The organism is Ramlibacter alkalitolerans (assembly GCF_016722765.1).
Classification (GTDB): domain Bacteria; phylum Pseudomonadota; class Gammaproteobacteria; order Burkholderiales; family Burkholderiaceae_C; genus Ramlibacter; species Ramlibacter alkalitolerans.
Genome location: NZ_JAEQND010000004.1, coordinates 57,672 through 113,443 on the forward strand (window position 1 = coordinate 57,672; position 55,772 = coordinate 113,443).

At 68.8% G+C, this 55,772-nt stretch carries 51 protein-coding genes (2 of these 51 cut by a window edge); 16 read left to right on the forward strand and 35 right to left on the reverse strand.

All coding sequences use genetic code 11. The annotated features are described in order from the left end of the window. The 5 genes from JI746_RS07735 to JI746_RS07755 all read right to left on the reverse strand — a co-directional run. On the reverse strand, positions 1–2,085 hold the beginning of the coding sequence (locus JI746_RS07735; protein ID WP_456239075.1) for a HAMP domain-containing protein. Its footprint begins 4,071 nt before the window's first position; only the first 2,085 of its 6,156 coding nucleotides appear in the window; its start codon is at positions 2,083–2,085; its stop codon lies off the left edge, out of view. Between the two features lie 867 nt (positions 2,086–2,952). Further along, positions 2,953–4,083: a branched-chain amino acid ABC transporter substrate-binding protein gene (locus JI746_RS07740; RefSeq protein ID WP_201688245.1), complete on the reverse strand. Its 1,131-nt coding sequence runs from the start codon at positions 4,081–4,083 to the stop codon at positions 2,953–2,955. 168 nt (positions 4,084–4,251) lie between these two features. Beyond that, positions 4,252–4,569: a hypothetical protein gene (locus tag JI746_RS07745; protein ID WP_201688246.1), complete on the reverse strand. Its 318-nt coding sequence runs from the start codon at positions 4,567–4,569 to the stop codon at positions 4,252–4,254. After that, the gene (locus JI746_RS07750; protein ID WP_201688247.1) at positions 4,569–5,006 is read right to left on the reverse strand and encodes a DNA polymerase III subunit chi; all 438 of its coding nucleotides are present in this window, start codon (positions 5,004–5,006) and stop codon (positions 4,569–4,571) included. The genes JI746_RS07745 and JI746_RS07750 overlap by 1 nt, the downstream gene beginning before the upstream one ends. A gap of 1 nt (position 5,007) precedes the next feature. Continuing rightward, positions 5,008–6,534, reverse strand: coding sequence for a leucyl aminopeptidase (locus JI746_RS07755; RefSeq protein ID WP_201688248.1), 1,527 nt, complete (start codon positions 6,532–6,534; stop codon positions 5,008–5,010). Positions 6,535–6,575: 41 nt separating this feature from the next. Between JI746_RS07755 and lptF the strand changes: the two genes are divergently transcribed. From lptF to JI746_RS07780, 5 genes are read left to right on the forward strand one after another with little or no spacing between them, the layout of a single operon-like run. Further along, complete coding sequence (gene lptF, locus JI746_RS07760) at positions 6,576–7,676, forward strand: LPS export ABC transporter permease LptF (protein ID WP_201688249.1); 1,101 nt, start codon at positions 6,576–6,578, stop codon at positions 7,674–7,676. Continuing rightward, on the forward strand, positions 7,673–8,770 hold the full coding sequence (lptG, locus tag JI746_RS07765) for an LPS export ABC transporter permease LptG (RefSeq protein WP_201688250.1): 1,098 nt from the start codon (positions 7,673–7,675) through the stop codon (positions 8,768–8,770). Before lptF ends, lptG begins: the two co-directional genes overlap by 4 nt. A 3-nt stretch (positions 8,771–8,773) precedes the next feature. Beyond that, complete coding sequence (locus JI746_RS07770) at positions 8,774–9,133, forward strand: sirohydrochlorin chelatase (protein WP_201688251.1); 360 nt, start codon at positions 8,774–8,776, stop codon at positions 9,131–9,133. Between the two features lie 43 nt (positions 9,134–9,176). Then, positions 9,177–10,124, forward strand: a complete 948-nt coding sequence (locus JI746_RS07775) for a CysB family HTH-type transcriptional regulator (protein ID WP_201688252.1) — start codon at positions 9,177–9,179, stop codon at positions 10,122–10,124. Positions 10,125–10,144: 20 nt separating this feature from the next. Continuing rightward, a complete protein-coding gene (locus JI746_RS07780; protein WP_201688253.1) occupies positions 10,145–11,308 on the forward strand; it encodes a pyridoxal phosphate-dependent aminotransferase in 1,164 nt (387 codons plus the stop codon). 101 nt (positions 11,309–11,409) lie between these two features. Here the strand turns inward: JI746_RS07780 and JI746_RS07785 are convergent, their stop codons facing one another. From JI746_RS07785 to JI746_RS07795, 3 genes are all read right to left on the reverse strand, one after another. Next, positions 11,410–12,114: a Rieske (2Fe-2S) protein gene (locus tag JI746_RS07785; protein ID WP_201688254.1), complete on the reverse strand. Its 705-nt coding sequence runs from the start codon at positions 12,112–12,114 to the stop codon at positions 11,410–11,412. A gap of 95 nt (positions 12,115–12,209) precedes the next feature. Further along, positions 12,210–16,070: an ATP-dependent RNA helicase HrpA gene (hrpA, locus tag JI746_RS07790; RefSeq protein ID WP_236599693.1), complete on the reverse strand. Its 3,861-nt coding sequence runs from the start codon at positions 16,068–16,070 to the stop codon at positions 12,210–12,212. A 262-nt stretch (positions 16,071–16,332) separates the two neighbouring features. Then, the gene (locus JI746_RS07795; protein ID WP_201688256.1) at positions 16,333–17,577 is read right to left on the reverse strand and encodes a diguanylate cyclase domain-containing protein; all 1,245 of its coding nucleotides are present in this window, start codon (positions 17,575–17,577) and stop codon (positions 16,333–16,335) included. Positions 17,578–17,671: 94 nt separating this feature from the next. On the opposite strand from JI746_RS07795, the gene argA reads away from it, so the two are divergent. Both argA and JI746_RS07805 read left to right on the forward strand, forming a co-directional pair. Next, the gene (argA, locus tag JI746_RS07800; protein ID WP_201688257.1) at positions 17,672–19,021 is read left to right on the forward strand and encodes an amino-acid N-acetyltransferase; all 1,350 of its coding nucleotides are present in this window, start codon (positions 17,672–17,674) and stop codon (positions 19,019–19,021) included. Positions 19,022–19,108: 87 nt separating this feature from the next. Next, the gene (locus JI746_RS07805; RefSeq protein ID WP_201688258.1) at positions 19,109–20,458 is read left to right on the forward strand and encodes an erythromycin esterase family protein; all 1,350 of its coding nucleotides are present in this window, start codon (positions 19,109–19,111) and stop codon (positions 20,456–20,458) included. A 118-nt stretch (positions 20,459–20,576) separates the two neighbouring features. Here JI746_RS07805 and JI746_RS07810 read toward each other — a convergent pair whose 3' ends face one another. From JI746_RS07810 to JI746_RS07835, 6 genes are all read right to left on the reverse strand, one after another. Next, positions 20,577–21,125, reverse strand: coding sequence for a disulfide bond formation protein B (locus JI746_RS07810; RefSeq protein WP_201688259.1), 549 nt, complete (start codon positions 21,123–21,125; stop codon positions 20,577–20,579). 26 nt (positions 21,126–21,151) lie between these two features. Next, complete coding sequence (locus tag JI746_RS07815; RefSeq protein WP_201688260.1) at positions 21,152–22,252, reverse strand: sulfate/molybdate ABC transporter ATP-binding protein; 1,101 nt, start codon at positions 22,250–22,252, stop codon at positions 21,152–21,154. Beyond that, on the reverse strand, positions 22,249–23,175 hold the full coding sequence (gene cysW, locus JI746_RS07820; RefSeq protein ID WP_201688261.1) for a sulfate ABC transporter permease subunit CysW: 927 nt from the start codon (positions 23,173–23,175) through the stop codon (positions 22,249–22,251). Before cysW ends, JI746_RS07815 begins: the two co-directional genes overlap by 4 nt. 1 nt (position 23,176) lies before the next feature. Then, entirely contained in the window at positions 23,177–24,061 is an 885-nt protein-coding gene (gene cysT / locus JI746_RS07825) for a sulfate ABC transporter permease subunit CysT (protein WP_201688262.1), read from the reverse strand. A gap of 10 nt (positions 24,062–24,071) precedes the next feature. Next, positions 24,072–25,073, reverse strand: a complete 1,002-nt coding sequence (locus JI746_RS07830; protein ID WP_201688263.1) for a sulfate ABC transporter substrate-binding protein — start codon at positions 25,071–25,073, stop codon at positions 24,072–24,074. A 228-nt stretch (positions 25,074–25,301) separates the two neighbouring features. Then, positions 25,302–26,057 (reverse strand): IclR family transcriptional regulator domain-containing protein, encoded by a 756-nt coding sequence (locus JI746_RS07835; protein WP_201688264.1) that lies wholly within the window; start codon positions 26,055–26,057, stop codon positions 25,302–25,304. Positions 26,058–26,171: 114 nt separating this feature from the next. Here JI746_RS07835 and pobA point away from each other — a divergent pair, with 114 nt between their 5' ends. After that, on the forward strand, positions 26,172–27,347 hold the full coding sequence (gene pobA, locus JI746_RS07840; RefSeq protein ID WP_201688265.1) for a 4-hydroxybenzoate 3-monooxygenase: 1,176 nt from the start codon (positions 26,172–26,174) through the stop codon (positions 27,345–27,347). A gap of 160 nt (positions 27,348–27,507) precedes the next feature. Here the strand turns inward: pobA and JI746_RS07845 are convergent, their stop codons facing one another. Next, entirely contained in the window at positions 27,508–28,482 is a 975-nt protein-coding gene (locus JI746_RS07845) for a tripartite tricarboxylate transporter substrate-binding protein (RefSeq protein ID WP_201688266.1), read from the reverse strand. Between the two features lie 131 nt (positions 28,483–28,613). On the opposite strand from JI746_RS07845, the gene JI746_RS07850 reads away from it, so the two are divergent. Further along, positions 28,614–29,507, forward strand: a complete 894-nt coding sequence (locus JI746_RS07850) for a CoA transferase (RefSeq protein WP_201688267.1) — start codon at positions 28,614–28,616, stop codon at positions 29,505–29,507. Between the two features lie 131 nt (positions 29,508–29,638). Here the strand turns inward: JI746_RS07850 and JI746_RS07855 are convergent, their stop codons facing one another. The 5 genes from JI746_RS07855 to JI746_RS07875 form a co-directional block, all read right to left on the reverse strand. After that, positions 29,639–31,894 (reverse strand): YgiQ family radical SAM protein, encoded by a 2,256-nt coding sequence (locus JI746_RS07855; RefSeq protein WP_201688268.1) that lies wholly within the window; start codon positions 31,892–31,894, stop codon positions 29,639–29,641. A gap of 73 nt (positions 31,895–31,967) precedes the next feature. Further along, positions 31,968–32,162, reverse strand: coding sequence for a hypothetical protein (locus JI746_RS07860; RefSeq protein ID WP_201688269.1), 195 nt, complete (start codon positions 32,160–32,162; stop codon positions 31,968–31,970). Beyond that, a complete protein-coding gene (locus JI746_RS07865) occupies positions 32,159–33,742 on the reverse strand; it encodes an FAD-dependent monooxygenase (protein ID WP_201688270.1) in 1,584 nt (527 codons plus the stop codon). Before JI746_RS07865 ends, JI746_RS07860 begins: the two co-directional genes overlap by 4 nt. Positions 33,743–33,748: 6 nt before the next feature. Then, positions 33,749–34,117, reverse strand: coding sequence for a CHRD domain-containing protein (locus JI746_RS07870; protein WP_236599668.1), 369 nt, complete (start codon positions 34,115–34,117; stop codon positions 33,749–33,751). A 183-nt stretch (positions 34,118–34,300) separates the two neighbouring features. Further along, positions 34,301–34,591, reverse strand: coding sequence for a hypothetical protein (locus JI746_RS07875; protein ID WP_201688272.1), 291 nt, complete (start codon positions 34,589–34,591; stop codon positions 34,301–34,303). Between the two features lie 204 nt (positions 34,592–34,795). Here JI746_RS07875 and JI746_RS07880 point away from each other — a divergent pair, with 204 nt between their 5' ends. Both JI746_RS07880 and JI746_RS07885 read left to right on the forward strand, forming a co-directional pair. Beyond that, positions 34,796–35,026 (forward strand): hypothetical protein, encoded by a 231-nt coding sequence (locus JI746_RS07880; protein WP_201688273.1) that lies wholly within the window; start codon positions 34,796–34,798, stop codon positions 35,024–35,026. Between the two features lie 68 nt (positions 35,027–35,094). Further along, positions 35,095–35,649 carry a DUF924 family protein gene (locus JI746_RS07885; protein ID WP_201688274.1) on the forward strand — a complete coding sequence of 185 codons (555 nt, stop codon included), beginning with the start codon at positions 35,095–35,097 and terminating at the stop codon, positions 35,647–35,649. Between the two features lie 17 nt (positions 35,650–35,666). On the opposite strand, the gene JI746_RS07890 is transcribed toward JI746_RS07885, so the two are convergent. Both JI746_RS07890 and xth read right to left on the reverse strand, forming a co-directional pair. Beyond that, complete coding sequence (locus JI746_RS07890; protein WP_201688275.1) at positions 35,667–36,302, reverse strand: hypothetical protein; 636 nt, start codon at positions 36,300–36,302, stop codon at positions 35,667–35,669. 89 nt (positions 36,303–36,391) lie between these two features. Beyond that, entirely contained in the window at positions 36,392–37,201 is an 810-nt protein-coding gene (gene xth, locus JI746_RS07895) for an exodeoxyribonuclease III (RefSeq protein WP_201688276.1), read from the reverse strand. Positions 37,202–37,273: 72 nt separating this feature from the next. Here xth and JI746_RS07900 point away from each other — a divergent pair, with 72 nt between their 5' ends. Further along, positions 37,274–37,528, forward strand: a complete 255-nt coding sequence (locus JI746_RS07900) for a hypothetical protein (RefSeq protein WP_201688277.1) — start codon at positions 37,274–37,276, stop codon at positions 37,526–37,528. Here the strand turns inward: JI746_RS07900 and JI746_RS07905 are convergent. After that, complete coding sequence (locus JI746_RS07905) at positions 37,525–37,740, reverse strand: hypothetical protein (RefSeq protein ID WP_201688278.1); 216 nt, start codon at positions 37,738–37,740, stop codon at positions 37,525–37,527. The two genes, JI746_RS07900 and JI746_RS07905, sit on opposite strands and share 4 nt — an antisense overlap. 60 nt (positions 37,741–37,800) lie before the next feature. On the opposite strand from JI746_RS07905, the gene JI746_RS07910 reads away from it, so the two are divergent. Next, positions 37,801–38,265 carry a hypothetical protein gene (locus JI746_RS07910; RefSeq protein WP_201688279.1) on the forward strand — a complete coding sequence of 155 codons (465 nt, stop codon included), beginning with the start codon at positions 37,801–37,803 and terminating at the stop codon, positions 38,263–38,265. Positions 38,266–38,282: 17 nt separating this feature from the next. Here the strand turns inward: JI746_RS07910 and JI746_RS07915 are convergent, their stop codons facing one another. From JI746_RS07915 to JI746_RS07955, 9 genes are all read right to left on the reverse strand, one after another. Continuing rightward, positions 38,283–40,478, reverse strand: coding sequence for an MtrB/PioB family decaheme-associated outer membrane protein (locus JI746_RS07915; protein ID WP_201688280.1), 2,196 nt, complete (start codon positions 40,476–40,478; stop codon positions 38,283–38,285). Positions 40,479–40,494: 16 nt separating this feature from the next. Next, positions 40,495–41,469, reverse strand: a complete 975-nt coding sequence (locus JI746_RS07920) for a DmsE family decaheme c-type cytochrome (protein ID WP_236599669.1) — start codon at positions 41,467–41,469, stop codon at positions 40,495–40,497. A gap of 19 nt (positions 41,470–41,488) precedes the next feature. Next, complete coding sequence (locus JI746_RS07925; RefSeq protein ID WP_201688281.1) at positions 41,489–43,936, reverse strand: OmcA/MtrC family decaheme c-type cytochrome; 2,448 nt, start codon at positions 43,934–43,936, stop codon at positions 41,489–41,491. A gap of 195 nt (positions 43,937–44,131) precedes the next feature. Then, positions 44,132–44,458 (reverse strand): c-type cytochrome, encoded by a 327-nt coding sequence (locus JI746_RS07930; protein ID WP_330892965.1) that lies wholly within the window; start codon positions 44,456–44,458, stop codon positions 44,132–44,134. A 256-nt stretch (positions 44,459–44,714) separates the two neighbouring features. Next, complete coding sequence (locus tag JI746_RS07935) at positions 44,715–47,306, reverse strand: OmcA/MtrC family decaheme c-type cytochrome (protein ID WP_201688282.1); 2,592 nt, start codon at positions 47,304–47,306, stop codon at positions 44,715–44,717. A 302-nt stretch (positions 47,307–47,608) separates the two neighbouring features. Next, positions 47,609–47,989, reverse strand: a complete 381-nt coding sequence (locus JI746_RS07940; RefSeq protein ID WP_201688283.1) for a ComEA family DNA-binding protein — start codon at positions 47,987–47,989, stop codon at positions 47,609–47,611. Between the two features lie 386 nt (positions 47,990–48,375). Further along, positions 48,376–50,445 (reverse strand): multiheme c-type cytochrome, encoded by a 2,070-nt coding sequence (locus JI746_RS07945; protein ID WP_201688284.1) that lies wholly within the window; start codon positions 50,443–50,445, stop codon positions 48,376–48,378. A gap of 146 nt (positions 50,446–50,591) precedes the next feature. Beyond that, complete coding sequence (locus JI746_RS07950) at positions 50,592–51,230, reverse strand: response regulator (protein ID WP_201688285.1); 639 nt, start codon at positions 51,228–51,230, stop codon at positions 50,592–50,594. A 4-nt stretch (positions 51,231–51,234) separates the two neighbouring features. After that, positions 51,235–51,882 (reverse strand): response regulator, encoded by a 648-nt coding sequence (locus tag JI746_RS07955; protein ID WP_201688286.1) that lies wholly within the window; start codon positions 51,880–51,882, stop codon positions 51,235–51,237. 314 nt (positions 51,883–52,196) lie between these two features. Here JI746_RS07955 and ku point away from each other — a divergent pair, with 314 nt between their 5' ends. Continuing rightward, entirely contained in the window at positions 52,197–53,171 is a 975-nt protein-coding gene (gene ku / locus JI746_RS07960) for a non-homologous end joining protein Ku (RefSeq protein WP_201688287.1), read from the forward strand. A 17-nt stretch (positions 53,172–53,188) separates the two neighbouring features. Further along, positions 53,189–53,890 (forward strand): hypothetical protein, encoded by a 702-nt coding sequence (locus JI746_RS07965; protein WP_201688288.1) that lies wholly within the window; start codon positions 53,189–53,191, stop codon positions 53,888–53,890. Here the strand turns inward: JI746_RS07965 and JI746_RS07970 are convergent. Both JI746_RS07970 and JI746_RS07975 read right to left on the reverse strand, forming a co-directional pair. Beyond that, a complete protein-coding gene (locus JI746_RS07970; RefSeq protein WP_201688289.1) occupies positions 53,823–54,227 on the reverse strand; it encodes an SRPBCC family protein in 405 nt (134 codons plus the stop codon). The genes JI746_RS07965 and JI746_RS07970 overlap by 68 nt on opposite strands. Next, positions 54,227–55,183 (reverse strand): LysR substrate-binding domain-containing protein, encoded by a 957-nt coding sequence (locus tag JI746_RS07975; protein ID WP_201688290.1) that lies wholly within the window; start codon positions 55,181–55,183, stop codon positions 54,227–54,229. Before JI746_RS07975 ends, JI746_RS07970 begins: the two co-directional genes overlap by 1 nt. An 82-nt stretch (positions 55,184–55,265) precedes the next feature. Here JI746_RS07975 and JI746_RS07980 point away from each other — a divergent pair, with 82 nt between their 5' ends. Then, a complete protein-coding gene (locus JI746_RS07980) occupies positions 55,266–55,586 on the forward strand; it encodes a DUF2917 domain-containing protein (protein WP_201688291.1) in 321 nt (106 codons plus the stop codon). A gap of 19 nt (positions 55,587–55,605) precedes the next feature. Here JI746_RS07980 and JI746_RS07985 read toward each other — a convergent pair whose 3' ends face one another. Further along, positions 55,606–55,772: the 3' end of a capsule assembly Wzi family protein gene (locus tag JI746_RS07985; protein ID WP_201688292.1), read on the reverse strand. The gene runs 1,336 nt beyond the window's last position; 167 of the gene's 1,503 nt are visible here — the last part of the coding sequence; its start codon lies beyond the right edge, outside the window; its stop codon occupies positions 55,606–55,608.

A 55,772-nucleotide genomic window follows, 5' to 3' on the forward strand; every position in this document is an offset into this window, starting at 1 on the left:
AGTCAGGTTGCCGGCCATGAAGTTCACGTTGTCCGTGAGGTCCTTCCAGGTGCCGGCCACGCCCTGCACGTCGGCCTGGCCCCCCAGCTTGCCTTCCGTACCCACCTCGCGCGCCACCCGCGTCACTTCGGAAGCGAACGAACGCAGCTGGTCCACCATCGTGTTGATGGTGTTCTTCAGCTCCAGGATCTCGCCCTTCACGTCCACCGTGATCTTCTTGGTCAGGTCACCGGCGGCCACCGCCTTCGTCACGTCGGCGATGTTGCGCACCTGCGCCGTGAGGTTGCCGGCCATGGAGTTCACGGAGTCCGTGAGGTCCTTCCAGGTGCCGGCCACGCCCTGCACGTCGGCCTGGCCGCCCAGCTTGCCCTCGTTACCCACTTCCCGGGCCACCCGAGTGACTTCGGAGGCGAAGGAGGAGAGCTGGTCCACCATCGTGTTGATGGTGTTCTTCAGCTCCAGGATCTCGCCCTTCACGTCCACCGTGATCTTCTTGGACAGGTCACCCGCGGCCACGGCCTTCGTCACGTCCGCGATGTTGCGCACCTGCGAAGTCAGGTTGCCGGCCATGAAGTTCACCGACTCGGTCAGGTCCTTCCAGGTGCCGGCCACGCCCTGCACGTCGGCCTGCCCGCCCAGCTTGCCTTCGGTGCCCACTTCGCGGGCCACCCGCGTCACTTCGGAGGCGAAGGAGGAGAGCTGGTCCACCATCGTGTTGATGGTGTTCTTCAGCTCCAGGATCTCGCCCTTCACGTCCACGGTGATCTTCTTGGACAGGTCACCGGCCGCCACGGCCGTCGTCACTTCCGCGATGTTCCGCACCTGCGCGGTGAGGTTGCCGGCCATCGAGTTCACGGAGTCGGTCAGGTCCTTCCAGGTGCCGGCCACGCCCTGCACGTCGGCCTGGCCGCCCAGCTTGCCCTCGGTACCCACTTCGCGCGCCACGCGCGTCACTTCCGAAGCGAAGGATCGCAGCTGGTCCACCATCGTGTTGATGGTGTTCTTCAGCTCCAGGATCTCGCCCTTCACGTCCACCGTGATCTTCTTCGAGAGGTCACCGGCGGCCACGGCCTTCGTCACGTCCGCGATGTTGCGCACCTGGGCAGTCAGGTTGCCGGCCATCGAGTTCACCGAGTCGGTCAGGTCCTTCCAGGTGCCGGCCACGCCCTGCACGTCGGCCTGGCCCCCCAGCTTGCCCTCGGTACCCACTTCGCGCGCCACCCGCGTCACTTCCGAGGCGAAGGATCGCAGCTGGTCCACCATGGTGTTGATGGTGTTCTTCAGCTCCAGGATCTCGCCCTTGACGTCCACGGTGATCTTCTTGGAGAGGTCACCGGCCGCCACCGCCTTCGTCACGTCCGCGATGTTGCGCACCTGCGAAGTCAGGTTGCCGGCCATGAAGTTCACCGACTCGGTCAGGTCCTTCCAGGTGCCGGCCACGCCCTGCACGTCGGCCTGGCCCCCCAGCTTGCCTTCGGTACCCACTTCGCGCGCCACGCGCGTCACTTCGGAAGCGAACGAACGCAGCTGGTCCACCATCGTGTTGATGGTGTTCTTCAGCTCCAGGATCTCGCCCTTCACGTCCACGGTGATCTTCTTCGAGAGGTCACCGGCCGCCACGGCCTTGGTCACCTCCGCGATGTTGCGCACCTGCGCCGTGAGGTTGCCGGCCATGGAGTTCACGGAGTCCGTGAGGTCCTTCCACGTGCCCGCCACGCCCTGCACCTCGGCCTGGCCGCCCAGCTTGCCCTCGGTACCCACCTCGCGCGCCACGCGCGTCACTTCGGCGGAGAAGGTGCCCAGCTGCTGCACCATCTTGTTGATGGTCATGGCGGTGCGCAGGAATTCGCCTTCCAGCGCGCGGCCGTCGGCCTCCAGGGCCATGGACTTGGAGAGGTCGCCCTGCGCCACCGCGCCGATCACCCGCGCCACTTCGGAGGTCGGGTGCACCAGGTCGGAAATGAGCGAGTTGATCGATTCGGCGGAGTCGCGCCAGAAGCCGCCGGCCGCGGGCATGGCCGCGCGTTCCTTCAGCTTGCCTTCCTTGCCGACCACGCGCGACAGGCGGGCCAGCTCCTGGGACATGCGCACGTTCTCGGAGACCACGTCGTTGAACGCGTCGGCGACCTTGCCGAACAGGCCCGTCCAGTCGTGCGGCAGTTCGGCCTCGACGTTGCCCTTCTTCAATTCGGTCAGGGATCCGAGCAGCGTGCGGGTGCGCTCGGCGGACAGCTCCACTTCGTCCAGCAGCTGGTTGACGCCAGCGATGTTGTCCTGCCAGAAGCCCGTGAGCTTGTCGTCGGTCACGCGGCGACCGGCACGCGAGCCGCTGTGGGGGCCGCCGGCGACCGCCTTGAGCCGGTGGCTGCTGCGCGCGGTCTGCGATGAAAGCTCGTTGAATTCCGCCGCGATCTTGCCGAAGAGACCGTCCCACTCGGTGGGAAGGGAGACGCCCGGCTCGCCACGTCGGAAGGCGGACAACGCCTTCAACACCAGCCTCAGGTCCCCGTCTCGATTCTCAGCAGTCGGCGGTTTCGCCAGAACTTCCATGTGATCCCCCAAAGGTAAGCAACTGTTGGCGCGCCAACAGACCTTGGGAGGGTAGCGCCTCCACAGAAAGCCTTCAACGCGACAGGAAAGGTCAACCCTGCGCAAACCCAATGCTGGCAAGGCTTGTAGGATACGGCCGACATGAAAAGAACCCTGGGGCCTACAGGACTGAAGCGCCCGCGCGACGCCCTCGCATCGATGGCGTTAGACGCGCCAAGCGCCGTCGGACGCGCATTGCGCGAAACATCGTCTTACCTTGCATCAGCAGAATCCGTCGTCGGGAGGCGCGCGCGCGAAGTTCTCGAAAGTTTTCTTCGAGGGGCGGCCACGCCGGCAACCGTCGAAGGGACATGAAAAAAGGCCGCCCGGGGAGAGCGGCCTTTCGCGCGGGGTGCGCAGCGCTTATTGCACCGCGGCCTTCTTGCCGTCCTTGTACGTGTACAGGGTCGTCGCGGCGTTCTTCAGCTCGCCGTTCGGCTCGAACACGATATTGGCGGTGACGCCCTTGTAGTTCGTCTTCTGCAGGAACGGGATGTACTTCTTCGGGTCGATCGAGTTGGCGCGCTTCATCGCGTCGACCAGCACGAAGGTGGCGTCGTACGTGTACGGGCTGTAGATCTGGAACTGGCCCGGGTACTTCTGGTCGTAGCGCTGCTTCCAGGCCTTGCCGCCAGGCATCTTGTCCAGCGAGGCGCCGCCCTCGGCGCACACCACGTTGTCCAGCGTCTTGGCGCCGGCGGCCAGCTTGGCGATCTCCGCCGTGCAGATGCCGTCGCCGCCGAAGAACTTGGCCTTGGTCAGGCCCAGTTGCTCCATCTGGCGCAGCATCGGGCCGGCCTGGACGTCCATGCCGCCGTAGAAGATCGCGTCCGGGTTCTTGGACTTGATCGACGTCAGGATGGCCATGAAGTCGGTGGCCTTGTCGTTGGTGAACTGCGTGTCCACCACCTTCATGCCCTTGGATTCGGCGGTCTTCTTGAACACCTCGGCCACGCCCTGGCCGTAGGCCGTGCGGTCGTCGACGATCGCCACCGACTTCAGCTTCAGCTTGTCGGCCGCATACAGCGCCAGCGCCGCGCCCAGCGCGTTGTCGTTGGCGATGATGCGGTAGGTGGTGTTGTAGCCGGGCTTGGTGAGGTTCGGGTTGGTCGCCGCGCCCGTGACGTGCGGGATGCCGCAGTCGTTGTAGACCTTGGACGCGGGAATGGTGGTGCCCGAGTTCAGGTGGCCGACCACGCCGGCGACCTTCGCGTCGCACAGCTTCTGGGCCGCGGCCGTCCCCTGCTTCGGGTCGGCAGCGTCATCTTCCGCCTGGATCTCGAACCTGACCTTCTTGCCGCCGATCGTGACGCCCTGCTTGTTCAGGTCCTCGATGGCCATGCGGACGCCGTTCTCGTTGTCCTTCCCGTAGTGCGCCTGGCCGCCCGACATGGGCGCGACGTGACCGATCTTGACGACCTGTTCCTGCGCAGCCGCGATGCCGCATGCGGCAGCCAGTGCGACGGCGACCGTCAATCTCAGTTTGAATTGCATGGATACCTCCAGTGTGGATGATGGTTGAGATCCAGTCGTGCTCACTCAACGGCGCGGACCATATCGCAATTTCCGGGCCCGGGCCAGAGGGACACCTCTAGGACTTCAGCGGTTTGCCAGCTTTGCGGTCGCCCGCGCGACGGACCGGAAAAACAAAGCCTGCCCAGCTCAAACGTTTGCGCCGGCTGCGCGTTGACGCGCCTGCAATTCATCGGCGAGCGCTTCGGCCACGACTTCGCGCACGATGCTCTCGACGCGCTCGCGCAGCAAGGGGGTGAGCGCGCTGGTGTGCTCCAGGATGACGGCGGCGATCGTCTCGCGCAGCCGGGTGTCGAGCGTGAGTTCGACCCGCTGCAGCACCCGCTGCGCGAGCTGGTCCTGCGTCAGGGCGGGCAGCGTGCCGAGCGCGGGCGCCAGCGGCGCGGCGCCGCTCTGCACCACTTCGGTCAGCGTCGGCACGAACCGGGGGGGCGTGCGGGTGGCCATCAGCGCGGCTCCCGCTCGGCGACGTCGTGCCTGCGGATCGCATAGCCGCGGTCGGCATAGTGCTTCCAGCGGGCGCGGGCCTGCAGGCGGTCGGCTTCGTCCTGCGAGACCAGCTCGTTCAGGCGCTCGAAGCGCTCGAAGCCTTCCGGCACCGGGCCGCCCAGGTTGACCAGCACCTCGTGGTGCGGCGTGCCGCGCGGCACGTCGGCCAGCACCACCGGCGAGGCGGCGACCACCTGCGCGTCCGCTGCGGCGGCATGGGCGTGCGGGATGAACTCCAGGGCCGAGAAGGTCCACAACTCGGTGTCCAGCCGGCGCAGCAGCTCCGGCTCGCCGGTCACCACCACCCGCGACCCGGCGCCCCTCGCCCGGCGCACCAGCCGACAGGCATAGGCCAGCTTGTCGGGGACGTTGAAATGGAAGGTGACCTCGGTCACGTCACGCGCTGGCCCGTGCCTTGCGTCGGCCCTTGGCGGGCGCCGGCGCGGCCGCCTTGGGCGCAGCGGTGCGCCTGGCGCCGCCACCCGCGGGCGCCTGCGCCAGCAGGTATTCCAGCAGCAGCCCGACCGGGCGTCCGGTGGAACCCTTGTTGCTGCCGCCCTTCCACGCCGTGCCTGCGATGTCCAGGTGGGCCCAGGGATAGTTCTGGGCGAAGCGGTGCAGGAACTTGGCGGCCACCACGGCGCCGCCCGCGCGGCCCGCCACGTTGGCGACGTCGGCGAAGTTGGTCTTCAGGCCTTCGGCGTACTCGTCGTCCAGCGGCAGGCGCCAGCACGGGTCGAGCGCGGCCTCGCCGGCCTGCTGCAGTTGCTGCGCGAGTTCCTCGTCGCTGGCGAACAGGCCGCTGCGCACGCCGCCGAGCGCCACCACGCAGGCGCCGGTGAGCGTCGCGATGTCGATCACCGCGCGCGGCTTGAAGCGTTCGGCGTAGGTCAGCGCGTCGCACAGGATCAGCCGGCCCTCGGCATCGGTGTTGAGCACCTCGATGGTCTGGCCGCTGAGGCTGGTGAGGATGTCGCCCGGCTTGTACGAGGCGCCATCCGGCATGTTCTCGCAGGTCGGGATCAGGCCGATCACGTTCAGGCGCGGCTTGAGTTCGGCCAGGGCGCGGAAGGTGCCCAGCACGCTGGCGGCACCGCCCATGTCGAACTTCATCTCGTCCATCTCGGCCGACGGCTTGATCGAGATGCCGCCGGTGTCGAAGGTGATGCCCTTGCCCACCAGCACGACGGGCGCCTCCCCTTTGGGGCCGCCGTCGTGGCGCAGGATGATGAAGCGCAGCGGTTCGGCCGAGCCCTTGGCCACGCTCATGAAGGAACCCATGCCGATGCGCGCGACTTCCTTGGGGCCCAGCACTTCGACGCCGAAGCCATGCGCGTCCGCGAGCTTCGTCGCCTCTTCGCCCAGGCGCGTCGGCGTGGCGTAGTTGGGCGGCAGGTTCCCGAGCTCGCGCGCGAACTCGATGCCGGCGGCGGCGGCGCGCGCCCGCGCGAAGGCTTCGCGGTCGGCTGCGGCATCGGCCACGCCGATCACCACCTTCTTCAGTTCGCGCGCTTCCGGCTTGGACTTGGTGGTGACGTACACATAGCTGCTTTCGGCCGTGCCGCAGACCGCGGCACGCACGCCATCGGCGCCGCTGGCCGGCGGCACGAGGATCACCATGCGCTTTGCGGGCGAGGACTTCACGGAGGCGGCCGCGGCCTGCACCGCGCTTTGCAGGCGCTTGCCCGAACCATCGCCGGCGCCGGCGAGGATCACGCGCGGCGCGGCGATGCCCTGCGCGCGGTAGGCCTGCAGCAGCTTGCCGGCCTTGGGTTCGAGATCCTTGGCGGCCAGGGCGGCAGACACGAGGGCGGAAACGGGGTCCTTGCCAGCCTGGAAGTTCTCCGGCACGAGCACCACCAGCACGTCGCACTTTTCCGCAGCCGCACCCGCGACGTCCAGGGTCTTGAGTTCGAAGTCCATAATCCCTTGTTGTTCACGCGCCTGTCGCGCCGCAGCCGCCGATGTTATTCCATTCAACCGTTCGCAAGGAACTCGCCCGCAGTTTCGGCGCCTCGCTCGTCGTGCTGGTCACCATCATCGTCACGATGACGCTGATCCGCACCCTCAGCCTCGCCAACCGCGGCAGTGTGAACCCCGAGGAAGTGATGATGGTGATGGGGTACACCGTGCTCGGCTACCTCGCCACCATCCTCACGCTGTCGCTGTTCATCGCCATCGTCGGCACGCTCTCGCGCATGTACCGCGACAGCGAGATGGTGATCTGGTTCAGCGCCGGGCGGGGACTGTCCTCGCTGATCACCCCTCTGTTCCGCTTCGCCTGGCCGGTGCTGGCGGTGATCGCGCTGCTCTCGCTCGTGGTGTGGCCCTGGGCCAACCTGCAGACGCAGGAGCTGAAGGAGCGCTATGGCAAGCGCGGCGACCTCGAACGCGTGGCACCCGGCCAGTTCCAGGAATCGGCCAGCGGCCAGCGCGTGTTCTTCCTGGACAAGGACACGCCGGACAACAAGTCCGGCCGCAACATCTTCATCTCCACCCGCGAGAAGGACCGCGAGACGGTGACGTCCGCGCGCAGCGGCCACGTCGAAACCGTGGGCGACAGCCAGTTCCTGCTGCTGTCCAACGGCCAGCGGCTGGAGAACTCGCTCTCGGGCGAGGGTCTGCGCATCAGCGAATTCGAGGTGCATGGCAGCCGCGTCAAGGGCACCACGCTCACCAGCATGGACGAAAGCCCGGCCAAGGCGCGCTCCACGCTGGAACTGCTGCGGGACCGCAACCCGCGCAACAAGGGCGAACTGGCCTGGCGCCTGGGCAACGCGCTGGCCGCGATCAACTTCATCCTGCTCGCCGTCACCGTCTCCAGCGTCAATCCGCGCGTGGGCCGCAGCGGCAACCTGGTGTTCGCCCTGTTCGCCTTCGTCGTGTACTACAACCTGCTGAACCTCGGCCAGAGCTGGATCGCATCCGGCCGCGTGCCCTTCGCGCCCTTCGTGCTGCTGCTGCACGGCGGCACCTTCCTGCTCGCCGCGGTGTGGCTCGGCAAGCAGCACAACAACTGGCGCGTCGCCCCGCTCATGCGGCGCCTGCGGGGTCGCGGCGAGTGAAGACGATCCGGCGGCTGATCTACGTCGAGGTGGTGCAGGCGGTGGCTTTCGTGAGCCTCGGCTTCCTGGCGCTGTTCTTCTTCTTCGACTTCGTGGACGAACTGCCCAACCTGGGCAAGGGCATCCAGCCTTACCGCATGACGCAGGCGCTGCTCTATGTGGGCCTGCGCATGCCGAGCCACCTGTACGAGCTGCTGCCGATCGCGGTGCTGATCGGAACCATCTTCGTCATGGCGCGCTTCGCCCAGAGCTCGGAATACACGATCCTGCGCACCAGCGGCCTGGGGCCGTGGCGGGCCTTGCGCGCCCTGTTGCTGCTCGGATTCGCCTTCACCCTGCTGACGGTGCTCACCGGCGATTACCTGAGCCCCCTGAGCGACCGCACGGGCCAACTGCTCAAGGCCCGCATGGACGGCTCTCTTTCGGTGGGCACCACCGGCGCCTGGCTCAAGGAGCGGCAGCGCTACTTCTCGTACAACGTCAACGTGAAGTCGCTCTCCCCCGACGGCCAGCTCCTGGGCATCCGCATCTTCGAGGCCGACACCCGCGGCTACCTGGTCTCGCTCACGCAGGCGGCGCGCGGCAGCTTCGCCGACGACGGCGCCTGGGTGCTGAACGACGTCACCCGCACGGAATTCACCAACGGCGACTCCGCCCGGGTGCAGCACAGCAAGCTGCCCACCCTGCGCTGGCCGACGGAGATCACGCAGGAGATGGTGGCGGTCGCGCTGCTCAAGCCCGAGCGCATGAGCACCATCGCGCTGTTCCAGTACATCCAGCACCTGGAGGCGAACTCGCAGACCTCGCAGCGCTACGAGATCGAGTTCTGGCGCAAGGTCTTCTATCCCCTCAGCTGCCTGGTGATGGTGGTGCTGGCGCTGCCCTTCGCCTACCTGCATTTCCGCTCCGGCGGGATCACCAGCTACGTGTTCGGCGGCGTGCTGATCGGCATCAGCTTCTTCCTCCTGAACAACCTGTTCGGGTACATCGGCAACCTGCAGAACTGGATCCCGTGGATCGCCGCCGGCACGCCCGGGCTGCTTTACACGCTGCTCTCGCTGGGCGCCTTCGGCTGGCTGGTCCTGCGCAGGTAGGCCATGGCGCGCGCGGTGATCCTGTTCGGCCACGGCTCGCGCGACCCGCTGTGGCGGCTGCCGATGGAAACCGTTGCCGCCCGGCTGCGCGCGCAGCACCCGGAAGTCGCGGTGCGCTGCGCCTACCTCGAACTGGACGCACCCGACCTCGCCACCGCGGCATCGGACCTGGTTGCGGGCGGTGCGCGGCAGGTCACCATCCTTCCCATGTTCCTCGGCACCGGCCGCCACGCGCGCGAGGACCTGCCGCTGCTGGTGCGCCAGCTGGAGGCAGCCCATCCCGATGTCGCTTTCGTCCTGCAGAAGGCGGTCGGCGAAGATGGACGCGTGCTGGACCTGATCGCCAAAATTGCCCTGGAGTAGCGGCTCACGGCATAATGAATTTCTTTCTTAGAAGAAATTCGGCATGAACCTGCATCAGTTTCGCTTCGTGCAGGAAGCGGTGCGGCGCAATCTCAACCTGACGGAAGCAGCCAAGGCGCTGCACACCTCGCAGCCCGGGGTGTCGAAGGCGATCATCGAGCTCGAGGAGGAGCTGGGCGTCGAGATCTTCGCCCGCCACGGCAAGCGGCTCAAGCGCGTGACGGAGCCGGGCCAGCACGTCCTCAAGAGCATCGAGCTGATCATGCGGGAGGTCGGCAACCTCAAGCGCATCGGCGAGCAGTTCAGCGCCCAGGACAGCGGCACGCTCTCCATCGCCACCACGCACACGCAGGCGCGCTACGTGCTGCCGCTGTCGGTGGCCAAGCTGCGCGAGCTCTATCCCAAGGTCAGCGTCAGCCTGCACCAGGGCTCGCCGGACCAGGTGGCGAAGATGGTGATGGAGGAGACGGCGGAGATCGGCATCGCGACCGAGTCGCTCGGCGACTACCCCGACCTCATCACCCTGCCCTGCTACGAGTGGCAGCACGTGCTGGTGCTGCCGCAGGCGCATCCGCTGGCGAAGAAGGAGCGCATCACGCTGGAGGACATCGCGGGCGAGCCGCTGGTGACCTACCACCCGTCCTTCACCGGCCGCACGCGCATCGACAGCGCCTTCGCGCAGAAGAAACTGCAGCCGCACATCGCGCTGGAGGCGATCGACTCCGACGTGATCAAGACCTATGTGCGCCTGGGCCTGGGCATCGGCATCGTCGCCGAGATGGCGGTGCGCGAGGACGGCAGCAACAACGACCTGGCCACGCGGCCCCTGGGCACGCTCTTCGGCCAGAATCTGGCCCGGGTCGCCTTCAAGCGCGGCGCCTACCTGCGCAACTTCGTCTACCGCTTCGCCGAACTGCTTTCTCCCGACCGCCTGGACCGCAACCTCATCGCCAAGGCCATGAGCGGCCACGGCAACGACTACGAGATGTGACTCCCGCCCGAATCCTGCCCATGTCGAACACCGAAAGAACGCCCCCGATCGCCACCAAGTTCCCCACCATGGGGACCACCATCTTCACGGTGATGTCCGCGCTGGCCACCGAGAAGAACGCCGTCAACCTGGGCCAGGGTTTTCCGGACTTTGAATGCGACCCGAAGCTGGTCGACGCGGTCACCGAAGCCATGCGCCAGGGCCTGAACCAGTACCCGCCGATGACGGGCATCACGCCGCTGCGCGAGGCGGTCTCGGCCAAGATCGAGGCGATCTACGGGCGCAAGTACGACCCGGCGGCCGAGATCACGATCACGGCTGGCGCCACGCAGGCGATCATCACGGCGGTGCTGGCCATCGTGAAGCCGGGCGACGAAGTGATCGTGCTGGAGCCGTGCTACGACAGCTACGTGCCCAACATCGAGCTGGCCGGCGGCAAGGTCGTGCGCGTGCCGCTGGTGCCCCACAGCTTCCGCCCGGATTTCGGCAAGATCGCCGCCGCGATCACGCCGCGCACCCGCGCGATCATGATCAATTCGCCGCACAACCCGAGCGGCACGGTGTGGACGCGCGAGGAGATGCTGCAGCTGCAGGACCTGCTGGCGCCGACCGACATCTTCGTGATCAGCGACGAGGTCTACGAGCACATGGTGTTCGACGGCCAGCTGCACCAGAGCGCGGCGCGCTTTCCGGGGCTGGCGGCGCGCTCCATCATCGTCTCCAGCTTCGGCAAGACCTACCACGTCACCGGCTGGAAGATCGGCTACGTGGCCGCGCCGGCGGTGCTCTCGGCGGAGTTCCGCAAGGTGCACCAGTTCAACGTCTTCACGGTGAACACGCCCATGCAGTTCGGCCTGGCCCGCTACATGGCTTCGCCGGAACCCTACCTGCAGCTGCCCGCCTTCTACCAGCGCAAGCGCGACCTGTTCCGCGAAGGGCTGGCGCAGACGCGCTTCGAGCTGCTGCCCAGCGAGGGCACCTACTTCCAGTGCGTCGACATCTCGAAGGTCAGCGACCTGAAGGAAGACGAATTCTGCAAGTGGCTCACCAGCGAGATCGGCGTGGCGGCGATCCCGCTGTCGGCGTTCTACGGCGGCGGCTTCGACCAGCGGGTGGTGCGGTTCTGCTTCGCGAAGAAGGACGAGACGCTGCGGGCGGCGCTGGGGCGGTTGGCGAAGCTTTGACCGCTGGGGTTCGCGCGCTGCTCGCGGCTCACCGCCAGCCTACCGGCGGCTGCGGATCGTAGGCTGGCGGTGAGCCGCGCAGCGCGCGAACCCCAGCTCCTTCAGCACTGGATCGGGTTCCTGCAGAACTTCTCCAGCGGGCTCACCACGCTCTGCCCGCGCACGGCGTTGTGTGCCTTCGGGCCGACCTCGAAGCTGAGCTTCATCTCGTATTTCTTGAAGAACTCGTCGAAGAGTTCGGCCCCCAGGGTGGCATAGGCCGTCAGCGTGTCGGCGGCCGCGTCGTGCGTGAGCAGCACCGCGCACAGCGGTTGCTTCGCGGGCCCCGAGAGCACCTCGGCGCCCTTGGCGGGGTCGTACTGGCTGTGCTCGGCGCAGCAGTGGATCAGCCCGTCCTGCACGCCGCGCTGCGCCCGCGTCTTGCGAAAGCTGATGAAGCTCACGTCCTTCGTGGGATACACCAGCTGGTGCGCGCAGATGGCCGAGAAGGCGACGATGCTGCGGTTGCGCCCGACGCCACCCGGCCAGTTGTAGGCCCCGCGTTCCGGCACGCTCAGCGAGTGCGCGGGCACCTGCTTGCCCAGGTCCAGCAGGAACACCGGCGTGGCCTCGAAGGGGTAATGGAAGACGTAGTTCGCCTGCGGCTTGAGCTCCGAGGTCCGCAGCGGATCGCCGCGTTCGTTCACGAGCAGGGCCGGGGCATAGTCCTTCTGCTTCGCATTGGCGGCCCAGGCCGCCGAGGTCAGGCCGGCCGACAGGCAGGCGGCGCCCGCGGAACAGGATTCCAGGAAGCTGCGTCTGTCCATTGTTCGTATCCCCCAGGCAGGCGCCACGGTAGCCCCCGGCACCGGCGCCGCGCATCGGGTGTTTTACCGCCTACGCAGCTTCGCGGGGGGACGAATCAGCCATCGAGCTGGTCCCAGGCCTTCTGCAGCCGCTTCACGCTCACCGGCTGCGGCGTGCGCAGTTCCTGGGCGAACAAGCTGACGCGAAGCTCCTCCAGCAGCCAGCGGTAGTCTTCCGTCCTCTCATCCGTGGTGCCCTTGCGCTCGGCCACGAGCCGCCAGTAGCGCTGCTCCAGCGGCTTCAGCTCGGCCAGGCGCGCCGCATCGCGCGCCGGGTCGGCCCGCAGCTTGTCCAGCCGCAGCACGATGGCCTTCAGGTAGCGCGGCAGGTGCTGCAGGCGCATCCACGGCGTGCTCGCCAGGAAGCGCTTGGGCACCAGCCGCTGCAGCTGCTGGGCAGCGTCGGCGGTGGCATCGGGCTGGATCTTCGTGTCCTTGATCTTGCGCACGGCCGCCGCGTAGTCGATGAGGATGGTCGCCCCCAGGCGCGCGACCTCGTTGGCGATCAGGGTCAGGCGGCCACGACCTTCGTCCAGCCGGCGCTGGAAGTCCGCCGCCGTCGCCGGCAGCGGATCCTGCAGGAAGGCGCGGTCCAGCGCGACCTCGATGACCTGGTCGCGCAGCTCCTCCTGCGTGCCCAGCGGCATGAAGGCCACCGCCATCTTCTGCAGCTCGGGGATGTTCTTCTCGACGTACTTCAGCGCGTCGCGCAACTGCAGCGCGAACAGGCGCCGCAGGCCGGCGCGATGGCGCGCGGCGGCGACTTCCGGCTCGTCGAAGACCTCGATGGTGACAGCGTCCTTGCGGTCGATCAGCGCCGGGAAGCCGACCAGGCTGGTGCCGCCCTTGCGCACTTCCATCAGCTCGGGCAGTTCGCCGAAGGTCCACGCGGTGTAGCGCTTTTCGCCGTCGGCTGTTCCTCCTCCCCCCTTCGGGGGGAGGTCGGGAGGGGGGCGCTCCCCCCCGCCACGCGCTGGCGAAGGAGCGCGCCCACCCTGCCCCCCCCCGGAGGGGGAGGGAGAAGAGGAGACCTTGAGGCCGGCGAGAGCCTGGAAGGCTCCGCGCGCCTTCGCCCCCCACTCCGCCTTCAGCGCCCCGAGGTTGCGCCCCATCCCGAGCTGGCGGCCGTGTTCGTCGACGACGCGGATGTTCATGAACAGGTGCGCCGGCACCATGTCCAGCTTGAAGTCGGTGCGCTTGACGTCCAGGCTGGTCGCGTCGCGGACCTGCTTGAGCAGGGCATCGGTGAGGCTGCCGCTGCCGAAGCGCATCGGATCGGACAGCACCTGCGCCAGCCGCGTCGCCGATTCCGGCAGCGGCACGAAACGCGAGCGCGGCTTTTGCGGCAGGCTTTTCAGCAGCGCCTGGATCTTGTCCTTCAGCATGCCGGGAACGAGCCACTCCGAGCGCTCCTCGCTGACCTGGTTCAACACGAACAGCGGCACGGTCACGGTGAGGCCGTCGCGCGCATCGCCGGGTTCGTGCAGGTAGGTCGCCGAGCAATCGACGCCCCCCAGCTTGACGGTCTTCGGGAAGGCATTGCTGGTGATGCCCGCCGCCTCGTGCCGCATCAGCTCGTCGCGCGAGAGCTTCAGCAGGTCCGGATCGGCGCGGCTCGCCTCGCGGTACCAGCGCTCGAAGGTCGCGCCGCTGTAGACGTCCTTAGGAACCTGCTGGTCGTAGAAGGCGTAGATCAGTTCCTCGTCGACCAGCACGTCCTGCCGCCGCGACTTGTGTTCCAGCTCCTCGACCTTCTGGATCTGCTTCTGGTTGGCCGCCAGGAAGGGCAGCCGCGTCTCCCATTCGCCCGCCACCAGGCCTTCGCGGATGAAGATGTCGCGCGCACCGTGCAGGTCCGCGCGCGCGAACGGCACCCGCCGGCCGCTGTAGATCACCAGGCCGTACAGCGTCGCGCGCTCCAGCGCCACGACCTCCGCCGCCTTCTTCTCCCAGTGCGGATCGAGCAGCTGCTTCTTCAGCAGGTGGCCGGCGACCTCCTCCACCCACTGCGGCTCGATGTTGGCGATGCCGCGACCGAACAGGCGCGTGGTCTCCACCAGTTCGGCCACCACGATCCAGCGGCCCGGGCGCTTCTTCAGGTGCGCGCCCGGGTGGCGGTAGAACTTGATGCCGCGGGCGCCGAGATAGGCCTCGTCGTCTTCCAGCTTGTAGCCCAGGTTGCCCAGCAGGCCGGACAGCATCGCCTTGTGGATCTGCTCGTAGCTGGCGGGCTGCTCGTTCAGGCGCCACTTCTGCTCGGTGATCACCGTCAGCAGCTGGCTGTGGACGTCGCGCCATTCGCGCACCCGGCGCACGTTGACGAAGTTCTGCCGCAGCAACTGCTCGTACTGGCGGTTGGAAAGCTTGTGATCCTTGCCGTGCCCGCCGCGCGATTCGTCCAGCCATTGCCACAGGCGCAGGTAGCCGGAGAACTCGCTCTTCTCGTCGTCGAACTTCGCGTGCTGCTGGTCGGCCTGGGCCTGCATCTCCATCGGCCGGTCGCGCACGTCCTGCAGCGACAGCGCCGAGGCGATCACCAGCACTTCCTGCAGCGCGCCGCGCTGGCGCGCCTCCAGGATCATGCGGCCCACGCGCGGGTCGAGCGGCAGGCGCGCGAGTTCCGCGCCCATCGGCGTGAGCTCGTTCTCGTCGTCCACCGCACCCAGCTCGTTGAGCAGGTCGTAGCCGTCGGCGATCGCCCGGCGCGAAGGCGGATCGATGAAGGGGAAGTCCTCCACGCTGCCCAGGCGCAGCGACTTCATGCGCAGGATCACGCCGGCCAGCGAGGAGCGCAGGATCTCCGGATCGGTGAAGCGCGGGCGGCCGGCGAAGTCCTGCTCGTCGTACAGGCGGATGCAGATGCCGTTGGCGACCCGGCCGCAGCGGCCGGCGCGCTGGTTCGCCGCCGCCTGGCTCACGGGCTCCACCAGCAGCTGCTCCACCTTGCTGCGGAAGCTGTAGCGCTTCACGCGCGCGGTGCCGGTGTCGATCACGTAGCGGATCCCGGGCACCGTGAGCGAGGTCTCGGCCACGTTGGTGGCCAGCACGATGCGGCGGCCGCTGTGGTTGTCGAACACCCGGTCCTGCTCCGCCTGCGACAGGCGGGCAAACAGGGGCAGGACTTCGGCGTTGCGCGTGAGCGCATCGTGCGCGAGGTGCTTGCGCAGGTGGTCCGCCGCCTCACGGATCTCGCGCTCGCCGGGCAGGAAGACCAGGATGTCGCCGGGTGCGTTGCCGCGCCACAGCTCGTCGACGCCCTGCGCGATGGCGTCGTTCAGGTCGAAGTCGCGCGATTCCTCGAACGCATGCCAGCGCTGCTCCACCGGGAAGGTGCGGCCCGACACGTAGATCACCGGCGCCGGGCCGTCCTTCGACGCGAAGTGCTGCGCGAAACGCTCGGCATCGATGGTCGCCGAGGTCACCACCACCTTCAGGTCCGGCCGCCGCGGCAGCAACTGCCGCAGGTAGCCCAGGAGGAAGTCGATGTTGAGGCTGCGCTCGTGCGCCTCGTCGATGATGATGGTGCCGTAGGCCCTGAGCAGCGGGTCCGACTGCGTCTCCGCCAGCAGGATGCCGTCGGTCATCAGCTTGACCGAGGCGTCGCGCGCCAGCCGGTCGGTGAAGCGGACCTTGTAGCCCACCACCTCGCCCAGCGGCGTCTGCAGTTCCTGGGCGATGCGCTTGGCGACGCTGGAGGCGGCGATCCGGCGCGGCTGCGTGTGGCCGATCAGGCGGCCCTTGCCTTCGGCTGCGTTGATGCGGCCGCGGCCCATGGCCAGCGCGATCTTGGGCAGCTGGGTGGTCTTGCCCGAGCCGGTCTCGCCGCAGACGATCACCACCTGGTGCGCCGCCATGGCGGCCATGATCTCGTCGCGCCGGGCGGAAACCGGCAGGTTCTCGGGAAAGGTGATGTTCAGGGCGGACGGCAAGGCGGCTTGGCGCAAAGGGTGCGTGCGTCATTCCCGCGCAGGCGGGAATCCAGGGGTCCTCGTTTCACGCGCTGCGCGCGTGCCCTGGATCCCCGCCTTCGCGGGGATGACGAAAATGCACGCGGGCATGACGAAAATGCACGCCGGGATGACGAAAGTGCACGCGGGGATGGCCAAAGTGCACGCGGAGGAAATGAACGCGGGATGACGAAATCGAGGCCGCGATTATCGCCGTTGCGGCGCCCCGCGCTCAGGCCGCCATGGCCTGCGGAGGCTCGGGCGCGGCCGCTTCGTCCAGCACGAGCTCGGCGATCTGCTCCGCCTCCTTGTCGAAGTAGGCCAGCCGGCCGGCATAGCTCCAGGCCGTGCGGGCCATCGCGCGGGCGGTGCCCACCACCTGCGAGGGCCGCACGTGCGTGCTGGTGCCGAGCACCCCGATGCCCACCTCGGCCACCCAGCTGGTGTCGCCGGCCTCCAGGCCGGCGGGGTCGCGGCTGGTGCTCAGGGTCACCGGCCGCATGATGCGGTCGCGGATGGTGCGCGCCAGCAGGCCGAGGCGCTGGACGTCGGCGGTGTACGGCACCACCAGCAGGAAGCCGTCCTCGCTCAGGCGGCCCATCTCCACGTTGGGCGGCACGCAGCGGCGCAGCCGCCCCGCCGTGACGAACAGCGCGTGGTTGAAGGCCGCCCGGCCATGCAGGTTCTCCAGCGCGTACAGGTTGGCGACGCAGATCGCCAGGACTCCGATCGGCCGCACCTCCGCACTCCGGCGGAAGAAGACCTCGCCCACCATCTGCCCGGTCTCGCTGTGCGAGCGCATGCGCGTGACCGGGTCGTAGCTGGGGCCGTGCGCCATCACCTCGGCCAGCTCCAGCAGGTAGGAGTAGCGTGCCCACAGCACGGAGGCCACCACGCTCAGGTAGGCGCAGCCGGCCACCGCGCTGATCGCATGGACCGGCCAGGCCCGGGTGCGCGTCAGCGCGATCCAGCTCAGGCCCGCGATGGCGACCAGCATGAAGAAGATGCCGGCGACGAAGGTCCAGCCGGCGCGGTCGCCCCGGCGCGCCCCGCGCATGGCCACCACCAGCATCACGGCGCCGACGGCAAAGGCCGTGATCGAGCTGAGCGCCAGGGCTTCCTCGGCCTCCAGCGCCCAGCCTGCCACCACCACGGCCACGCCGGCGCCGACCAGCGCCCCGACCACGCGGTATCCCACGGCACGCTGCCGCAGCATGCCCATCGTGGAGGTCAGCATCAGCCCGAGGCTGACGGCGGTGGCGACGGCCACGTGCGCGAGCACGCGCGCCTCCAGCTTGCCGTCGATCGGCAGCCAGCCCAGGTAGGCCACCACAAAGCCGGCCGAGGCGATGGAGGTCAGCGCCGCCATCAGGGCCACGCGCCGGTGCGAACGGACGAACGCCGCCAGCGAGATGATCAGCATCATCGTGGCCGTGCAGAAGAAGGCGCCCCAGAAGCCTGCGGCGAGCGTGTCCATGCGCGGAAGATAACCGAAAGCCGCAGGGTTGCTGCCCCGCGGGATCACGGGTTCGGCCGGCCGCGCGGGCGCCGTCCCTTAAACTGTTGCGCCGATGTCCGCCATCTTCAATTTCACCTTCGTTCCCTGGTTCCGCTCCGTGGCGCCGTACATCCACATGCACCGGGGCAAGACCTTCGTGGTGGGCATGGCCGGCGAGGCCATCGCGGCGGGCAAGCTGCCGCACATCGCGCAGGACCTCGCGCTGATCCAGAGCATGGGCGTGCGGGTGGTCCTGGTCTACGGCTTCCGGCCGCAGGTCAACGAGCAGCTGCGCGCCAAGGGCCACGAGGCGCGCTACTCGCACGGCATGCGCATCACCGACGAAGTCGCGCTCGATAGCGCGCAGGAAGCCGCGGGGCAGCTGCGCTACGAGATCGAGGCGGCCTTCAGCCAGGGCCTGCCCAACACGCCCATGGCGGGCTCCACGGTGCGGGTGATCTCGGGCAACTTCATCACGGCGCGGCCGGTCGGCATCCTCGATGGCGTCGACTTTCGCCATTCCGGGCTGGTGCGCAAGGTGGACGTCGCCGGCATCAAGCGCACGATCGACCTCGGCGCGATGGTGCTGCTGTCGCCCTTCGGCTTCTCGCCCACCGGCGAGGCCTTCAACCTGACCATGGAGGAGGTCGCGACCAGCGTCGCGGTCGCCCTGCAGGCCGACAAGCTGATCTTCCTGACCGAGATCCCCGGCGTGCGCGTGAAGCCGCTGGAGCCGGAAAGCGAGGACAACCCGATCGACACCGAGCTGCCGCTGGCGGCGGCCAAGCAACTGCTCGCCGGCCTGCCCCCGGCGCACGCGCCCACCGACACCTCGTTCTACCTGCAGCACTGCGTGAAGGCCTGCGAGGCCGGCGTGGAGCGCAGCCACATCATCCCCTTCGCCGTCGACGGCTCGCTGCTGCTGGAGATCTACGTGCACGACGGCATCGGCACCATGGTGGTGGACGAGAAGCTGGAGGAGCTGCGCGAGGCGACAGCGGACGACGTGGGCGGGATCCTGCAGCTGATCGAACCGTTCGAGAAGGACGGCACGCTGGTCAAGCGCGATCGCACCGAGATCGAGCGCGACATCGCCAACTACACGATCATCGAGCACGACGGCGTGATCTTCGCGTGCGCCGCGCTCTATCCCTACCCCGAGGCCCGCACCGGCGAGATGGCGGCGCTGACGGTCTCGCCCCAGAGCCAGGGCCAGGGCGACGGCGACAAGATCCTGCGGCGCGTCGAGCAGCGCGCCCGCGCGATGGGGCTGGAAAGCATCTTCGTGCTGACCACGCGCACCATGCACTGGTTCCTGCGGCGCGGCTTCGTGCAGGTCGACCCCGAGTGGCTGCCCGATGCGCGCAAGCGCAAGTACAACTGGGACCGGCGCAGCATGGTCTTCGTCAAGAAGCTCGTCTAGGAAGTTCCTACAGGCGCTGCGCCTGGCGACTACACACGCGCGGCCCGGGGCGCTCTACCTTGATCCCTGCAGATCGAGGAGTGCCCCATGTTCCGTTCTTCCGTGCGCGACGAAACCGCCCTGCTCGCGGGCTTGCGCCCCCACCTGCGGGCCCTGCCCGGTGCCGCCGCCGATGACCCGGAGCTCATCGCGCGGCTGGCCCGCGCCCGCCTCGCGCTGCTGGGCGAGGCTTCGCACGGCACGCAGGACTTCTATGCCGAACGGGTGGCGCTGAGCCAGCGGCTGATCACGCAGCACGGCTTCAATGCGCTGGTGATGGAGGCCGACTGGCCCGACGCGTGGCGCGTCAACAGCTACATCCGCGGCCGCTCGGACGACCGGGATGCGGCGGCGGCGCTGTCCGGCTTCGAGCGCTTCCCCACCTGGATGTGGCGCAACACCGTGATGACGGGCTTCGTCGAGTGGCTGCGCGCGTACAACGCCAGCCGGCCGCCTTCGCAGCAGGTCGGCTTCTACGGCATGGACCTGTACAGCCTCTACAGCTCGATGGCGCAAGTGCTGAAGTACCTGGACCGCGTCGACCCCGAAGCAGCGCAGCGGGCCCGCAGCCGCTATGCCTGCTTCGACCACTACGGCGAGGACAGCCAGGCCTACGGCTACGCGGCCAGCTTCGGCATGAAGTCCACCTGCGAGGACGAGGTGATCCAGCAGCTGCGCGAGATGAACCGGCGCGCCGGGGAGATGCTTGCGGGCTCGCGCGAGGACCGCGCGCACTCCTTCTACGCCCAGCAGAATGCCCGGCTCGTGCGCAACGCGGAGGAGTACTACCGGACCATGTTCCACGGCCGCGTGTCGTCCTGGAACCTGCGCGACAGCCACATGGTGGAGACGCTGCAGGCGCTCGAGAAGTACCTGGGCGAGGTGACCGGCAGCGCGCGCATGATCGTCTGGGCCCACAACTCGCACCTGGGCGACGCCAGCGCCACCGAGATGGGCGACATCGGCGAGTGGAACGTGGGCCAGCTGGCGCGGGACCGCTGGGGCGAAGATGCGGTGCTGGTGGGCTTCAGCACGCACCACGGCAGCGTGACGGCCGCTTCGGAATGGGACGGGCCGGCCGAGCGCAAGCGGGTGCGGCCGGGCCTGCCGGGAAGCTTCGAGGACCTGTTCCACCAGTGCGGGGAGGAGCGCTTCTGGCTGGACCTGCGCGGGAATGCGGCGCTTGCGGAACTGCTGCAGGAGCGGCGGCTGGAGCGGGCGATCGGCGTGATCTACCTGCCGCAGTCAGAGCGCGTCAGCCACTATTTCCACACGAAGCTGCCGGCACAGTTCGATGCGGTGATCCACATCGACGGGACGCATGCGCTGCAGCCGCTGGGGGCGGAGCCGGCGTGGCATGTCGGGGAGCCGGCGGAGACGTATCCGTCGGGGTTGTGATGTCGCGATGGTTAACGCTGGGGTTCCGGCGCTTCGCGCGTCACCGCCAGCCTACACAACACGGGCTCCGACTCGTAGGCTGGCGGTGAGCCGCGAAGCGCGAACCCCAGCGTTGATCTCAGGCCGCGATGGCTTGGCCCCGCTCGGCCCCCGCACCGCGGCCAAGCTGCCGCACCACCAGCGTGAGCGCCACAACGATGATCGCGCTGAACGCCACGAACGACCAGTTCGCCAGCGAGCCGCCCAGGAAGGTCCAGTCGATCTTCGTGCAGTCGCCGCTGCCCTTGAAGATCATCGGGATCGCGCGGCGCAGCGGGAAGTTCTCGATCATCCCGTAGAAGTCGCGGCCGCAGGACGCGACTTCGGGCGGGTACCACTGCAGCCAGCTCTGGCGGGCGGCGACGAAGGCCCCGAAGCCCGCCGCCAGCAGCATCAGGACGGCGCCGGCGAGCTGCGCGCCGCGAGGCCGAAACGCGGCCGCCAGGGCGGCAATGAGCACCACCAGGATCAGCGCATAGCGCTGCACGATGCACATGGGGCATGGCACCAGCCCCACCACCAGTTGCAGGTACAGCCCGAAGCACAGCATGGCGATGCCGGCCACCGCCACCGTCGCGAGGACGCGCCGGGGGGCGGTATCGAACCAGTTCAACAGCTTGCCGCTCATTCTTCTCACCCCTCCTGCGGGGGGCTTCAGATGCCCGCGCCGCTCTCCAGAAACACGCGGGCCTTGCGCGGCGTCACCACCAGCGTTTCGCCCTCCTTCAACCCCATCTCCCGGTACTGTTCGGCGGGAATCTGCGCCTCGATGATGGGGTCGGACTGTGAATTGTCCACCGGTTTGGTGCCGTCCAGCGGTAGAAGTTCCAGCCGGGCGATCGGGCCGACGACGATCGCGCGCGCCAGCTTGGCCGGGATGCCGGCCGCTCCGGGCAGGTAGCGCTGCACGTCCAGGTCGTGCGGCCGCACGTAGGCCGACGCGGGGGCGTTCTGCGCCTGCGCATGCTCGGGCGAGGCGAACTGCATGCCCTCGATGTGCACCTCGCCCTCGTGGGCGCGGCCCTGGAACAGGTTCACGTCGCCCAGGAAGCCGTAGACGAAGGGGCTGGCCGGATGGTCCCAGACCTCCTGCGGCGAGCCGACCTGCTCGATGTTGCCGGCGTTCATCAGCACCACCCGGTCGGCCACTTCGAGCGCCTCTTCCTGGTCGTGCGTGACGAAGATCGAGGTGACGTGCAGGTCGTCGTGCAGGCGGCGCAGCCAGCGGCGCAGTTCCTTGCGCACCTTGGCGTCGAGGGCTCCGAAGGGCTCGTCGAGCAGCAGCACCTTGGGTTCCACCGCCAGGGCGCGGGCCAGCGCGATGCGCTGCCGCTGGCCGCCGGACAGCTGCGAGGGGAAGCGGTCGGCCAGCCAATCGAGCTGCACCAGGTTCAGCAGCTCGTGCACCTTCTGCTTGATCTGGGCATCGCCCGGGCGCTGGCCGCGCGGCTTGACGCGCAGGCCGAAGGCCACGTTCTCGAACACGGTCATGTGCCGGAACAGCGCGTAGTGCTGGAACACGAAGCCGACCTGGCGCTCGCGCACGTGCACGTCGGTCGTATCCTCGCCGGCGAACAGGATGCTGCCGGTGTCGGCCGTCTCCAGGCCGGCGATGATGCGCAGCAGCGTGGTCTTGCCGCAGCCGGAGGGACCGAGCAGCGCCACCAGCTCGCCGGATGCGATGTTCAGCGACACGTCCTTCAGCGCCCGGAAGTCGCCGAAGTTCTTGCTGACGTTGCGGATCTCGATGCTCATAGGGCTTGGGGGGTTGCTCCCTCTCCGCTCCGGGGAGAGGGTTGGGGTGAGGGACGCTCGGGCGGCATCTCGGAGGCCGCCTTCATGTCGCGTTCCTGCTTCCACTCGGCCAGCGACTTCACCACCAGCGTCACCACGGCCAGCAGGGCCAGCAGCGAAGCCACGGCGAAAGCCGCCACCGACTGGTATTCGTTGTAGAGGATCTCCACGTGCAGCGGCATGGTGTTGGTCTGGCCGCGGATGTGGCCCGAGACCACGGAGACCGCGCCGAACTCGCCCATCGCCCGCGCATTGCACAGGATCACGCCGTAGATCACGCCCCACTTGATGTTGGGCAGCGTCACGTACCAGAAGGTCTGCCAGCCGCTCGCGCCCAGCACGATCGCGGCCTGCTCCTCGTCGTTGCCCTGCGCCTGCATCAGGGGGATCAGCTCGCGGGCGATGAAGGGGAAGGTGACGAAGATGGTGGCCAGCACGATGCCCGGCACCGCGAACACGATCTTGATGTCGTGCGCGGCCAGCCAGGGCCCGAACCAGCCCTGCGCGCCGAACACCAGCACGTAGATCAGCCCGGCCACCACCGGCGAGACCGAGAACGGCAGGTCCACCAGCGTGGTCAGGAAGGCCTTGCCGCGGAATTCGTACTTGGCGATGGCCCAGGCCGCAGCGACGCCGAACACGAGGTTCAGCGGCACGGAGATGGCGGCGGTGATCAGCGTCAGGCGGATCGCCGACCAGGCGTCCGGCTCCTTGAGCGCCTCCAGGTAGGCGCCCAGCCCCTTGCGCAAGGCCTCGGTGAAGACCGCTGCCAGCGGCAGCAGCAGGAACAGCAGCAGGAACACGAGCGCGATCGCGATCAGGGTGCGCCGCACCCAGGGCGCTTCGGTCGTCGTGACGCGCTTGCGGGTCAGGTCGGTGGCCATCTCACCTGCCTCCCGCGCGGCGCCGCTGCCATCCCTGCAGGGCGTTGATCACCAGCAGCAGCACGAAGGAGAAGAACAGCATCACCGCGGCCACTGCGGTCGCCCCGCCGTAGTCGTATTGTTCGAGCTTGCCGATGATGATCAGCGGCACGATCTCGGAGACCATGGGCATGTTGCCGGCGATGAAGATCACCGAGCCGTATTCGCCGATCGCGCGGGCGAAGGCCATGGCGAAGCCGGTGATCAGCGCCGGCGCCATCGACGGCAGGATCACCTTCGTGAAGGTCTGCAGGCGCGTCGCGCCCAGGCACATCGCGGCCTCTTCCAGTTCCTTCTCGGACTCCTCCAGCACCGGCTGCACCGTGCGCACCACGAAGGGCAGGCCGATGAAGATCAGCGCGATCACCACGCCGTTGGGGTTGAAGGCGAGCTTGATCCCGAGCGGCTCGAGGTACTGCCCTATCCAGCCGTTGCCGGCGAGCAGCGCCGTGAGCGAGATGCCGGCCACGGCCGTGGGCAGCGCGAACGGCAGGTCCACCAGCGCGTCGACGATGCGCTTGCCCGGGAAGGTGTAGCGCACCAGCACCCAGGCCACGAGCAGGCCGAACACCACGTTGACCAGCGCCGCGAGGAAGGAGGCGCCGAACGTGAGCCGGTAGGCGGCCAGCACCCGCGGCGAGCTGATGGCGGCCCAGAACTGGTCCCACGTCAGCGCGAAGGTGCGCAGCACCAGCGCCGACAGCGGGATCAGCACGATCAGGCACAGGTAGAAGAGCGTGTAGCCCAGGGTCAGCCGGAAGCCCGGGAGCACCTTCCTTGCACCGCCGCGGGACGAAGAAGGCGCCGCTGCCGTGCCCGGCAGCGGCGCCGCGAGTGCGCCACTCATGTCGGAGTTGTTATTTCGCGGTGTACAGCTTGTCGAACTGGCCGCCGTCGTTGAAGTGGACCTTCTGCGCCTGCGACAGGGAGCCGAACAGCTCCTCCACCGGGAAGATGGTGATCGGCTTGAAGGTGCTGGCGTACTTCTTCAGCACTGCCGGGTCGCTCGGGCGGATGTAATGCCTGGCCGCGATTTCCTGGCCTTCCGGCGTGTAGAGGAAGTTCAGGTAGGCCTTGGCGAGGTCCGCGGTGCCCTTCTTGGCCACCGTGCGTTCCACCACGGCCACCGGGTTGTCGGCCCGGATGCTGACGGAGGGGTACACCACGTCGACCTTGCCGGCGCCGAATTCGCGGTTGACCGATTCGACTTCGGATTCGAAGGTGATCAGCACGTCGCCGATATTGCGTTGCAGGAAGGCGGTGGTCGCGTCGCGGCCGCCGCGTGCCAGCACCGGCACGTTCTTGTACAACTTCGAGACGAAGTCCGCCGCCTGGGCGTCGGTGCCGCCCTTCTTGCGCACGGAGCCCCAGGCGGCCAGGTAGGCGTAGCGGCCGTTGCCGCCGGTCTTGGGGTTCACCACCACGACCTGCACGCCCGGCTTGACCAGGTCGTCCCAGTCCTTGATCCCTTTCGGGTTGCCGTTGCGCACCAGGAACAGCATGGTGGACGAGGTCGGCGCCGCGTTGTGCGGGAAGCGCTTGGCCCAGTCCTTGGCGACCACGCCCTTGTCGGCCAGGAATTCGACGTCCGTGGTGGTGTTCATGGTCACCACGTCGGCGTCGAGGCCGTCGGCGACGGCGCGCGCCTGGGCGCTGGAGCCGGCGTGCGACTGCTCGATCTTCACGTCCTTGCCGGCGGTCTTCTTGTACCAGGGCACGAAGGCGGCGTTGATGTCCTTGTAGAACTCGCGGGCGACGTCGTAGGAGACGTTCAGCAGGGTCTGCTGCTGCGCGGAGGCCAGGCCGCTGGCGGCCAGCGCCACGGAGGCCAGGATGATCTTGATCTTGGAGAGCGTCATGCGATGAAATGGGGGCCTTGCGGCCCCTGATCCTTTGAACTGCGGGTGCCCTTTTCCAGGGCATGCCCGGAATTGTGGGGACGGCTCCTTAAAGCCGCAACGAATATCTCGTTGTTTGTTTATTATCCTGCAGGTCTAACGGACGCGCAGAGGGCTGGAAATTGCCCGCCGCGAGCCGCCCGTGACACCACAATCGCTGGGGTTCGCGCTGCGCGGCTCACCGCCAGCCTACAGGAGCGGGCGCAATTCGCGCGCGGCCTCCAGCACCGCCGGCAGCAACTCCCGCTGCAAGGCCCTGGTCTCCGCCCGCTCGCGCGTCGCCACCACGTTCAGCGCGGCGACCGTGCGGCCATCCATGTTCCGCAGCGGCACGGCCACTGCATGCACGCCCAGCTCGTGCTCCTCGCTCGCCACGCAGAAGTCCTGCTGCCGCACCTGCTCGATCAGGGCGCGAAAGGCCCGCGCGTCGATCGTCGTGTGGCCGGTCAGCCGGGCCAGCTCGCGGCCCTTGAGCCAGGCGCTGAAGTCCGCGCGGCTCTTGGCGGCCAGCAGCACCCGGCCGGTGGAGGTCGCGTGGGCTGGCAGGCGCGCCCCCAGGTGCAGCCCGTAGGCCTGCAGCGCCGAGCCGCTGCGCGCGACGATCACGACGTGGTCGCCATCGAGCACCACGGCGGAAAACGATTCGCCCGTGGCGCCCGCCAGGCGATTCAGCGTCGGCTGCACCGCCCGCGGCAGCCGGGCCGAGGCGAGGTAGCTGCCGGACAGGCGCAGCACCTTGGGCGCCAGCCAGAACCAGCTGCCGTCCGTTTCCAGGTAGCCGAGGTGGGCCAGCGTGAGCAGGTGGCGCCGCGCGGCCGCGCGCGTGAGCCCCGCGCGTTCGGCGGCCAGCGTCGCGTTCAGCCGCTGGCGCTGCGTGTCGAAGCTTTCCAGCACGGCCAGTCCCTTGGCCATGCCGGCGATGTAGTCGGCGTGGGCGATCGTCATCGAGCGAGTGCGCGATCATCGCGCAAGCGGCGCCATCATCGCACACAGCTTGAAGACGCCCCCTGTTCGGCGCGCTGCGCAGCGCTTACGCTGCGCTGACAGGAGACAAGCCCCATGCGAACCCAGGTAGCGATCATCGGCGCCGGCCCGGCCGGCCTTCTGCTCGGCCAGCTGCTGCACAAGGCCGGCATTTCCAACGTCATCCTCGAGCGGCAGAGCGGCGACTACGTGCTGGGGCGCATCCGCGCCGGCGTGCTGGAGCAGGTCGCCGTCGACCTCATGGACGAATGCGGCGTGGGCCAGCGCATGCACCACGAAGGCCTGGTGCACGAGGGCATCGAGCTGCTGTTCAAGGGCGAGCGCCACCGCATCGACCTGCGCAGCCTGACCGGCGGCGACGCGGTGATGGTCTACGGCCAGACCGAGGTGACGCGCGACCTGATGGCCGCCCGCGCGGCGGCGGGCCTGCCGACGGTCTACGAAACGGGCGACAGCGTCAGCCTGCATGGCTTCGACGGCAACGCGCCGGTGGTGCGCTATCGCAAGGACGGCCAGGAACACGAGATCCAGTGCGACTTCATCGCGGGCTGCGACGGCTACCACGGCGTCAGCCGGGCGAGCGTGCCCAAGGGCGCGATCCGCGAATACGAGAAGGTCTATCCCTTCGGCTGGCTGGGCCTGCTGGCCGACGTGCCGCCGGTGTTCCACGAGCTGATCTACGCCAACACGGAACGCGGGTTCGCGCTGTGTTCGATGCGCAGCGCGACCCGAAGCCGCTACTACGTGCAGGTGCCGCTGGAGGAGAAGGTGGAAAACTGGTCCGACGAGGCCTTCTGGAACGAGCTGCGCCTGCGCCTGGACCCGGAAGCGCGCGAGCGGCTGGTGACCGGTCCTTCGCTGGAAAAGAGCATCGCGCCGCTGCGCAGCTTCGTGGCCGAGCCGCTGCGCTTCGGCACGCTGTTCCTGGCCGGCGACGCGGCGCACATCGTTCCGCCCACCGGCGCCAAGGGCCTCAACCTCGCCGCCTCGGACGTGAAGTACCTGGCCAGCGGGCTGATCGAACATTACCGCGAGCGCAGCGACGCGGGGATCGACCACTACTCGGAACGCGCGCTGCGCCGCGTGTGGAAAGCCGAGCGCTTTTCGTGGTGGTTCACCTCGCTGATGCACAAGTTCCCGAACGAGGGCCCGATCGCGCAGAAGCTGCAGGAAGCGGAACTCGACTACCTGGTGAACTCGAAGGCGGCGTCCACGGCACTGGCGGAGAACTACGTGGGGCTGCCGTTATAGCAACGGGGCTGCGCGAGCAGCTTCAACGCAAAAGCCGCGAACGACACGCAAAAGCCGCAAAGGATTTCTTCATGCATCCTTCTGCGGCTTTGGCTTTTCTACTTCTGCGGCTTCTGCGTCATGAAATTTGTTCGCTCCCGCGCAGCGCCGACGAGGAGGGTCAATCCGCGAACTTGCCGCCCGCCTTGATCACCGGGCCCCACTTGCCGATCTCGGACTGCAGCCAGTGGTGCAGCGCCTCCGGCGTGTTGGTGGCGTCCGGCACGATCTCGGCGCCGAGGTCGTCCATGCGCTTGATCACGTCCGGGTCCTTCAGCGCGGTCCGCACCGCCATGTTCATGCGGTCGATGACAGGCTTCGGCGTGCCCTTGGGCGCGTAGATGCCGTGCCACACGACCACCTCGAAGTCCTTGAGGCCCTGCTCCGCCAGCGTCGGCGCGTTGGGCAGCACCTTCACGCGGTTCTTGGTCGTCACGCCATAGAGCTTGACGCTGCCGGCCTTGATCTGCGGCACCGTCTGCGTGGTCTGGTCGCACAGCACGTCGACCTGGCCACCGAGCAGCGCATTCATCGCCGGCGCCGTGCCCTGGAACGGCACTTCCGTGAGCTGCACGCCGATGGCGCGCTGGAACATCATGCCGCACAGTTGCGAGACGGCGCCCAGGCCCGCGTTGGCCAGGTTGATCTTGGCCTGGTTGGCCTTGATGTAGGCCACCATCTCCTGCAGGTTGCTGGCCGGGAAGTCCTTGCGCGCCAGCATCGTCATCGGCACTTCCACCGCCTGGCTGACGAATTCGAAGTCCTTCAGCGGGTCGAACGCGAGCTTGCGGTACAGCGCCGGCGCGGTCGCCATGCCGTTGTGGTGGATGAAGAAGGTGTAGCCATCGGGCGCGGCCTTGGCCACGTAGTTGGCGGCGACGGTGCCGCCGGCGCCCAGCTTGTTCTCGATCACCACCGTCTGGCCGAGGCTCTTGGACATCGACGCGCCCAGCGTGCGCGCGACCACGTCCGTCGGGCCGCCGGCGGCGAAGGGGACCACCAGCGTGATCGGCTTCGTGGGCCAGTTCGACTGCGCGTGGGCGAAGGCGACGGTGGCGAGGCCCATCATCGTGATGAGGGTGCGCTTCAACTGCATTGTCTGGATCTCCTGTTGATCGGTGGCCGGCCGCTGCCGGCGTGACGGGAGGGTAGCCAGCCCAGCTCGGCAGTGCATCGGGATGTACCCCACTCTGCTAGCCTTGCGTGGCAAGCAACCCACGTTTCGTCATGACCCGCTCCTTCGCACCGCTGCACGGCATCCGCATCCTGAGCCTCGCGCTGAACCTGCCGGGGCCCGCGGCGCTGATGCGATGCCGCCGGCTGGGTGCCAGCTGCACCAAGCTCGAGCCGCCCAGCGGCGATCCCATGGGGCACTACGACCGCGCCGCCTACGCGCAACTGCACGAAGGCGTCAAGGTGCTGCAGGCCGACCTGAAGACTTCCGAGGGACAGCAGGTGCTGCAGCGCGAACTCGCGCGCAGCGACATCCTGCTCACGTCCTTCCGTCCCTCCGCGATCGCCAAGCTCGGTTTGGGGTGGAAGGAGCTGCACACGCGCCATCCGACCCTGAGCCAGGTCGCGATCGTCGGCGCGCCCGGTGCCCGGGCCGAGGAGCCGGGGCACGATCTCACCTACCTTGCGGACAACGGACTGGTGCCCGGCCTGGAACTGCCCGCGACCCTGTATGCGGACATGGGCGGCTCGCTGATGGCGAGCGAGGCGGTGCTCCAGGCAGCCCTGCGCAAGCACGAGCGCTACGCCGGCGAAGGCGACCCGCACCCGGAGGGGCTGTACCTGGAGGTGGCGCTGTCGGATGCTGCGGCGTGGCTGGCGCTGCCGCGCCGCTGGGGGCTCACGCAGCCCGCCGGATCGGTCGGCGGTGCGCATGCCGGGTATCGGGTCTATGCGTGCAAGGACGGGCGGGCAGCGGTGGCGGCGCTGGAGCCGCACTTCGCACGGCGGCTGTGCGAGGCGGCTGGCGTGAGCGGGAGCGACGTGAAGGCGCTGTTCGCGCCGGGGACGCATGAAGCGGTGGCCGCGTTCTTCGCGGCGCGCACGTGCGAGGAGCTGGATCGGCTCGCCACCGAGCAGGACCTGCCGATTCACGCGATGCGCGCCTGAGCAGGCATGGACCCCCGCCTGCGCGGGGGTGACGCATCCGCTGGCTGCGCCGGCCCGGACGCCTGCTACTTCGCCTTGCGCGCCGGCCCGGGCGCCTGCTACTTCGCCTTGCGCGTCGGCCCGGACGCCTGCTACTTCGCCTTGCGCGCCGGCTTCGCGGCGCCGGTGACGCGCGGCGGCAGGCCGGTGTGCTGCGTCAGCATGCGGCCTTTCACGGGCGCAGAGCTCGTCGAGTTCTTGCGCCGCGGGCTGGCGTAGCTGCCGTCGGTGGCCGGCTGGAAGGTCGGGATCAGGTGGTGCCTGCCGTTGCCGATCAGGTCTGCGCGGCCCATGGCCTTGAGCGCGTCGCGCAGCAGCGGCCAGTTGTTCGGGTCGTGGTAGCGCAGGAAGGCCTTGTGCAGGCGGCGGCGGCGCTCGCCGCGCACGATGTCCACCGTCTCGCTGCTGCGCGTCACCTTGCGCAGCGTGTTGCGGCCCGAGTGGTACATGGCCGTCGCGGTGGCCATGGGGCTCGGATAGAAGGTCTGGACCTGGTCGGCGCGGAAGCCATTGCGCTTGAGCCACAGCGCCAGATTCATCATGTCCTCGTCGCTCGTGCCCGGGTGCGCGGCGATGAAGTACGGGATCAGGTACTGCTCCTTGCCCGCCTCCGCCGAGTACTTCTCGAACATCGCCTTGAACTTGTCGTAGTTGCCGATGCCCGGCTTCATCATCTTCGACAAGGGGCCCTGCTCGGTGTGCTCGGGCGCGATCTTGAGATAGCCGCCCACGTGGTGCTGCACCAGTTCCTTCACGTACTCGGGCGACTGCACGGCGAGGTCGTAGCGCACGCCGGAGCCGATCAGGATCTTCTTGATGCCCTTGAGCGCCCGCGCCTTGCGGTAGATCTGCACCAGCGGCCCGTGGTCGGTCCGCAGGTTCTGGCAGATGCCCGGAAAGACGCAGCTCGGCTTGCGGCAGGCGGCCTCGATCTCGGGCGTGCGGCAGCCGATGCGGTACATGTTGGCCGTGGGGCCGCCGAGGTCGGAGATCACGCCGGTGAAGCCTTCGACCTTGTCGCGGATCTCCTCCACCTCGCGCAGCACCGACTCCTCGCTGCGGCTCTGGATGATACGGCCCTCGTGCTCGGTGATCGAGCAGAAGGTGCAGCCGCCGAAGCAGCCGCGCATGATGTTCACGCTGAAGCGGATCATCTCCCAGGCCGGGATCTTCGCGCCGCCGTACACGGGGTGCGGCGCACGCGCGTACGGCAGGCCGAACACGTGGTCCATCTCCGCGGTCGTCAGCGGGATCGGCGGCGGCGTGAGCCAGACGTCGCGGTCGCCGTGCGCCTGTACCAGCGCGCGGGCGTTGCCGGGGTTGGTCTCGAGGTGCAGCACGCGGTTGGCGTGGGCGTAGAGGACCGGATCGGACTTGACCGCTTCGAAGGACGGCAGGCGGATGACGGTGCGGTCGCGGTTCAGCTTGATCCGGGGATTGGGAACGAATTGCAGCGCCTGTTCCGGCGCCGGAGTGCCCTCACCCCCGCCCTCTCCCGCAAGCGCGAGAGGGAGAGAGTCATCCTTGGAGCACGAACCGCCCTTCGCCTTCGCCTGGTCGGCGATGGTCATGTAGGGGCTGACGTGCTCCTCGACGCGGCCGGGCGTGTCGACGCTGGTGGAGTCGATCTCGAACCAGCCTTCCGGTGTGCTGCGGCGCACGAACGCGGTGCCGCGCACGTCGGTGATGTTCTCCACCGGCTCGCGCGCGGCGAGGCGGTGCGCGATCTCCACGATCGCGCGTTCGGCGTTGCCATACAGCAGCAGGTCGCACTTGGAGTCGAGCACGATGCTGTGGCGCACCTTTTCCGACCAGTAGTCGTAGTGCGCGATGCGGCGCAGGCTGCCCTCGATGCCGCCGAGGATGATGGGCACGTCCTTGTACGCCTCGCGGCAGCGCTGGCTGTACACGATCGCAGCGCGGTCCGGCCGCTTGCCGCCGATGTCGTCCGGCGTGTACGCGTCGTCGCTGCGCACTTTCCGGTCCGCCGTGTAGCGGTTGATCATCGAGTCCATGTTCCCGGCCGTCACGCCCCAGAACAGGTTGGGCTTGCCGAGCGCCTTGAACGGTTCGGCGCTCTGCCAGTCCGGCTGCGAGATCAGGCCCACGCGGAAGCCCTGCGCCTCGAGCACGCGGCCGACGACGGCCATGCCGAAGCTCGGGTGGTCGACATAGGCGTCGCCGGTGACGAGGATGATGTCGCAGCTGTCCCAGCCGAGCGCGTCCATCTCCTTCCGGCTCATGGGCAGGAAGGGCGCGGGGCCGAAGCGATGCGCCCAGTACTTGCGGTAGCTGGTGATCGGCTTGGCGGCGCGCGCGAACAGGGAAACGTCGACGGGGGCGTTCATTCAGGGCTTCGGGGGAAGCCCGCAATTGTAGGTCGCGCGGGCCGGCAAGGAGAATGAATGGGTATTGCCTGGCTCAGCCGGGCCGCCCCTCTTCCAGCAGGCGCGCGCGCGCCTGTGCCACGAGCGCCAGGACCTCATCGGCGCGCTCGCTGCGGGCCATCAGTGCCAGCGCCACCATGGCCAGCAGCAACTCGCTGCGCTGCGCGCCGACCTCGCCCAGCGCTTCGCACAAGGCCGTGTAGCTGCGGTCCAGGTCCACGTCGGTCATGGTTGCAATCCTTTCGCCTGCAGGCAGGCGAGCACCGGCGCCGGGTCGAGGCCGCGCCAGCGGCCCATCACGTAGCCGTCGGGACGCACCAGCACCAGCGCGGTGGCATTCAGGCCGCCCGGCAATCCGTAGCGCAGCCGCGCCTGCCCATGCACGTCGGCCTCCGGCGCGATGTCCAGCACGCCGATGCCGTGCTGGGCGAGATCGGCCACGGCGCGCGGCAGCGAGCCGCCGCCGAACACGAGGCAGCTGAAGTCGGTGCCGAAGCACTGGGAGAGATGGAAGTCGCCGTGCGCGCCACCCAGCAGGGCCTCCGGGGCCGGCTGGCCGGGCGCCGCCTGCGCACTGGTCCAGGCGCCCTCTTCCGGTCCGTTCAGCGGCGAGCCCGTGTACGCGATGGGCGCGCTCTGGCGCGGGTTGATCAGCGAACGCACGGCGGGCTGGTCCAGCGCCAGCCGCAGCGTCGCTTCGCGCATCAGGCGGAAGGCGAAATCGGGCGGCGCCATGAATTCCGTGCTCTTGGCGCCGTAGGCGATGTTCTCGCGGGCGGCCTGCACGCGCTCGCTCGAATAGCTATCGAGCAGCTCCGGCGCCGCACCGCCCTCCAGCACCAGCGCGAGCTTCCACGCCAGGTTGGCCGCGTCGTCCAGGCCGGAGTTGAGTCCGCGCACGCCGAAGATCGGCACCAGGTGCGCGGCGTCGCCCGCGAACAGCACGCGGCCGTGCCGGTACGAGGGCAGCGTGAGGCACTTGGCGTTGTACATGGAGGCCCAGAGCAGCTGCCACGGCGCGGTCTCGCCGATCATGCGCAGGTGGCTTTCCACGCGCGGCAGGATGTTTTCGGGCTCGAGCGCTTCGACGGCATCCTCGTCGTCGCGCAACTGGTAGTCGATGCGCCAGACGTCGTCCGGCTGGCGGTGCATCAGCAGGGTGGAGCCCGGATTGGAGGGCGGATCGAACCAGGCCAGGCGCTCCACCGGCCGGCGCGTCTTCTGCACGATGTCGACGATCACGTAGCGGCCTTCGTACTGCGTGCCCTCCAGCTGCAGCCCGAGCTGCTCGCGCACGGTGCTGCGGCCACCGTCGCAGGCCACGAGGTACCCGCAACGCAGGCGCTGCCGCCCTTCGGGGCCCTCCAACTCCACCAGCACCCCCGCGTCGCCCGGCTGCACCTGCAGCACGCGCGTGGACCACGCCACGGGCGCGACCTGCGGCACGCGCTGCAGCGCCGCGTGGAGGAAGGCCTCCACGTGGTACTGCTGGATGTTGACCATGGGGGCGAAGCGCTGCAGCGGCTCGCTGGGCATCTGGAAGTGCAGCACTTCGCGATCGCGCCAGTAGCTGCGGCCGCCGGTCCACGGCAGCGCCTTGGCCGCCAGCGCGGGGCCCGCGCCGGCAGCGTGCAGGATCTCCTGCGAGCGCCGCGAGACGCAGATCGCGCGGCTGCCGCTGCAATAGCCCGCGTCCGCCTCGGCCACCAGGCTGGCCACGCCGTGGCGTGCCAGCAGCGCCGCCAGGGTGAGGCCGACCGGCCCGCCACCGGCGATCAGGACCGGGACTTCAGCCGGCAGCGGCGGCACTGCGGATCAGCGCTTGCGCAGCTGGCCCCGGATCTCGCCGGCGGGATGCGCCGCCGTGTGCACGTTGACGTACCACTGGCCCGAGGAGAGCTGGTTGAACTGCTCCGGGGTGAGCTTGACCTGGCCGGTGATCGGCGAGCTGCCCACGTTGGTGAACGGAACGACGACGCCGGCGTTCTGCCCCGGCCCTGCCGGCCCGTGGATGTGCGCCGCGGTGGCCGGCCCGCTCAGGCCGCTGTACGCGACGCGGTAGCTGAGGGTGCTGCTGCCGCGGTCGTACGTGACATCCGCGCTGCCGTTGCCCCCCGTGCTGACGGCGGGAGACTCCTGGGCACCGGACAGGCTGGCCGTGAAGGTCTCCGAGCTGGAGGACATGGAATTCATCATTCCGCAACCGGCGAGTCCGAGCGTCACGAGCGTGGCCGCAGCCGCCGTACGCAGAAAACCAGAACGCGTGCTCATCATGTTTCCTTTCGTTGTGTTTTGGGGAAGTGCATGATGGTCAGCGCGGCGCCCTCGGTCGTGTAGGACACCGCCGCGTGAGAGGCAAAAAGGCGCTCAGGATTTCCCGGGCAGCTTGCCGCGTGCGGCGTCGAGCTCCCAAGGGCTCGCCTCCACATTGGGACCGTCCGGATAGGACTCCGGCCCCCTTTTCACGCCGGGACGTGCCCGCGCGCCGGGCACGCCTGCCGGCACCTGCGCTCCTGCCTCGCCGACGACTTCGGCGCCCGCCGGAGGCTGCTGCGTCGCCTTGTCGCCCAGCGTCTTGTTGCCGCAACCATCGGCGTTGCCGTGGTCCTCGTTGCCGCCCTGGTTCGTGCCGGGGCCGATGCTCGTGTCTGTGCTCATGCAACGATTGTGGGAGCCGTGCCGTGCCGGGTGTGCAAGCGGCGCGAGCGCCGCGGTGTAGGAAGCGGATGGCCGCACCGGGCAACCCTTCGCAGGAGCGGGCCTACATGCGGCGGGCCCGCGTCCGACGTGCACGGCGCCAAACCGTTCCTACATTGGTGTCAGGGGTCGCCGTACCGGCGCTCCGCACCCAGGAGAATTTACATGGCACAGGGGCAAGAACAGAATCGCCAGGACCAGAACCAGCAAAGCCAGCAGAACCCGGGCCAGGGCCAGGGCGGCAGCCAGCAGGGCGGCAGCCAGCAAGGCGGCCAGCAACGGCAGCAGGACCAGCAACAGCGCCAGGGTTCGCAGGAGCAGCAGCGCCAGCAGGATCAGCAGCGCCAGCAAAGCGGCCAGGACCAGCAGCGGCAGGACCAGCAGCGCCAGCGCTGAACGCGCACGCATCCACGCGGCGGGGCAAGGCCCCGCTTTTCTTTGCCTGACCCACGATTGCATGCGCCATGAGTGAAACCGAACCCGCCGATCCACCGCAGGAAGTGCTCCGGTTCTGGCAGGAAGCCGGCCCCGGCCGCTGGTTCAAGCGCGACGCCGGTTTCGACGCGCAGTTCCGCGCCCGTTTCCTCGCCAGCCACGAGGCCGCCGCCTCAGGCGCGCTGGACCACTGGCTTGCCAGCGCGGAGGGCGCGCTCGCGCTGGTGCTGCTGCTGGACCAGTTCCCGCGCAATGCCTTTCGTGGCACGCCGCGCATGTACGCGACCGATGCGAAGGCGCGCGCGGCGGCGGACCTGGCCATCCGCGCCGGCTTCGATCGCATGGTGCCGGAGGATCTGCGCCCGTTCTTCTACCTGCCGTTCATGCACTCGGAGCAACCCGAGGATCTGGAGCGCTGCGTGCACCTGAACGAGCCGGTCGGCGGCGAATCCCTGCGCTTCGCGCGGCACCACCGCGACATCGTGGCGCGCTTCGGGCGTTTCCCGCACCGCAATGCCGTGCTGGGCCGGCCCAGCACGCCGGACGAGGAGCGCTTCCTGGCGGAAGGCGGCTTCGGCGGGTAGCCGGCCGCCTGGGCGGTCTAGCAGCGGATATCGATGCCGTCGTATTCCGCGTCGAGGGCGAGCGACGCCAGGTCGTGTTCGGAGTCGAGGAAATCGGGCCGGGTGGCTTCGAAGTCGCGATGCCGGATCCGGATCTCGCCGGGCGCGCAGCTCTCGGGTGAGATGACAATGCCGCCGACCAGCGCGCTCGCGGCGACTTCGGCCGCCCGCGCCGGGTGGCGGCCCAGCGGCGTGCACCACAGGCGCCCCTGGGCGCGGAAGAAGGCCACGGTGCACTGGCCGCTCACCACGCCGACGCGCAAGGCCACGCCGGCAGCGGCCTGCTGCAGTTCCATGGCCATGCGAACGGCCACGGCCGGGTCCTCGAAGGCGATCAGCGCCGTGGCATTCACGTACGGATCGAGCCGGCCGCCATGGCGCGCATTGATGCGCTGCAGCTCCTGGTAGAAGCGCTCGGTCACGCTGCCGGGCTGGCCTGCCGGCACCGCGGCGTCCGCGTGGACCAGCGTCAGTTCGCGCTGCTCGAAGTGGATGCAGTCACGCCCCTCGCCCAGGAACAGTTCCTTCCACACGGCCGGCGGCAACTGGTGCAGGACCTTGTCCGACAAGGCTTCCAGCAGCAGGGCATCTTCCCCGTTGATCCTGTCTCCCATGTGTCTCTCCCTTCACCTCGTAACGGGATGAAACCACGGCACGAAACCCCGGCAGTAGGGCAAAACAGCTGGGCAGTTAGGAAATTTCCCTAGGATTTCCTGGGGCGCTTGCGGGCTGCAGGCGCGCGGAGGTCCACCTCCACCCAGGTCGGCGCGTGGTCGCTGGCCTTTTCCTCGCCGCGCACCCAGGTGTCGACGCCGGCCGCGCGCAGCCCGGGCGCGAGCTTGCGGTTCAACAGGAGGTGGTCGATGCGCAGGCCGGCGTTGCGCTGCCAGTGCTGGCGGAAGTAGTCCCAGAAGGTGTAGACCGGCGCGTCGGGATGCAGCTGGCGGATCGCGTCCGTCCAGCCCTGCGCCAGCAGGCGTTCCCAGCAGGCGCGGCTTTCGGGCTGCAGCAGGGCGTCCTTGCGCCAGGAACGCGGGTTGTAGATGTCCGCATCGGTGGGCACCACGTTGTAGTCGCCGCACAACAGCACCGGGTGCTCGGAGTCCACCAGCGTGGCCGCATGGGCGATCAGGCGCTCGAACCAGGCCAGCTTGTATTCGAACTTCGGCCCGGGCTGCGGGTTGCCGTTCGGCAGGTACAGGCAGCCGACGACGAGGCCATCGACGGCGGCTTCGAGGTAGCGGCTCTGCTCGTCCGCCTCGTCGCCGGGCAGCGCGCGCCGGATCTCCACCGGCTCCTGCCCGCGCGCCAGGATGGCCACGCCGTTCCAGGAGCGCTGGCCCTTCCAGAGGGCGCCGTAGCCGGCGGCGCGGATGGCGTCGGCCGGGAAGCCCTCGTCCAGCGCCTTGAGTTCCTGCAGGCAGGCGACGTCGGGCTGCTCCTTCTCGAGCCAGCGCAGCAGGTGCGCGAGCCGCGTCTTGACGCCGTTGACGTTGAAGGTGGCGATTTTCATGGGCGGCCCGATCCTACAGAACGGCGGCCACGCCGGGCTTAGATTGGTTGCGACACAGCAAGGAGAACGAACATGCCCGATGCCAAGGACAACGCCAAGGCCAGCGGAGACGTCCACCCGCCGGAACTCGAAGAGGCAGCGCGGGAGCGCCCGCGCGGCCAGCCCGACGCCGAAGGAGCCTTCGGCAGCGACAAGGAGGCGCCGCTGGCGCGCGAGCTGGAGAACGAAGGCCGTGCCGGCAAGGGCGAGAACCAGGCCGGCTACCTGAAGGACAAGGACGCGCCCGGGATGGGCAACGAGGGGAGCAAGTCGTCCGGCAAACGCTAGGGCTTGGTGCGGCGGCGGCTGAAAGCCTCGGCGCCGCCGCTGCCGCCGCCGTCGGCGAAGTCGTGCGGATCCAGCCGGTCGCGCCGCGGCGACAAGGGCGCCTCGACGATGCTGCTCGCGGAGTTCTCGCCGTGGTCCGGCCGGGCCGGCACCGAGGACGTGGGGCGCTCCCCGCGCTTGGCGCGGCTGGAACGGGTGTCACGGGACTTCATGCGCCACAATGTGCCGACGCCCGGCCGCACCCCCTGTCGGACAAGTCCGCGAAGCGCCCCATGAAGATCGCCCTCGTGCTGCTTCCCCTGCTGTTCGCCGCCCTGCCCGGCGCGGCGCAGGAGGACCCGCTGAAGTCCCCCGCCTGCGGCGCCGCGCTGTCGCAGTTGCAGGCGGCGCGCCAGCAAGGGGCGCAGACGGCAACCGTGGAAGCGCTGCGCTCGGCGGCCGCGAACACCTGCCTGGGCAGCGGCACGCCGCCCCGGCGGCCGGGCCGCGTGCTGCAGGCGCCCATCGCAGTGCCGCCGCCGCAGATCGACGTGCCGGTTCAGGTCGCGCCCTTGCAGGTGCCCGTGCCGCTACCGGCGCCGCCACCGGTGGCGATCCAGCGCCCGCCGGCCCCGGCCCTGTGCGACGCGGGCGGCTGCTGGACCAACGACGGCACGCACCTGCAGCAGCTGCCGCCGGGCCAGATCGGCCCGCGCGGGCTGTGCACGCAGCAGGGTGGCCTGCTGTACTGCCCGTAGGCGCGAGCGCCCCTGCCCTACTTCCAGCTGTAGGTGTAGACCACCCGCAGCACGTTCACGTGCTGCACCAGCTTGCGCGTGCCGACGGTGCCGTCGGCGAACACGAAGGGCGTGCCGTTGAAGTTCCAGGCCCAGTCGTCCCAGCGCGTGCGGTAGTGGGCGAATTCGGCGCGCACGGAGGACTTCTTGTCCACCGTGTACTTGCCGGACAGCCGCAGCACGTGCTGGCGGAAGGTGATCGGAGGCAGGCCGCCGCTGGCCGCGAGCAGTGCGGCGTCCGCCGCCGAGGCGGTGGTGTCCAGCGCCTGCACGAAGGTCGCGCGGTCCTGCAGGTACGACAGGTTGGCGCCCAGTTCCAGCTTGCTGGTGGCCTTGCCGGTCAGGCCCAGCCCCACGTTGGTCTCGCCGTTGCGGAACGCCAGGAAGGCCTGGTCGGGCCGGCCCTGGTCGATCGTCTGGTTGCCGTGCGCCACGAAGCCGTTGACGTTCCACGCATCCGTGATCGCGTAGTTGAAGTCCACCGTCGCCTGCCGCATGCTCGTGTCGCGCACACCGTACACGCCGGGCGCCTGGTAGCGGTCGATGCCGACGTCGAGCGCGCCCTGCACCGAGAGCTTGTCCAGCGGCTGCCAGTCGGCCAGCAGGCGCACCTTGTCGCGGCGGCGGTCGGCCAGCGTGGGCATGAAGATCCCGCGGTCGAAGCCGATGCCGGGCGCGTTCGGGTCGGGCACCTCGGTCACGCCCAGGCCGCTGTTGTCACGCAGCCAGTTGGAACCGCTGCGCTCGCTGTGCTCCAGGGCCACGGCGCCGCTGAAGGCCTCCGTCATCTGGCGGCGCAGTTCGGCGCGGTAGGTCGTCTCCGCCGTCTTCTGCCGCTCCGCCGTCACGCCCGCGGTGGCGCTGGTCGGCGTGAACACGCCGCGGTCGATCAGTTCGCGGCCGAAGCCGAGGGTGCCGCGCCAGGCGGACGTGAACTGGTAGTTCGCCTGCAGCTTGGCCTTGGTCGTGCGGTACGGCAGTTGCCGGTTGGTGTAGAAGCTGGTGCCTTCGACGTTGTACAGGGCCAGCGGCGTCTTGTCGTCGCGATCCTCGTAGCGCAGGGTGCCCTGCACCGAGAGCTTGGCCAGCGGGCGGGTGCTGAATCCCACCTGGGCAAGCGTCGTGTCGACGCGGCCGCCGAGGTCGCTCACGCCCGCGGGAGCGCCGGACAGGCCCTCGGCCAGGAAGTTGGCGTTCTGCGTGGCCCGCGTGCGGGACAGCTTGAAGTTGACCGTGGACCGCGCGTTGTACAGGTAGGCGCCGGTGATATCCAGCTGGTGGGCCTGGTTGTCCGGCGGCAGCGCCACCGGGTTGCCCAGGATGCCCGCCAGGCCGCTGCTCACGGGCAGCAGCGTGCCGGTGGGATTGAACAGGCTGCCCGGGATCTGCGGATGGAGGCTGCCCAGGCTGTTCTGGTAGAACGAGCCGTAGTAGCCGAAGCTCAGTCGCAGTTTCTCGGCCGCAAACGACAGGCGCGCATCCACCTGGTTGTGGTCGGAGTCGATCGGCTCGGGCACGAACAGCACGCCGGACCCGGTCTGGATGCCGTTGGTGCCGGTGCAGGTGATCGCCAGCGCGGAGGGACAGGCGAAGCCGACGCCGAACAGGCGCGAACCGGTCTTGTGCTCGGTGCGTCCGCTCAGCTCGAACTGCAGCGACGGCGAGATCACCTTCCTGAAGCCGAGGCCGACGCCTTCGCGCCGCGTGCGCAGGTCCAGATCGGAGCCCGTGCCCGGCGTGACCGGCAGGAGCACGGGCGCGGCGCTGCCGACCCCGGTGATCCCGCTGTTGAAGATCACGGTTTCGCGCCGCACCAGCTCCTTGTAGTCGGCGGAGAAGACCCAGTCGCCCTGGCGCGCCCAGTGCAGGCCGAGCTCGCGGTTGTCAGTCAGCAGGTCGCTGGCGCCGAAGCGGACCGCGACGCCCGTGTCGTCGTTGCGGCGGTAGTAGTCCAGGCCGAACAGGCCGAAGACATGCTGGCTGGGACGCAGGCCGCTGTACTGGTCGAACTGCGCGCGATCGAGGCGGTTGCCGTCGACGGCGCCGAGGCCGGCGCTGACGGAAGTTTCCGTGACGGTGTCGGCGTGGCTCCAGGCCGGCGCGAAGGCGGCGAGCAGGGCCAGCGCCAGGAGGGTGGGACGGCAGCGTCCGGCGGGTCGGCAGAGGGAAAGCATCTTGTTCTTTCTTCGCTCAGCGGAACAGGAATTGCGGCGTCGGATTGGTCGTCGCGGGGTTGTTCGAGCCGTGGACCTGGGTGTGGCAGTTGCTGCAGGCGCGGCCCTGCCACGTGTTCACGACGTTGCGGCCGCCGGTGTTCGGGCCGACCGCGGGCGGCACGCCGACACGCGGGGCGGTGAAGACGCCGGGCTGGCCACCGACCGCGCCGACGCCGCCGGTGACGTGCGGCGTGTGGCATTGCATGCACAGCATCGGCGGGCGCGCCTTGAGCATCGCCTGCACCGTGCTGCCGTGCGGGTTGTGGCAACTGGCGCAATCCTGCGTGGCCGGCTCGTGCGGATGCACGAAGGGGCCGCGCTTCTCGGCGTGGCAGCTGTAGCAGGTGTCGTTGGTGCTGTCCTTCTTCGCCAGCTTGGGGCCGGCGGAGCCGTGGACGTTGTGGCAGTCGCGGCAGGCCATCTTGCCTTCCGGGATCGGGTGGTGCGAGGGCCGCGCGAGCTGCGTGCGCTGCTCCTTGTGGCAGCCGTAGCAGAGCTCGGTCTCGGTGGCGCGGGCCAGCGCCTTGTCGGTGTTGGTGTGGTTCTGGTGGCAGTTGTTGCAGGCGATGTCCGCTGCCTCGTGCTGGCTGCCGGCCCACAGCATGCGCTTGGTTTCCTTGCTGTGGCAGCTGGTGCAGACGGCATTGCGCACGGCGACCGGCGAGGCGGTCTTCTTGCCGTAGGTGATGTCCGGCGGCAGCTGCTTCGGGGCGCCGGCCGGCTTCTTCACGTGGCCCGGGCTGGGGCCGTGGCAGGTCGTGCAACCGGGCGTGCGGGCATCCGTGGGATGCGAGTGCGCGTGGCGGCTGGAGTCCGAGAGGTCCTCGGCGTCGTGGCATTCGACGCAGGCCTTGGACGCCTCCGCGTCCACCCCGGCGAGGGCGGCCGGGGCGGCCCACCCTCCCACGCAAAGCAGCAGGGCTGCCAGTACCGTGCGCAATCGCATCATCGTTCTTCTCGGTGCGTTGTTACTTCTGCCCGTGGACGATGTCCACGCCCTTGAACATGCCGCTCGCGTGGCAGTCCATGCAGGTTTCCGTCGTCACCATCGACAGCGCCTGCGTCTTGTCGCCGAAAGTGGCGTTGCCGAAGCTCGCCACGTGGCCCATGGCCTTGGGCGAGTCGTGGCACGCCGTGCACGAGGCGGCCTTGGGCGAGATCACCTTCCACTGCAGCGGGTCGGTCACGCCGGCGTCCTTCTTGATCACGGCGCCGACCGTGCCCTTGTCGAGCTTGTACGAGTTGTCGACGTGGCAGACGTTGCAGTTGATGCCCACGCCCGGCCAGGCGACTTCGGCCGCGTAGTTCTCGACGCCGGCCGCCAGGGGCGCGCCGCCGGTGGCGGAGGTGCCGTCCTTGTTGAAGGCGCCGACCACCGCGTTGCCGTGCGTGAACGGGAAGGTGCGCCTGGAGCTGCCGTGGATGCCGTGGATCATCCGCTTGAACTGGTAGGACTCGTTCAGGTCCACGCCGTTGGTCATCTTCGTGGACGAGACCTTGTTCGGGTCGTGGCAGATCACGCACGCTTCGACGATGTTGCGGGCGCCCGAGTGGAAGGCTTCGGCCAGCGTGTTGGCGCCCGAGGTGGTGCCCAGCGCGCCGTGGCAGACGTTGCACTTCTCGCTCGAGACCACCTGGCGGCGCGGCTGCAGCGTGCCGGTGAGGGCGAATTCCTTGAAGGTGTTCTGCACCACCACGTTGACCAGGGCACGCGGCGTCACCTGCGGGCGCGGGTCGGCGGTGGACTGGACCTGCAGCTTGGGCTCCTTGATCTGGCCGATGGACACCACGCGGGCGGTGCCGGAGATCACGTGGGTGGCCGAGGGCGTGGGCAGCGAGACGGTTGCGGTGTAGTGGTTGCTGCCGTCGTTCTTGCCGGTGTAGGCGAACACCGCCGCGGTATTGCCGCCGTTGTTGTAGCTGGTGAACTCGGTCGTGCCCGCCGCCTGCCCGGCGAGGCTGCCGTAACCGACGATCAGGCGCAGGTTGCCGAACTTCGTGCTGCCCGAGCAGGTGACCGGCGTGCCGGTGCACTCGCTCGTCACCAGGTCGTAGGCGGCGTTGTTGCTGGTCGGATCGGACAGGAAGTACTTGAGGGTGACCTGGTTGGTGCCCGCGTCATACGAGGCGGCCTCGATGTTCATCTTGTACTTCGCCGCGTTTTCCTCGTTCTGGTTGAAGTGCACGCGCTCGGGGGAGATGGCTCCGCCGGGGGCGTGGCAGCGGACGCACTCGCTGTTCTTCAGGAACGTGGCGGCGGCGTTCGGGTCGCGGTTCTGGTTGAAGAAGGTGTGCTGCGTGAACCAGAAGGAGCCGGGCTTGCTGTCGTGGCAGGTCAGGCAGGCTTCGCGGCTCGCCTTCGACTTCCAGTTGTCGCCCTGCGGGGTGGCGGGATTGCTGCCCGTGTGGCACTTGGTGCAGTTGCGCAGGTCCTGCGGGAAGCCGACTTCCGCGAAGCTGACCTTGGTGTTGTTGTACCCCCAGATCGTGTAGTCCTCGCCCTTGGACTTCAGCAGCTTGCCGGCGTGGATCTTGTGGACCATGGTGGACAGCGTCAGCACGTTGCCGCTGTTCGCGTCCGTGGTGCCGGGGTTGTGGCACATCACGCAGAACTGCGTGTCGACGCGGCCGCCGCCGTGCAGCGCGAGCTTCTCGTGGCAGGTGTTGCACGAGCTCACGTCGGTCATCTTGCGGGTGAGCGCCGGGTCGGTGACGGCCACCGAGTTGCCGTTGGCATCGATGGTGAAGTCGAAATAAGGATTGACCAGCACCGTCTCGCCGGCGGCGTTCTGGTAGGAAAGCTGGATCGCCACGCGATGCGTGCGGGCCGGCTCGAACACCACGCCGTTGGTCTTGGCCGGATCCTTCACGTTCGTGCTGAACGTGTAGGTGTAGTAGCCCGCCGGGTTGAACACGAGCTGCGGCGTGGCGGCATCGGCGGGCTGCGGGTCGGTCGTCGCCTGCATGGCGCTGGCCAGGGCGGCCTTGCCGTTGGGGCCGACGGTGGGCGTCGCCGTTTCCTTGCGGGAGATGTAGTTCACCCACTGGTCCGGGTCGCCGTTGGTGCCGGGCACCAGCTTGGCGAGCGCGAAGCGCATGTTGGCGAGCGTCAGGCCCTGCACCACCTTGCCGTTGGAGAACACGGTGAACTTCACCACCGGCGGGCTGTTGATCGTCACGGCCGGAACGCCGGCCGACTGCACCACAGCGAAGGAGGCCGAGGTGCTGGTGGCGGAGTCGTTGGCCGGGATCGCCGCGGCCGTCGCGATGGCTTGCGCGAGCGCGCCCGAATCGACCGCTGCGCCGCCAGGCGAGGCCGGGGCGTCGCCGCCGCCACCACCGCCTCCACAAGCCGCCAGCAGGACGGAAAGGGCCGCGATGGCCATCTTCCCGTGCCGCATGAATGAATTCAGCATACCGCCTCCAGTGGCCCCGCAGGACCCCCTCTTTGAAACCCGATTTCTTTGCTGGACGCCCGCGCGGTCGTACGTTGCGCTGCGGTGCGTGCCTGTCTTGCGCCTGTGCCGCCCGGCCCCTGCGCAGCCTGCATCCCTTGCGGATGCAGCTGCGGCCGGTGCCTCCCCGGGGCGGCCTGCGGCGCGCTCAGTGGCTTACTGCGAGAGGACCCACTTGATCAGGTTGGCGCGGGCCTTGTCGTCCTTCAGCACCTTGTGCTCCTCTTCGGAGCCGTCATCGAGCTTGACCTTGGGGTTGGAGGTCAGGAAGGTTTCGAGCTTGGCTTCGCCATCGGCCTTGCCCTTGTACTTGGCAGCGACCTTCTGGTAGGACGGGCCCTTCTTCGACTTGTCGACGGAGTGGCACTTGGTGCAGTTCTCGGCCTTCAGCGTCTTGAGGGCGGCTTCGGCATCCTGGGCGGCGGCCGGCATGGTGAACGCGAGGGCGGCGATGGCGGTGGAGATGAGGGTAAGGACTTTCACGATTTGCTCCTGGTGAAAAACGATGTCGTGCTATAGGAGTGATGGTGCTCCGCGGGCACTGGAGCCACGTTGACAAATGTCAACGGGCACCCTACGCAGCGCTTTTGCGCACCTGCGATTTGCGATAGGTGGCGCGACTGCCACACACGCGCAGCGTGCAAATGAAAAGACCCGCAGACGTTGCGTCTCCGGGCCCTTGCCTGCAGGTGCGGGGGTGGCCCGCACCTGCATGCTGCGCGATCAACTGCGTCGCGCGTTACTTCGCATGCACCGCCTTGATGTCGGCGATCTTGCCGGAAGCGTGGCAGACCAGGCATTGCTCGGTCTTGCCGAGGGCCGTGGCGCGCGCTTCGTAGATCGAACCGCCGTTGGCCGTCATGTGCGCCTGCGCCAGGCTCGAGTCATGGCACGCGAAGCACACCGCGGCCGTCGGCGAGCTCACCAGCGTCGTGCCAGCTGCGGGCGTGAGCGTGCCGGTGGCAGCTGCGTACTTCGGCTCCGGACCGTAGGCCGTTCCCGACTGGATGTACGGCGAGGTGGAAATGCTGGCGTTGAGCGTGCCCGCCGCCACGGTGCGCGGCAGCCGGCCGGCCTGCTGCTGCGACGAGGCGCTGGCGCTGAAGTCGTAGGTGCCGGGCAGGTGGCAGGTTTCGCACTTGCTCAGGATGCCGGGGTACTCGATGCCCGCGAACGAGCTCTCGGGCGAGGCCGCATGCCAGTTGAAGCCGGTCCCGCGCTTGGAGCTGGCGTGGATCGCGTGGATGAACGAGGTCGAGTCCGCAGACCAGCCGCTGCTCGTCTTGTTCGGGTTGTGGCACCAGGAGCAGGTCGTACCGTCGTTGCGCTGGCCGGCGTGGAAGGACTCGATCGTGAACGCACCGAGTTCCTCGTGGCAGGAGTTGCAGCGCTTGTCCTCGACGATCGCGCGGCGGGCCGTGTAGCCGTCGCCGACCTTCTGGACGTCCTGCGCGATGACGATCAGGCCACCGGTCTTCTTGCCGGGAACGACAGGCGAGTCCGCCGTGCCGAAGCGGGGCTTGCGCGTCGCGTCGGCGAGCGAGCTGTCGACCAGGTTCACCTGCGTCAGCGGCTGGGTGGCGGTGAGGCCGTAGGTGTAGCCGATGCCGCCCGTGAGCATCTTCGCGTCGTCGGGGACGGTCACGCCGGTCAGCGTCACGGTGTAGTAGCCGCTGGCGTCCGGACCGGTCAGGGTGCCGGCGCCGGCGCCGGTGGCGGTGCCGTTCCAGATCGTCTTCAGGTAGCCCGAAGCGGAGGCGTTGAAGTCCGTGGGCGAGGCGATGCCGTCCTGCGGCACGGCGAACACGAAGTACGCGCTCGGCGAACCGACGAAGTTGTCCCACATCTCGGTCTTGGCGGCCTTGTCGTTGAACGCGACCGCGGTGCCGTTCTGCAGCATCCTGAACACCATCACGGGCTGCTTGCTGGCGTTGCGCGACACGCTCTTGACGTCGTACGCCACCTTGATCGCGCCGGCCGGCAGGTTGTCGGCCTTGGAGGCGATCCACGCGGCGTTCGTGTTGTTGTTGCCGCCGGGGATGGCCAGCGAGTTCAGCGGGTTCGGCGGCGTGACCGCAAGGTGGTACACCTTCTCGATCGAGTTCGCGTCATGGCACAGGGCGCACTTGCTGTCGTCGGCCTGCACACCGCCGATGTGGCCGGTGGCCGCGGGCGGGAGTCCGTCGATCTTGGACTGGTTGGCGGCGGCGTTCGTCACGCCCTGGCCGGTGGCGAAGTTGATGCCGTCGTGGCAGGCGCCGCAGGCAAGGCGGCTCGGCACCGTCTTGAAGTTGGCGGCTTGCGGGGCGACCTTGGGCGCGCTGCTGTCATGGCACTTGCTGCAGTTGCGGATGTCCTGCGGATAGCGCGTTTCGTTCAGCTTCACGCCGGCGTAGTTGTAGCCTTCCTTGACCAGCAGCTCGCCCTTGTGCACGCGGTGGATCAGCACCGGGAAGTCGCCGATCGTCACGCCGTCGGCCACGCTGGTGCTGGCCGCGGTGAAGACGTTGTTGGTCGACGTCGCGTTGGTCTGGCCGAACTTGCGCTGGTCGGTGTGGCAGGTCACGCAGAAGCGCGGGTCATACCGGCTGCCGCCGTGGAAGGTGGCGCTTTCGGTGCCCGGGATGCCACCGAGCTTGCCGTGGCATTCGTTGCAACTGAGCTTGTCCACGATCAGGCGCTGGCCCGGATCGGCGGCGGTGAGCACCTTGCCGCTGGCGGGAATGAAGTCGAAGACGGCGTTGTTCGGCTTGGCCAGGGGCACGGCCGGAACCACCTGCACTTCGTTCGCCGTGTTGGTGCCGGTTCCCGGGACGTTGCCGGAAATCTGCAGCACGAGGCGGTGCACCGCGTTCGGGTCGTACGTCAGGTCACCCAGGTCGGCGGCCTTGTTGGCGCCGGTGAGCGTCATGGCAGCAACCTGCGCCTTGGCCTGCGTGATGTCGCGGAAGAACGTGTACTTGTAGGTGCCGTCGCCGTTGTCCACCAGCGTGCCGTTGCTGTCGCTGGTGGGGCGCGACGCGGTCGCCGGAGACGTCGCCGTCGGCACCGAGGTCACGATGTAGCTGACCCACTTGCTCGGCCCGGTGGCCTGCGCCGTGGCGCCGGGCGCGCCGGGGACCAGCTTGGCCAGCGTGAAGGCGAGGTTCTGGTAACGGGCCACCGTCGCGGTCGCGGACTTCGTGGCCAGGCTCAGGCCTGCGATCGGCCGGCCGTTGGCGTCGGCGAGCTTGAAGCTGACGACCGGGGGGCTGGCGATGGTCACGCCGGTGATGGTCGCATTGAACTCCGTCGCGGCAACCTGCTCGGGCGACAGCTGCGACAGGGTCACCAGGTTCGCCGGCGCGCCGGCCGTACCCGAGGGAGCGGAAGGACCCGCAGGGCCCGCGGGGCCCGCAGGACCGGCCGGACCGGCGGCGCCGTCCGAGCCTCCACCGCAACCATGCAGCATCAGTGCTGCGGTTGCGGCGACTGCCACGAACCGTGACAGCCTCATCAACCTATTCATCTCGATATGCACCATACCCTCCTTGGTGGATGCCACCTTGCTAACCAAACTGCCCTGACGACAGAGCATTCCTCGAGTCCGCCCGTACCACTCCAGCGTCTCGTGCGCCATCCAGCGTGTTGCCATCACTTGCTGGCGGCCTTTCCGAACTTCGCGTCCTTCTGGCGCGCGACCACGTATTCACGCAGTCCCTGGTACGCCAGCGGCGAAACGATGTTGCGGGTCTGCAGGTGTGCCTTCGAGAGGAAGGGACGCCCTGCGATGATCCGGTCGGCCTCCGCAGCGCCGATGCCCGGCAGCTTCATGAGTTCCTGCCGGCTCGCGCTGTTGATGTCCACCGGCTCGACACGCGCCGGCGGCCGCGCCTTGGCGGCATCGGCCTTCTGCGCCGGCGCGGCCTGGGCCGGCTTCGCCTTCTGCGGCTGCGCCTCGGCGCCGAGCGACAGGCCGGCGAACAGCGAGCAGCCAAGGGCGACGAGGGCCGTGACGAAGATGCGTTGCTTCATGAGGTGTTCCAACTTTGCTGGGAATTCTCCGGACCCGCGGTGCGCGCTGATATCGGAGTCCGTTCAAAGTTCCCCTAGGAATCGTCCGAGACCCGAAGGCGCGCTTTCGCACTCGGTGGATGCGAGCGATTCGCGGCTGGCGCACCGATACGGTGACCTGCATCAAACTTGTGCGGCCCCGCGCCGTCATCGCATGCGGCGGATCTCTTCATTGCGCGCGCACGCTGCAGCGCAAAGGCCACATCCCGAGCAACGCGCTCGGTCATTGCCGCGCGTTGCGCCCTGCTACGTGCGCAAGACGCAACCCTGAAAGCGCTGCGCCGGCACGGCCCGAAGGCACGTGCCGGCGCAGCGGCTTCTCAGGTCCGCCTCACGGCGGCTTCAGCTCACACCACGACCCCTGCCGGAAGGGACGGCCCGCCGGTGGAGAAGAAGCCGATGGCCACCAGCGTCAGGATGGTCAGGCCGATCAGGATCAGCGTGAAACCGAGCAGGCGGGACAGCTTCATCTGCAGCTTCGAGGGCGGCTCGACCAGGTGCTTCTCCAGCTCGCCGCTCTGCAGCAGGCGCTGGTACTCCAGCGGGTGTTCCTTCTTGAACTCGTCCAGCGGCATGCTGCCCGTGAACATCACCACGTCGACCGGGAACTTGTCCGGACGGAAGTGGTTGTTGAAGAAGTGCACCGTGAAGAGGAACACCACCGCCAGGAACGCCTCTTCGCTGTGGAAGATCGTCGCCACGTTGAACACCCACCCCGGCAGGAACTGGCCGGCGAAGCTGGGCATCCACATGATCAGGCCGCTCACGCCGATGATCGTCACGCCCCAGAAGGGAGCCCAGTAGTCGAACTTCTCCCAGTAGCCCCAGCGGTCGATCTTCGGCCGCGGGCCCTGGCCCAGGAACCACTTGAACATGCCGATGCAGTCCTGCAGGTCCTTGAGGTTCGGCACCATCGAGTACGGGCCGAAGACCTTCCAGGTGCGCCACTGGCGGCCCAGCTTGATCACCACGTAGAACAGGTGCCAGAAGAAGATGCTGGCGAACACCGTGGCCGCGCAGCGGTGGATCAGGCCGGTCACCTTCGGGCCGCCGAAGAAGTTCATGACCGCGTGCGCCCACGGCACCTCGGGATAGAACAGCGGCATGCCGGTGATGGCCAGCACCATCACGCTCAGGGCGAACGTGAAGTGCGCGATGCGCCAGGTGCGCGTGAAGCGCTGGAACTGCTTGGCCTGCAGGGCGACCGGAACCTCGTCGACGCGCACGTGCACGGGGCCGCCGCCACGCTCGCGCCGGTCCTTCCATTCACGGTAGAACCACAGGATGGTGTGCAGCCAGAAGAACGCGAACGTTCCGATCAGCAGGCCGCTCATCCCCCACGACGCCGCCGTCACTTCCGGATAGCGCGTGAAGTTGCCGGGCTCGGCGTGCGGCTGGAAGCTCACGAAGCCCTTGCTCACCGGGGCCAGGCCCTTCTTGGCGTTGTGGCAGGAGCCGCAGGTTTCCAGGCGGTTGTCCGGGTGCACCTTGGAGGCCGGATCCTTCACCCGCACGATGTCGTGGCTGCCGTGGCAGTCGTAGCACTTGGCGGTGTAGCCGTAGCCGAGCGTGTTGGCCGCGCCGTGGAAGGTGTCCTTGTAGGCATCGAACTGCTTGCCGTGGCAGTTGCCGCACTGCGCCGTCACGGTCAGCTTGAACGGTTCGCTGGAGGTGTTGGCCACCTTGTGCGCGAAGTGGCAGTCCGAGCACGTCGCCGCGTCGGCCAGCATGCGCTTGGCGTTCTCCTTGCCGTGCACCGACTCCTTGTAGGTGTCCAGCTGCTCGGAGTGGCACGAGCCGCAGCGCTCGGAAATGCCGAGGCGCCACTGCGTGTTCTCCGTCGAACTCTTGTTCACCGGCACGTTGAAGCTGTGCGTGTCGTGGCACTGCGAGCACGTCGCGTTCGGCTTCGTCTTGTCGTCCGGGTTGGGCCGCGCGTGGAACGACTTCTTGTAGTTCTCGATGTTCGTCGCGACCGCCTTCAGGCGCGGCCGGTCATCGGCCCGCCCGCGCTTGACGGTCTGCTCCCACAGTTCCTGGTGGCACGACGCGCAGTCCACCTTGGCGAGCGGCTGCGCGTCCTTCTGGTGCGCGTTGTTCTTCTCCGCGTTGTCCTTGATGTCGGCGTGGCAGGCCACGCACTCCATCTGGGAATGGACGCCTTTTTCGAACTTCTGCTGGTCGACCGGGCTCAGCGCGCGCGGCTTGCCGGCGGCCGTGGGCACCTCGAGTTTGCCCTTGGTGCCGTCGTGGCAGCCAAGGCAGGTGCCGTTGTCGATCTTCACCTTGGCCGTGGCTGGCGCATCGCCCTGTGCGGCAGCGTTGCCGGCAAGGCCGCCGATACCGAGGCAGGCGAACACCAGGCCGGCGGAGAGTGCCGCCCGGCGCAGGCGTGCAAGGAGGCCCGCATGTTCCATAGTCGTTCCTGACTTCAAAAAAGAGGCGAAGGGCCGTCGTGCAGCCCGCCGCCGTTCGGAGAATCCCGCGCCTGCCCGCACGCGCGCCTGCCCCGTCGCCGGGGCGGGCTGCATCGCGAAGGAGGCTCGGGACGCCATCTGCTTACTCACTCGTGCACCGTGTCGAGCAGCCTGTGCTCGATGGCATAGCGCACCAGTTCCACCTGGCCGGCAAGGGTCATCTTGTCGAGGATGTGGGACTTGTGCGTACTGACGGTCTTGATGCTCAGGGACAGTTCGTCGGCGATGTCGCTGAGCGACGCCCCGTGCACGATCCGGCTGAAGATGCAGTACTCGCGGTCGGTCAGCCGGTCGTGCGGCAGGCCCTCGCCCGGGTGGCTGGCCAGCAGCTCGGTGACTTCGGCACTGACGAACATGCGGCCGCCGGCGGCGCGGCGCATCGCGCACAGCACGGTCGCGGCGTCCGCCTTGAGCGAGAGGAACCCGAGCGCGCCGGCGCGGATGGCGCGCAGCGCATAGAGCTCCTCGCGTTGCGCGCTGAACACCAGCACGCCCAGCCGCGGCCGCTCGGCCTTGATCAACTTGATCAGCTCGATGCCGCTGCGCCCCGGCATGGTCAGGTCCAGCATGACCAGGCCCCAGTCGCGGGCGCGGACCTTGTCGACCAGCTCGCGGCTGTCGCGGGCCTCGCCGCTCACGGCCAGGTCCTCGGTGCCGGCGACGAGCGCGCGGACACCCGCGCGGACGATCGGGAACTCGTTGGCGAGCAGGACTTCGATGCGCACGCGGTTACTCCAGCGTGGGATCGAGCAGCTTGTGCTCGATCGCGTAGCGCACCAGGTCGACGTGCCCGTGCAGGTTCAGCTTGTCGAGGATGTGCGACTTGTGGGTGCTGACGGTCTTGATGCTCAGCGACAGGTCGTCGGCGATCTCGGTCAGCGCGTGGCCGCGCACGATGCGGTCGAAGATGCCGTATTCGCGATCCGTCAGCAGCGTGTGCAGCGGCGCGTCGGCCCGGCGCGCCGGATCGATCGAGAGCAGCGCCGCCACTTCCTGGGTGAAATGCACGCCGCCCGCCGCGATGCTGCGCATCGCCGACAGGATGGTCTCGGGGTCGGCGTCCTTGGCCAGGTAGCCGCAGGCGCCGGCGCGGATCGCGCGCAGCGCGTAGTGCTCCTCGCTCTGCGCGCTGAACACGAGGACGGGCAGGCGCGGCAGCTCCTGCTTGATCAGCTTGATCAGCTCCAGGCCGCTGCGGCCGGGGATCCACAGGTCGAGTACGGCGAGGCCCCATGCGCGCGAGCGCAGCAACTCCAGGGCGGCATGGCCATTGCCGGTCTCCGCCCCGACCACCAGGTCGTGCGTCCCCTCGATCATGCGGCGCAGCCCGCAGCGGACGACCGGGTGGCCGTCAGCGAGCATCACTTCTGTTTTCATTTCAGCCCCGAGCCGGGCCTTCGGCATCGATGTGGCGGCTTGTTTCCGCTCTTGTGCCTGGCCCGGGTTTTCCCTCGATGCCCGGATGGTCGTCCGAAGTGAATTTTCACGACTTGACGTGAGTCAAGCGGAATGTCGTCGGGGCGGGAATGGCTCCCAGATCGGTGCCGCGCTCCGCTGCAGGCGGTCCGCTGTCGTGCCATGCCAACGCCGCGCAGGCCGGCGCTCGCCGCGGCGCCCTGCATGCTCTGCCTGCCGCGTCCTACAGCGCGGGCCTTCCGCGTTGCCGAGGATGCAGGCAACAAGGAATCCCCATGCCCGCACCGACCAGTTCGCGCACCCTCTGGAAGGGCGCCATCAGTTTCGGACTCGTGCACATCCCCGTCACGCTGCATTCGGCGACGGCGGAGAACCGCATGAAGTTCAACCTGCTGAACAAGTCCACCATGACCCGCGTGGGCAACCAGCAGGTGGACAAGTCCTCCGGCGAAGCCATGCCGCGCGAGGAAATCGTCAAGGGCTTCGAGGTCGAGAAGGACCAGTTCGTCGTGCTCACGCCCGACGAGATCAAGGCCGCCCTGCCGAAATCCACCCAGACCATCTCGATCGAGGCCTTCGTCGACCGCGACGCGGTCCCGGCCGTGTTCTTCCACAAGCCCTACTACGTGAGCCCGGGCGGCAAGGGCGGGCAGAAGCCGTTCGCGCTGCTGCGGGAAACGCTCGCGCGCACCGGCAAGGTCGGCATCGCCCGGGTCGTGATCTCCACCAAGCAGCACCTCGCCGCGCTCATCCCGCAGGACCAGGGCCTGGTGCTGAACCTGCTGCGCTGGTCCGACGAGGTCCGCGACGTGGCCGGCCTGGCCTGGCCGGGCGAAGACGTCGGCGTCAGTGCGGCGGAACTGAAGATGGCGGAGCAGCTGGTGGAGGCCATGGCCGGCGAATGGCAGCCCGACCTGTTCCACGACGAGTTCCGCGAGAAGCTGATGGAACTGGTCGAACAGAAGCAGTGCGAAGGCGGCGTGCGCCAGGTGGCGCCGCTGCCCGGCGAGGAAGTGCCCGCGGCGAGCGCCGAAGTCATCGACCTCACCGAGCTGCTGCGACGCAGCCTCAAGGGCAATGCCGCCGCGGCGCCCGCAGCGGCACCCGCCGCGAAGAAGAGCGCGGCGGCCAAGCGCGAGGAAGCAGCGAACGACGACGCGGCACCCGTGCGCAAGGCGGCGGCGCGCAAGACCGGCACCACCGCGCGTGCCAGCGTGAAGCCGGCGACCCCCCGGCGCAAGAACGGTTGATCGCCGCAGGGTTGCCGATGAAGTCCCTGCGCAGTGCTGCCGCCCTGCTGGTGGTGGCCGGGCTCGTCCTGGCAGGCTGCCGCGAGCGGCCGGCGTCGTCCGGGCATACGGCCGTCCTCGGCAGCAACGGCCCCGATGCGACCGCGAGCGAGCCCGCGCTGGACGACGGGCGCGGCCAGGCCATCCCGCCGCCGCCCGCGCCGGCCGGCGCGCAGCCGCAGGTGGTGCGCTCCGGCGAGGCAGCGGCACTGGCCGTGTGGGTGCAGGACGGCCATGTGCTCGCGTCGGCCTTCGCGCGGCCGGGAGGATGGGCCCCGGCGAAGCCGCTGGAAGACATCTATGGCGAGGCCAGCGATCCGCAACTGGCCAGCAACGGGCGCGCTGCGGCCATGGCCGTGTGGCGGCACACCGTGGGCAGCATCCAGAGCCTGCGCTTCAGCCGCTTCGATGCCGCCTCCGGCTGGACGCCGCCCGACGTGGTGCCGGGCGCGCTGCCGCGGCCGAATGCGGCCGGTGCGGCGCGCGACGACGACGCCCCGCGCCTGACCATGGACGCGGACGGCAACGTGATCGCGCGCTGGGCCAGCGGCTTTGCGCCGACCGAGGAGCAGGTCGCGCGCTACACGCCCGGCCAGGGCTGGTCGCGCGCCCTCAGCGAGCCTGTGGCGTCAGCGCAGAGCGCATCGCCTGCACCCCCTGCTCCATCATCTGCCCGATAGCGGGCGCGAGCGCATCGGGCAGCAGGTCCGTGATCCAGACGAAGCGGCAGCTGTCCGCGCCGGTCGCCACGACCTGCGCCGAGGCGTTGTGGTGCGTCGCGCGCGCGCCGCTGGCGCTGTAGACGATGCGCCGCGCCGCATCGTCCAGCGTCACCAGCCGTTCGCGCGCCTCCATGCCGTTGAAGAAGGTCACGCGGCGCACGGCGCCCTCCTCCTCCAGCGCGCAGGCGGTGACGAAGCCGGCGGCCAGCCGGTCGACGGCGCCGAAATCGCGCAGCGCCGCCCACGCGGCCTCGGCGGGGATGGGCAGTTCGAATTCCTTGTGGATGGTGGCCATCAGCTTCTCCTCGGTGCTGCCACGCCCGCCTCGCGGGCCTCCGCCACCAGCCAGTCGGCGAAGCCCTGCGCGCTCGGGTGCTGCGCGGCGTGCGGCGCGAGCGTGACGAAATAGCCGCGGCGCGACGCCGCGGGACTGCGGAACGGCGCGACCAGCTTCTTCTCGCGCACGAAGTCGGCGAGCAGCGGCAGCCGCCCGATGACGACGCCCTGCCCCGCGATGGCGGCCGCGACCGCTTCGCCGTAGCGGGTGAAGCGCAGTGTGTGCGCCATGTGCACGGCGGACAAGCCCATGAGCTCCAGCCACGGTTCCCATTCGGCGGTGAGGGGCGCATCGTGCATCTCCACCGTGAGCAGGGTGTGGCGCTCGAGGTCGGCCGGCGTCTTCAGCGGCCGGCGCGCGTCGCGCAGCAGGCCGGGTGCGCACATCGGCTGCACTTCCTCCTCGAACAGCAGCGGCCCGCGCCCCTGCGCGCTGGGCACGAAGCGCACCGCCAGTTCCACGCCGCCGCGGGCCAGGTCCACCAGTTCCAGCGTGGCGGAGATGCGCACGTCGACTTCGGGATGCGCGGCGGTGAAGCGCACCAGCCGCGGGATCAGCCAGAACGAGGCGAACCCCGGGGTGCAGGTGACCGTGAGCTGCTGGCGCGCCGCCGTGCTGCGCACGCGCGCGGCGGCATCGCGCAGGCGTTCGAGGCTGTCCTCCACCGCGCGATGCAGGATGCGGCCGGCGTCCGTGAGTGCGAGCGCGCGGTGGCGGCGCTCGAACAGCGCGGCGCCCACGCTGTCTTCGAGTTGCTGGATCTGGCGGCTGACCGCCGACTGCGAGAGCGCGAGTTCGTCGCCGGCGCGGGTGAAGCTCAGGTGCCGCACGGCCGCCTCGAAGGTGTGCAGCAGGTCCAGGCGCAACTGCCGGGAGCGCGGCACGGCGGCGCTGTTCGCATTCGCTGCATGCATGCGATCCATGCAAATCCGCCGTTTCTCGCCCGAGGAAGCGGCCAGTATAGTGATTCGCAGGTCGCATGCGAAGGAGCCCAGCATGGAAGCCGTTCCCACCGTCACCCTGCCAGCCCGGCAGCTGTTCGAGATCACGGACGCCGCCGGCGTGCGCATCCTCTGCACGGCCGGCAGCCTCTGGCTCACGCTGGACCACGATCCGCGCGACGTGGTCCTGCAGGCCGGCGACAGCTTCGAAGCCGCAGCGTCGCGCCGGCTCCTGCTCTACGCCTTCGAGCCGTCGACGTTCGCGCTGGCGAGCGCGGCTGCGCTCGACGGGCCGCGCTGCGCGAAGGGCCAGGCCGCGCAGCCGGTGGCCCCGGCGCGCGTGTGGTCCGCCACGCGCGCGGCCGGCGCCGCGTGAGCGGCCCAGCCTGGACTGGCTAGAACCCCGACAGCGGCAGCTCGATGCCGATCTTGGCGCCGTTGTCGCGCCCGCCGGTGCGGGTGTTCATCGTCCGCAGCCCCAGGTGCATCTTGATCGGCGAGAGGCCGAAGGCGCGCATCTGCCAGTCGGCGCTGAATTCGGCGATGCGGATGCGGTCCGACG

What these genes read in the sequence shown, in the direction of transcription:
- JI746_RS07740 (WP_201688245.1), bottom strand. Translation starts at nt 4,083, where the DNA reads ATGCAATTCAAACTGAGATTGACGGTCGCCGTCGCACTGGCTGCCGCA.
- JI746_RS07745 (WP_201688246.1), bottom strand. Translation starts at nt 4,569, where the DNA reads ATGGCCACCCGCACGCCCCCCCGGTTCGTGCCGACGCTGACCGAAGTG.
- JI746_RS07755 (WP_201688248.1), bottom strand. Translation starts at nt 6,534, where the DNA reads ATGGACTTCGAACTCAAGACCCTGGACGTCGCGGGTGCGGCTGCGGAA.
- lptF (WP_201688249.1), top strand. Translation starts at nt 6,576, where the DNA reads ATGTTATTCCATTCAACCGTTCGCAAGGAACTCGCCCGCAGTTTCGGC.
- JI746_RS07770 (WP_201688251.1), top strand. Translation starts at nt 8,774, where the DNA reads ATGGCGCGCGCGGTGATCCTGTTCGGCCACGGCTCGCGCGACCCGCTG.
- JI746_RS07775 (WP_201688252.1), top strand. Translation starts at nt 9,177, where the DNA reads ATGAACCTGCATCAGTTTCGCTTCGTGCAGGAAGCGGTGCGGCGCAAT.
- JI746_RS07780 (WP_201688253.1), top strand. Translation starts at nt 10,145, where the DNA reads ATGTCGAACACCGAAAGAACGCCCCCGATCGCCACCAAGTTCCCCACC.
- JI746_RS07785 (WP_201688254.1), bottom strand. Translation starts at nt 12,114, where the DNA reads ATGGACAGACGCAGCTTCCTGGAATCCTGTTCCGCGGGCGCCGCCTGC.
- JI746_RS07795 (WP_201688256.1), bottom strand. Translation starts at nt 17,577, where the DNA reads ATGGACACGCTCGCCGCAGGCTTCTGGGGCGCCTTCTTCTGCACGGCC.
- argA (WP_201688257.1), top strand. Translation starts at nt 17,672, where the DNA reads ATGTCCGCCATCTTCAATTTCACCTTCGTTCCCTGGTTCCGCTCCGTG.
- JI746_RS07805 (WP_201688258.1), top strand. Translation starts at nt 19,109, where the DNA reads ATGTTCCGTTCTTCCGTGCGCGACGAAACCGCCCTGCTCGCGGGCTTG.
- JI746_RS07810 (WP_201688259.1), bottom strand. Translation starts at nt 21,125, where the DNA reads ATGAGCGGCAAGCTGTTGAACTGGTTCGATACCGCCCCCCGGCGCGTC.
- JI746_RS07815 (WP_201688260.1), bottom strand. Translation starts at nt 22,252, where the DNA reads ATGAGCATCGAGATCCGCAACGTCAGCAAGAACTTCGGCGACTTCCGG.
- cysW (WP_201688261.1), bottom strand. Translation starts at nt 23,175, where the DNA reads ATGGCCACCGACCTGACCCGCAAGCGCGTCACGACGACCGAAGCGCCC.
- cysT (WP_201688262.1), bottom strand. Translation starts at nt 24,061, where the DNA reads ATGAGTGGCGCACTCGCGGCGCCGCTGCCGGGCACGGCAGCGGCGCCT.
- JI746_RS07830 (WP_201688263.1), bottom strand. Translation starts at nt 25,073, where the DNA reads ATGACGCTCTCCAAGATCAAGATCATCCTGGCCTCCGTGGCGCTGGCC.
- JI746_RS07835 (WP_201688264.1), bottom strand. Translation starts at nt 26,057, where the DNA reads ATGACGATCGCCCACGCCGACTACATCGCCGGCATGGCCAAGGGACTG.
- pobA (WP_201688265.1), top strand. Translation starts at nt 26,172, where the DNA reads ATGCGAACCCAGGTAGCGATCATCGGCGCCGGCCCGGCCGGCCTTCTG.
- JI746_RS07845 (WP_201688266.1), bottom strand. Translation starts at nt 28,482, where the DNA reads ATGCAGTTGAAGCGCACCCTCATCACGATGATGGGCCTCGCCACCGTC.
- JI746_RS07850 (WP_201688267.1), top strand. Translation starts at nt 28,614, where the DNA reads ATGACCCGCTCCTTCGCACCGCTGCACGGCATCCGCATCCTGAGCCTC.
- JI746_RS07855 (WP_201688268.1), bottom strand. Translation starts at nt 31,894, where the DNA reads ATGAACGCCCCCGTCGACGTTTCCCTGTTCGCGCGCGCCGCCAAGCCG.
- JI746_RS07860 (WP_201688269.1), bottom strand. Translation starts at nt 32,162, where the DNA reads ATGACCGACGTGGACCTGGACCGCAGCTACACGGCCTTGTGCGAAGCG.
- JI746_RS07870 (WP_236599668.1), bottom strand. Translation starts at nt 34,117, where the DNA reads ATGTCCTCCAGCTCGGAGACCTTCACGGCCAGCCTGTCCGGTGCCCAG.
- JI746_RS07875 (WP_201688272.1), bottom strand. Translation starts at nt 34,591, where the DNA reads ATGAGCACAGACACGAGCATCGGCCCCGGCACGAACCAGGGCGGCAAC.
- JI746_RS07880 (WP_201688273.1), top strand. Translation starts at nt 34,796, where the DNA reads ATGGCACAGGGGCAAGAACAGAATCGCCAGGACCAGAACCAGCAAAGC.
- JI746_RS07885 (WP_201688274.1), top strand. Translation starts at nt 35,095, where the DNA reads ATGAGTGAAACCGAACCCGCCGATCCACCGCAGGAAGTGCTCCGGTTC.
- JI746_RS07890 (WP_201688275.1), bottom strand. Translation starts at nt 36,302, where the DNA reads ATGGGAGACAGGATCAACGGGGAAGATGCCCTGCTGCTGGAAGCCTTG.
- xth (WP_201688276.1), bottom strand. Translation starts at nt 37,201, where the DNA reads ATGAAAATCGCCACCTTCAACGTCAACGGCGTCAAGACGCGGCTCGCG.
- JI746_RS07900 (WP_201688277.1), top strand. Translation starts at nt 37,274, where the DNA reads ATGCCCGATGCCAAGGACAACGCCAAGGCCAGCGGAGACGTCCACCCG.
- JI746_RS07905 (WP_201688278.1), bottom strand. Translation starts at nt 37,740, where the DNA reads ATGAAGTCCCGTGACACCCGTTCCAGCCGCGCCAAGCGCGGGGAGCGC.
- JI746_RS07910 (WP_201688279.1), top strand. Translation starts at nt 37,801, where the DNA reads ATGAAGATCGCCCTCGTGCTGCTTCCCCTGCTGTTCGCCGCCCTGCCC.
- JI746_RS07915 (WP_201688280.1), bottom strand. Translation starts at nt 40,478, where the DNA reads ATGCTTTCCCTCTGCCGACCCGCCGGACGCTGCCGTCCCACCCTCCTG.
- JI746_RS07920 (WP_236599669.1), bottom strand. Translation starts at nt 41,469, where the DNA reads ATGATGCGATTGCGCACGGTACTGGCAGCCCTGCTGCTTTGCGTGGGA.
- JI746_RS07925 (WP_201688281.1), bottom strand. Translation starts at nt 43,936, where the DNA reads ATGCTGAATTCATTCATGCGGCACGGGAAGATGGCCATCGCGGCCCTT.
- JI746_RS07940 (WP_201688283.1), bottom strand. Translation starts at nt 47,989, where the DNA reads ATGAAGCAACGCATCTTCGTCACGGCCCTCGTCGCCCTTGGCTGCTCG.
- JI746_RS07945 (WP_201688284.1), bottom strand. Translation starts at nt 50,445, where the DNA reads ATGGAACATGCGGGCCTCCTTGCACGCCTGCGCCGGGCGGCACTCTCC.
- JI746_RS07955 (WP_201688286.1), bottom strand. Translation starts at nt 51,882, where the DNA reads ATGAAAACAGAAGTGATGCTCGCTGACGGCCACCCGGTCGTCCGCTGC.
- ku (WP_201688287.1), top strand. Translation starts at nt 52,197, where the DNA reads ATGCCCGCACCGACCAGTTCGCGCACCCTCTGGAAGGGCGCCATCAGT.
- JI746_RS07965 (WP_201688288.1), top strand. Translation starts at nt 53,189, where the DNA reads ATGAAGTCCCTGCGCAGTGCTGCCGCCCTGCTGGTGGTGGCCGGGCTC.
- JI746_RS07970 (WP_201688289.1), bottom strand. Translation starts at nt 54,227, where the DNA reads ATGGCCACCATCCACAAGGAATTCGAACTGCCCATCCCCGCCGAGGCC.
- JI746_RS07975 (WP_201688290.1), bottom strand. Translation starts at nt 55,183, where the DNA reads ATGCATGCAGCGAATGCGAACAGCGCCGCCGTGCCGCGCTCCCGGCAG.
- JI746_RS07980 (WP_201688291.1), top strand. Translation starts at nt 55,266, where the DNA reads ATGGAAGCCGTTCCCACCGTCACCCTGCCAGCCCGGCAGCTGTTCGAG.